Origin of the sequence: Sphingomonas colocasiae, assembly GCF_019880585.1 — a bacterium.
Taxonomy (GTDB): Bacteria; Pseudomonadota; Alphaproteobacteria; order Sphingomonadales; family Sphingomonadaceae; genus Sphingobium_A; species Sphingobium_A colocasiae.
This window is the reverse complement of sequence record NZ_JAINVV010000011.1, coordinates 114440-168340: the sequence shown is the minus strand read 5'-3', so window position 1 is coordinate 168340 and position 53901 is coordinate 114440. Positions and strand designations below refer to the sequence as shown.

Here is a 53901-nt window from a genome sequence, read left to right as displayed (position 1 = left end):
CGCATCCGCGCCCGGCTGGAGCAATTGGCCGCGCGGCTGGGCGACGCCGAATGGCTGGACGGCGCGTTCAGCGCGGGCGATCTGATGATGGTCTCCGTGCTGCTGCGCCTGCGCATGTCCGGCCTGCTCGACGAATATCCGACGCTCGCCGCCTATGTCGCCCGTGGCGAGGCGCGCCCCGCCTATCAACGCGCCTTCGCCGCCCAACTGGCGATCAACGCCCCGCCGGGGTGATCCCCCCCTTGCATTCCCACATCCGCCAAGGCACGCCGTTGCCGCGATGCGCGGCGAAACCGATCTGGAAACCACCTTGCTGGGGCCGGTGCTCGCCGATCGCGATTGCGGCGATTGCGTGGCCTGCTGCACCACCCTGACCGTGGACACGCCGGAATTCAGCAAGCCGGCGGGCACGCCCTGCATGCATCTTTCGGCGCGCGGGTGCGGCATCCATGCGGTGCGGCCGCATATCTGCCGCACATGGTTCTGCGCCTGGCGGCGGGTGGCGGGGCTGGCGGACGATGCGCGGCCGGACCGTTCCGGCATCCTCGTCTCGCTCGATTTCGTGCGCGAACCGCGCAACTGCTTCGAAGGCGTCTCGATCATGGTCCGCCTGCTGCCCGGCAGCAAGGCGATCGAGAACGGCATGGCCGGCGCCATCCTGGACGTGCTGTGCGATCGGCTGGTGGCGGTGTGGTTCAGCGACGGATCGAAGAAGATGCTGATGCACCCCCCGAACGAGGTCGCCAGCCTCGTCATCTCGGGCAAACCGGCGCCCGCGCACCTCCGCGCCGAAGTGGCCGCGTGGCGCGCGCAATATGGCGTGTTCGCGGGGGAGGGCTAGGGGCGATCCCTGGCCCATTGGCGCCGCGGCACTGGCAAGGCGATCCGATTCAGCACCATCATCGCCGTCAACATCCCCGTCGCTCCAGCGAAAGCTGGAGCCCATGCGATGCGCCCATCCGCATCGCCGTCCGGGGATCGCATGGGCTCCAGCTTTCGCTGGAGCGACGGCGGGGAGGGGGGCGCACGCAACGGCCTTCCGGAGCGGCTGGGGCAGGGTGGTCGGCCACCTGTCATGGCCCGCTTCCCGCCCGCGCGATCGTTCGCACAGGTGGTTTCAATTCACCGTCAATGGTTCCAGACATGATCGCGACACCCCTTGCCGGAGCGCCCCCATGACTGAAGCACGCCATCCGGACGGCAGCGCCGGCGATGTCGATTATGGCCGGATCGGCGGCACCTACAGCCGGTTCCGCAGGCCCGATCCCGTCATCGCCGCGCAGATCCACGCGGCGCTGGGCGATGCGCGGACCGTGCTGAACGTCGGCGCCGGGGCGGGATCCTACGAACCGCCGGACCGTGACGTCACGGCGGTGGAGCCGTCGGCGTCGATGCGCGCGCAGCGGCCCGCGCATCTTTCCGTGGCGATCGACGCGGTGGCGGAAAACCTGCCGTTCGAAGACGGCCGCTTCGATGCGTCGATGGCCACCGTCACCGTCCACCAATGGTCCGATCTCGAAAAGGGGCTGGCCGAAATGCGCCGGGTCACGCTGGGGCCGGTCGTGCTGCTCGTCTGCGATCCGGCGCGGATGATGGAGTATTGGCTGAGCGACTATATCCCCGAAGTGCGCGAGATCGAGGCGAGCCGCTTCCCCGCCATCGATCGGATCACCGCCGCGCTCGGCGGGGCGGTCCGGGTCGAACCGGTGCCCGTTCCCCTCCACTGCGCGGACGGATTCAACGAAGCCTATTATGGCCGCCCGGAAGCGCTGCTCGACGCGGAAGCGCGGCTGGCCTGCTCCAGCTGGAGCCTTGTTCCACGGGCCTCGGTCGAACGCTTTGCGCGCGCGCTTGCGGACGATCTGGCAAGCGGGCGGTGGGACGAGAAATTCGGCCATCTCCGCACCCAGCCATTCTTCGACGGCCCCCTCCGCCTCGTGATCGGCACTCCCGCATCGGGTTGAGCCTGTCGGGACGGGGTGGCGACATTCCCCGCGCGGAGTGGCGTGCAAGGTCGACCGGATCCCGTTCAACGCGTCACCCCAGCGCAGGCTGGGGTCTGCCAACCAGATCGCGCCTGATCTTGTGGAAGATCCCAGCCTGCGCTGGGATGACGCATGGGGTGGACATTTTCGAAGATATCAAACGTACCGTCGCTCGAACGACAGCCTGGGTCTGCCAACCAGATCGCGCCTGATCCTGTGGGAGATCACAGTTCGCGTCGGGATGACGCTTCAGCCTGGCATTCGAAGAATGGAGCCGCGAGTGGGAATTGAACCCACATGCATTCGGGTTGCAACCGAAGCCAATGACCACTCTGGCATCGCGGCGTGGAAGCCCGGACGACCGGGCAATTCTGATGGTGGCAATGGCTGGGATCGAACCAGCGACCTTGGCCGTATGAAGGCCCTGCTCTACCTCTAAGCTACACTGCCGAATTGCGCAGTGAAGCGACACGGATGTGCTTCAACAGCGCGCGCTGCTGAATCGACACATTCGTTGAAGGGAGCCTGTCCGTTGCATGGCCGCCATTGTGGCGATCCGCGCATGGAAGTCAATGCACCGCTGGCGACCGCTCGATCCGAGCTGCCGATCAGCCCGCATGATTGTCGTTGCCGCATTTGCGGCAATGGCGGTGCGGCCAGGGCGTGAACGGGCCGAACATGCCGGGGCGATGGGCGAAGACGGAGGTGCCGCACGCCCGGCATTTGAAGAACACCGCCGTCAGCCCGACGTGCAGCGGGAACAGCACGACAAGATAGGGCAGCACCGCCGGCGGCACGCCGCCATCGCCCCATATCGACGCGCCGAGCAGCAGCGACGCGACGATGGCCACATAGGCCCAGGCCCTGACATAAGGGGACATCGGCCGAGCCTGGACAGCATATCGAGAGGTGGGAACCGGTTTTCCGCGAAACGATGCGGGGCAATGGCTGCCACGTGCCGCGCGGTCCGGATTTCGCGCGGCGCGCTCCGGCGCCAGGCATGAGAACGCGAGTTGAAGCTTAAGGTCGACATCTGTTGAGTGCGCGTGCGGGCCGCACGGCCCCGCACATCGGCGCGAGGCCGGGCGAACGGGAAGAGGGCATGGAACAGCTTGACAGGCGCTCCCTTCTGCGGAGCTTCGGTACGGGGCTTTGCGCGGTTTCGGCGATCGGTGCGGCGCGCGCGGCGCCGGCATATGGCGATGGTGAAACGCACGGCCGGGCGGCCGGCGCAAAATGGAGTGCCGGGGATATGACGATGAAGCTGCGTCCGTTCGGCACGCTGGACGTGTTTCCGGACTTCTCGGTCAGCCATGACGGCCCGATCGCGACCCGGCTGGCGGCGCGGCTCGGCCGGGTGGACTGGCGCAACGACGCGCTGGGCGCGGTCAGCCTGAGCGTGGGCATGGGCAGCTATCTGCAAGGGCCGCACGCGGCGCACGTCACCGTCCGCATGGCGCTGAAGGCCGGGGACGGCACGCCCTTCTTCTTCCAATATGTCTCGGTGGGCGACATGGCGGCGCATCTGCGCGGCGAAGCGCCGATCATGCTGACCGGCCAGATCGAGATCGACCCCGCCCATCCGACGCTCGCCTGGCTGAACCAGGTCCAGCTCGTCGGGCGCGGCATGCTGACGATGGATCCGGTTTGCCAGAGCTACGAGATGGCGATCCTGGAGGGTTAGAGCATCGTGCGGAAAAGTGGGAACCGGTTTTCCGCACGAAACGATGCGGCAACACATGGCTACAGCAGGCTGCGTGATTCAGATTTCGCGCAGTCTGCTGTAGGCGGCTGCGCCTTTCCAGATGCATTCACCGATAAAGGAGAGAGAGACGATGCGCGTGGCGATACCCGAGGACAATCCCGATCCGTTTTCCGCGCTCGGCGACTATTTTTCGGCCGAGATGGTCGCGGCGTCGAAGAATTTCTCGCAGGCGGTGTATCGCAAGACCCGATTGCCGCTGCGGATCTTCGAGGGCGCGCGCGCACGCACCGCCGATATCAACGGCTGCATGGTCTGCCGCGCCTTTCGCGCGAAGCGCGACCTCAGGGATTTCTACGACGCCCAGTCGATCGACGCGTCGCAGACGGTGATCGAGAACGGCGCGGCGCCCGACGAGGATTTCTACCGGAACGTCACGAACTGGCGGACCTATCCGGGCTATAGCGAGCGCGAGCGGACCGCGATCGAATATGCCGAACGCTTCTGCCAGGATCCGCAGGGCCTCGCGCGCGACGAAAGCTTCTGGGCCACCGCCAAGGCGCAATTCACCGACGACGAGATCGTCGATCTCAGCCAGTGCGTCGCCTCCTTCATCGCCAGCGGCCGCGTGGCACATGTCCTCGGCCTCGACACGGTCTGTTCGATCCTCGAGATCGGCGAAGCGCATTGACGGAGGGGGCGGCGGATATCCGCGCGGCGGTATCGGACCAGCTCGGGCGCTTCGCGCGCCTGCTCGACACAAGGCAATGGGACGGGCTCGACAGCGTTTTCGCCGAGGATGTCCGGTTCGACTATGGCGAGGGGCGGACGGGATCCGGGCTGGCGGCGTTGCGGGCCATGTTCCGGCGCTACCTCGATCGTTGCGGTCCCTCTCAGCATCTGCTGGGCAGCCCGATCATCGACCTTGGCGATCCCGCGATGCCGCTCAGCGCCTGCTATGTCCAGGCGCGCCATATCGGCGCGGGCGATGGTGCCGCCAACTGGTTCGACACCAGCGGCGAATATCGCGATAGCTGGCGCCGCGACGGCGGCACCTGGCGCATCGTCCGGCGCATCGCCGATTTCCGGCTGTTCGTGGGCGACCCCGGCGTGATCGCGTTCGACGGCTAGCATTCCAGACCGTCGACGCACGGCGCGGCGAGCGTTGATGTCGGTGGCAGGGCGCTTGTCCCAGCCGACGGCCTTCAGCGATAGACGACGATTGTCGCGTATTCCGATCCTTCGCCATTGGCCAGCATGGGCTCGCTGACGCGGTCGCATGTGAAGGTCACTTCGCCTGTCGCCGGATCGACGCTCTTCACCGTCAGATCATAGCCCATGATGTTCTTGAGCGTCACCGGCCCGTTCAGCGGATAGCGGACATTCACCTTGTCTTCCTGCCGATATTCCGTGCCGGTCGCCACACTCCACAGGCTGAACGGTCCTAGCCAGGGTTCCTTTCCGTTCCGCCGTGGCCGCTGGTAGAGGAGGATGTTGCGGCTTGCGGGATCCAGCCGCTTCAGAATGAGGTGAAGTTCCGTATCCTTCTTGTCCGGTTGCAGCTCCAGCTTGTGGAAAGCGACGGGCTCGATCGCGTGCGCGACCTGCAATTCGCGGGATTTCGCGCCCAATAGGAATATGTGATCCAGTCGCCCGTCGTCATTTTCGTCGACAAAGCAGAAGCGGACGAACTGCTCGACATTCGAAGTGACGCTGCTGAGCAATTGGTATGAAAGGCCGCTGTGCGCCTTCACCTTGTCGGCGCAATAATAGGCTCGCGCACTCAGCCCTGTCCGTTCCTGCGAACCGCGTGTGGCACCGAAGCCCTCCAGGTCAAGGTCAGGACCGACCGTCTGGGAAAAACGGTCGATCGATACGGATACCGGCGCGTCCAGGCGCGCCATGTTCCAGTCCATGAAGCGGCTGGCCAAGATGGTTTCGCCAACCTTCACCTTGAACTCGGTGCCGGCCGGTGGATTGGTTTCCAGCGGCAACACAATTTGACGTGCGGCCTGTAGTATCGGCCGCGCGCCGCCCAGCAGCATCAGGATGGCGATCAATCCGGCGGCACGAAAATATCGCGTTCGCATTCTTCTCGTTTCAGCGCTCATCTTTCCCCCAGGAGTTGAGACTTGTAGCGCGGCTGCTATCAATTCGCACGATTCAACACAATATCGGCCTTTATTTAAATCGCCGCGATGACGGCACCGGGCGCATCGTCCGGCGCGCCGCCGATTTCCGGCTGTTCTTGGACGATCCCGGACGCCAAGGGCGCTCAGGCGGGAATGGCGGACTTTTCGCCGCTAGGGCTGCGGCTGGTATGCCGAAGGCCGCTTCTGCGCCGCCATCGGGAAGCTCTGGCCATTGTGATAGGTCACGGTGCCGCACATCCGGTCGCCCTTGGCGGAGAGCCTGCCGTCGAACAGGACGTCCCCCTCGCGCGAGGCGACGACCATGCGGATGGCGTCGCCGGTCACGGTGATCCCGCGCAGCACGACGGGCGCGGTGCGCACCGGGGTGAGCGATCCGCCATAGCCACCGTCGATCAGGCCGATCGACAACAACCCGAAACTGGGCGTTCCCCCCACATCCATCAGGAAATCCCAATTGCCGTGAAGGTTCGGGGCCTCGCCGCGCGCGGCCGCTTCGGCGTTGCGTTCGGGGGCGCAGCGCATCGCGATCGGCGTCGCGGGCTGGGCGGCGGCCACCGCCGGGGCGGCGAAGGCGGCCGCCAGGGCGAGCCTCATCAGGTCATTCATCGTCGGTCTCCATCTCGGGCATGCTTCAGGGCGCGGATCGCGCCGGCCGCGATCGGCATCCGCCGGGTCCGGCCGCATCGACAAGCCGGGATTTCGGCAATAGCGTCGTTTTTTTCGCCAATGTGGGAAGCATGCAGTTCACGCAGCGCCAACGCCTTGCCCGGGAGAGATGGAGGCCGGTGCTGGCCGCGATACCCGTGGGCCTGCTCCTCGGCTTCGCGGGGCCGTTCGGTTCCTACCCGGCCTTTCCGATCGCGACCCGCTACGCATTCTGGATGGGGCTGACGGTGGCGGGCGTGGCGGCCGCCGTCGCGGCGGGCGCGGCGCTGCCCGTCACGCGGTTTCGCGCCGGCGCGATCCGGATCGGCGCCGTCGCCCTGCTCTCCGCGGCGCCGATGACCTTCGTGGTCGCGTGGGCGATGTCGTTCGTCCAGCCCGGCCGCGTCTTCACGCCCTGGCAATTGCCCGCGCTGTTCGCGGCGGTCGCCGCCGTTCAACTGCTGATCGTCTATGCGACGACGCCCCGCTCGCCCACCGCCGAGGAGCCTGAGGCGCCCGCACCGGCGAGCCCCGGACAGGCGAACCCGCCGCCCCCCGCCGGTTTTCCGTCGGCGCTGCTCGGCCGGCTGCCGCCGGAGATCGGCCGGGACATCATCGCGCTCGAAACCGAGGATCATTATCTGCGCGTGCATGCGACGGGCGGGAGCGCGCTGATCCTGATGCGGATGGCCGATGCGGTGGCCCTGCTCGATCCCCGGCTGGGCGCGCAGGTCCATCGCCGCTGGTGGGTCGCCCAGGCGGCGGTGGCGGGCACGCGGACGGAGGGGCAGAGGCTTTCGCTCCGCCTGATCGACGACCGGCTGGTGCCGGTCGGCCGCACCTTCGCGGCGGCGGCCAGGGCAAGGTTCGGCGATGCCCGTGGCGGCGGGCCGGGCGATCAGGCGGGGGCCTTCTCCGGCCGGGGGGCGGAATAGGCCGAGGCGGGGCATCCTCGCATTTTGTTAAGCCCATGGCGATATTCCGAAGCGATGAGGCCCGGGCTGAAATATCTTCTCTACACCTTCGCGTTCGGGGTCGTTTTGCTGTCGATCGGCAACGGGGTGTGGCGAGCGCGCGCGCAACTTGGCGCGTCGGACGCGGCACATGCCGCCTGCAAGCAGGTCAATCGCTGGAATTCGGGCAGGAACGGCTATGCCGATTGCCTGCGCGCGCATGAGGCGCGCAACTGAACCGGAAAACAATGACGAGAGCATGGTCCGCTTCTGGCGGATCACAGCATGCTCCAGTAGGTTGTTGAAAAAGTGACTTGAAGCGACCTCCGTCGTCATCCCCGCCTGCGCGGGGATGACGAGGCGGTTTTCAACGACCTGCTGGACCAGCGGCAGGCAGGGAGCGTCAGCGGCGCTTGCCCGTCCTGGCCGCCGCGCGCATCCCGTCCTCCAGCTTCAGCCGTTCGTGTGCGAGCGCCGCCTGCGCCACGATCGTCGAAAGCAGCACGCGCTGATGCGGCCGGACGGGATCGCGCCCGTCCTCCCGCGCGAGGCCGAGGATGGCGAGCGTGCCGAGCGAAGTCTTGAGCGGCTGGAACTGCCAGTCCGCGGCGGACATCACGCCGGTTCCCGCGCCCGCTTCCTCGCCATGCGCCAGGCTCCAGTCGAGCGCGGCCTGGTCGACCGGGCCGAGCGCGGCACCCCTGGGCGCTGCGCTCGTCATCACGAGGCCGTCATCCCCTTCGCGGAACACCGCCGCTTGCACATCGAACAGGCCGTGGACATGCTCGCACAGCGTCAGCGCGGTCGCTTCCCAATCCGCATCGCGCGTCAGGCGCTGGGCGAGCGTGGCGAGGCCGGCATTCTCGCGCGCGCTGCGATCGCTCAGCGTCAGCCGGCCGCGCATCCGGCCGGTGACGATGCTGGTATAGGCGGCGGCGGCCAGGAAAACCGCCGACATCACCAGATTCTGCGGCGCCGCGACGTCGAAGCTCAGCGCCGGGGCGAGCAGGAAGAAATTATAGGAGAAGACGGACAGAAGGGCCGCCAGAATCGCGGGGCGAAGCCCCAGCCGCGCCGCCACCGCGATCACCGGAAAGAGGAAGACCAGATCGAGCGAACGGGTGCCGGTGAAGAACTGCAGCAACTCGGCAACGCCCAGCGTGACGAGGACAAGCGCCACGGCGATCAGATATTCGCGCCAGGCCCCGGCCGGCGAGGCGATCGGATCCGGCGCGACGGCCGCCTCGTCCCCGGCAGGCACCGCCGGAACCATGTGCAGGACGATGCCGGGCAGATCGGCGGCGAGAGATTCGGCCAGCGGCCGGCGCCACCACCGCGCCCGTGCCGCCGGCCGGTCCCGCCCGATCACGAGATGCGCCGCGGGGGCCGAGCCCAGATATTCGCGAATGCCGTCCGCCGGTGTCGCCGCCGCGATCGTGCCGACCATGCCGCCGGTGCGGGTGGCCAGGCTCAGCGCCTCCGCCGCGCGCGCGCCCACCGGGCCTTCGCGCCCGCCATCCGGCGTTTCCACATATATGGCTTCCCACGGCATGCCGAACGCGCGTGCGAGCGCGGCGGCCATCCGAACGACCGCGTCCGAACCCGGCCCGCCATCGACCAGCGCGGCCACACGATCCGAATGCTGGGCCGATTGCGAAACGTCCGGGGCCGATCCTGTCATGCCCGATCCTGTACCGAAAAGCGCCGCCGGGCAAAAGCACCGCCGGCGCCCGGCGATTTTACCGTCCGATAAGCAACCGGACCTATGATCGCGTCATGTCGCTTGAAAACCCTTCCGGCCGGCGCGGCGATCGGCACGCGGATCGCGCACAACGCTTCAGCTCGGTACGGCGGTCGCCGCCGGCGTGGCACTGGGCTGGGTGATTTCGGGCACGGCGGAAACCCAGCCCCAACCCGCGCCCGCGCTCGCGCGGGGCTTCATCGATCATGGGGTGAAGGATCGAAGCGAAACGCTGCGGCGCGCCGAAGCCGCCGAGCCGCCCGAGACGCTTTCGGGCACGATGGCGGCGGCGGGCGGCATGGCGGATGCGGGCGGGGCGGTGGATGAAGGGGCAGGCCGCAGCCCCGCGCGCGCGGCGGCGGCCTTCTATCGTTATTGCGCCGATGCCCGCAGGGCCGGTGCGGCACCGCTTTATCGCGGTGAGCCCGGCTATCGCGATGCGCTGGACCGCGACGGCGACGGCATCGCCTGCGAACCCTATTCGGGACGCTGAGTGGGGCAGGGGCTTTCGCTCCGCCCGATCGACAATCGGCCGGTGCCGGCCGGCAACACCTTCGCGGCGGCGGGCCGGGCGATCAGGCGGCGGCCTTCTCCGGCTTGGGCGCGTAGTAGGTCGAATCCCTCAGGCTATGGTAAAGCGCCACCCCGGTGGCCGTGACCCAGAGAGGCGCTGCGCTGGCGCTCATCCGATAGTCGAACAGCAGGGTGAACAGCATGGACACGCCGTACATCACCGTGAAGAACCGGATGAAGTGCCAGAGGAAGCGGATAATCGCCTCCTCCGGGTGAACGATCATCCGTATCTTGCCGCCCGCGCGCCGGATCCGGCGGATGCTGCGACGGTTGCTGAGCCAGGAGCCGCCGATGGTGGCGATCACCAGGGCACCCGTCGCCAGCGCAAGGCCGATCCTCTCGAAGGCCGGGCCGGGCAATATCCGCCCGAACCCGATCAGCGCGCCGACGAACGCGATGAACCCGGCAACAATCCCCCAGAACCAGTCCCGCTTCATCACGCCCCGCACGCACGCCACCGATCTGCGCAGGATGGGGGATGGACGCGGCAGGCGCAAGGGTGGGGGGCATTGTTGCCAATCGCGCCGCATCATGAAAGACCATGCATCTCATGTTCGGTTTCCATGATCATGTCGTCGACAAGCACAGCGGTCGTCCGAAGCCGCATGAATCATGGCAGGTCGAGCGCTTCACCACCTGGACGGCGTGGGCGATGGCGGCCGTTTCGGCGATCGGGGCTGCGGCGTATTTCCGAACATGGCATGCGCTCGACGGCACGATGGCGATGCTCGGCGGCGCCATGCTGTTCGCGTTCATCGCATATGTGCGCCAGGCGATGCTCGATCGCAAACGGCGAGCGCTTCGCGAGGCGATCGCCGCTTATGAGGCGGCATTGGCCCGGCTGCGGGATTGATCCGCGACCAGCCGCACCGGGGCGGAAAGATCGCATGGGCTCCAGCGTTCGCTGGAGCGACAGGCACAAGCGCTCGCCAAATCACATGGCAGGTCGAGAGCAGGTCCCGCCTACGGGCCTCGGGCTGACGGGCAGGGGCGGGATCGCCCTTACCCCACCGCCGCGATCGGGGGCCTTGGCTCCGCCCGCTCCGCCGCCGCCGCTTCCGCCGCGTGGTGGGGCAGGGGGCGGGGCATGGGGCGGCCCCAGAAATAGCCCTGGGCCTCGTCGCAGCCTTCGTGGCGCAGCAGGCGGAGCTGCTCCGCGCTTTCCAGCCCTTCCGCCAGCACGGGCACTTCCAGGCTGCGGCCCAGCGCCAGCACCGCGCGCACGATGGCGCGCGCCTGGTGGCTGGTTTCGGATTCGAGCAGGAAGGACCGGTCGATCTTGATCTTGTCGAAGGGGAAGGAATTGAGCGTGTCGAGCGACGAATAGCCGGTGCCGAAATCGTCGATCGCGATCGATACGCCCAGCGCCTTGATCTGGCGCAATATGTGGAGCGCGCGCTGCTTGTCCGCGACAAAGGCGGTTTCGGTGATCTCCAGTTCCAGCCGGGTGGCGGGCAGGCCGGAATCGAGCAGCGCCAGCCTGACGATGTTGATCAGATCGACATGCATGAGCTGCACGGCGGACAGGTTCACCGCCACGCGCCACGGCTGTTCCCACTGCGCGGCTTCCTTGCAGGCGGTGCGCAGCACCCATTCGCCGATGCGGATGATCTCGCCGCTTTCCTCGGCGATCGGGATGAATTCCTCCGGAGAGACCCAGCCGTCGCGCGCGTGGCGCCAGCGCAGCAGCGCCTCGTATCCCGTCACCGCCTCCGTGCTCACCGAACGCTGCACCTGATAGGCCAGGCTGAACTCGCCGCGCGGGATCGCCTCGCGCAGGTCGTTGGCGATCACGCGGCGGGCGCGCGCCGCTTCGTCCATGCCCTGCTCATAATAGCAGATCTGCCGCCCCACCGTGTCCTTCGCGCGGTACATGGCGAGATCGGCATTGTTCAGGATCTGCGCCTGGCTGCGCCCGTCCTCGGGATAGATGGCGATGCCGATGCTGGCGCCGGGGATCACCGTCACCCCGTCCAGGTCGACGGTCTCGGTCAGGCAGCGTTCCAGCCGGGTCACGAAATCGGCGATCTCATGCTCGTCGCGGAAGGGCTTGAACGCCGCGAACTCGTCGCCGCCGAAACGCGCGATCATCTCGCCGCCGTCGAGCACCGCCTGCATCCGCTCCGCCAGCGCCTTCAGCACCAGATCGCCCATGCCGTGGCCGTGCGCGTCGTTGATTTCCTTGAAGCGGTCCAGATCGATGCCGATCACGCCCAGCCGGGTCTCCGTGCGCTCGGCGCGCTGGATCTCGGCGGCCAGCCGTTCATTGTAATGCGCGCGGTTGGGCAGGCCGGTCAGCCCGTCATGCAGCGCCATATGCTCGATGCGCTGTTCGGCGCGGCGGCGTTCGGTGATGTCGTCGAAGGTGCTCACCCATCCGCCCTCGGCGGTGGGCCGGTGCGAGATCGAAAGCGTGCATTCGTCGGTGAAGGGCACGATCATCGTGCCGCCGCCGGGCTGGCCGATCATCGCGCGGTGGCGGGCGATCACCTCGTCCAGCAGCGCCTGGGCAACCTCTCCCCCCGCGCGCTTGGACAGGCACAGGCGGATCACCTCGACAAAGGCGGTGCCCGGCGGGCATTCGCCCGGCGCCATGCCGAAAATCTCGCCGACGCGATCATTGGCCACCACCAGCCGGTCGTCCGCGCCGAACAGGCACAGCCCCTGGCGCATGTTGGAAAGCGCGGCGTTCAGATTGCCGCTCATCGTCTCCAGCGCGTCCTGGTGCGCCTTGTGGCGCGTCATGTCTCGCGTGATCTTGGAAAAGCCGTGGAAGCCGCCATCCTCGTCATGCACCGCCTCGATCGCGACATGCGCCCAGAAACGGCTGCCATCCTTGCGATAGCGCCAGCCCTCGGTTTCGAACCGGCCCTGTTCGCGCGCCGCCTCCAGCCCGCGTTGCGCGACGCCGGCGGCGCGGTCCTCCGCCGAATGGAAGGCGGCGACGCCAAGGCCCAGCGCCTCGCCTTCGGCATAGCCCTTCAGCCGCTGCGCGCCGGCGTTCCAGCTCGTCACCCGGCCGTCTTCGTCCAGCATATAGATGGCGCAATCGCTGATGCCGCGCACCAGCGCGCCGAATTCACGCTCGCTCGCCACGATCGCGGCGCGCGCGCGGCCGCTCAGCAGCGCCGCCAGGATGCCGAAGGCGAGCACGCCGAACGCGGTGGCCGCCACCGCGATCGCCATCGCGATCGGCGACAGCAATGTCGCGCCGTCGGCCGCCTCATGGCTGGGGATCACCGTGATCGCGGCCATGCCGGTGAAGTGCAGCAGCACGATGGCGAGCACCAGCAGCAGCGCCGCGCCGATCGCGGAGCGCACGTCGCGGCGATCGAGCGCCAGCGCCAGCGCGGGCGCCACCGGCACGATCGCGAACAGGATGGATGCGGACACATAATCCGCCGACCAGCGGAACTCGCCGGGAAACTCGACCGCGGCCATGCCCAGATAATGCATGGATGCGATGCCCGCGCCCACCGCCACGGCGGCCAGCACGCGCATCGGCCAGCGCCGGCTCGTCAGCGCCAGCGCGAAGCCCAGCCCGGTGGAGACGACCGCCACCGCCAGCGACGCGGCGGTCAGCCCCAGCGCATAGCCGACGACCACGCCGGGATCATAGCCGATCATCGCCACGAAATGGGTGGCCCAGATGCCGAAGCCGCTCGTCACCCCGGCGGCGCCCAGCCAGATGCGGCGCGGCGCCCCGGCGGCGGAGCGCGCATGGCGCAGCAGCATCACCGCCGCGAACGACGCGGCGACGCAGATCAGCGCGGCGAGCACCACCAGGCGCAGGTCATGATCATTCTGGATGCAATAGTAAAAACGCAACATGCTGGCCCGGCCCTAATTCCCCAGCCGCCCTGTGGGGACCAAACCCTCAAATAATGGTTAAGATTTTGCCGATCTGGTGAGCTTTGGGCGGGCAGCGCCCGGAAACCGGCGCGGCAAGGGGGCGCCGTCGCCGTCAGCGGGGCGGCGGAGGCGGTGGGGCATTCCTGGATCGCATGAACGCCAGCGGGCTCAGCCCGAATTCCCGGCGAAACGCGTAGATGAAGGCGGATGTCGATCCATAGCCCAGCGCCAGCGCGGCCTGCGTCACATCGGCCCGCGCGCCGAGCAGTTCCACCGCGCGGAACAGCCGCACGCGCCGCCGCCAGGATCGCAGGCTCATCCCCGTTTCCGCCTCGAACCGGCGGGACAGCGTGCGCGCCGACATGGCGAGCATCGCCTGCCAATCGGCGGCGGTGCGGGGATCGGCGGGATCGTCATGGATCGCTTCGCACATTCGGGTCAGCGGCGCGCTCGTCGGCCAGGGGAGCGAGCGCTCCAGCGGCCGCGCGCGTTCGAGCTGGTCGAGGATCAGCCGCGTCACCCGCGCGCCATAGGGGGTGGCGGCCGCGTCCCTGCCAAGCGCCGCGGCCTCCACGATCAGCGCGCGCAGCAGCGCGGTCACCTGAAAGACGATCGGGCGGGGCGGCATCGCCCCCGCCACGTCATCGGCGATCCACAGGCTGCGGAACGCGGCGCCCGGCCATGATCCCACCTGATGCGCGACGCCGCTGGGCAGCCATGCCGCCTGTTCCGGCGAGATCACGAAGCTCTGCGCGTCGAGCGTCACGGAAAGCGCGCCGTCGATCGCATAGACCAGTTGCCCCCAATCATGCGTGTGGCGCGGAAACCGGCCATGCGGCGGAATCGTCTGCGCGCGCACCGCCAGCGGCGCGGGGGCGGCCGCATCGGCGGGGGCGTGGATCGTCGTCCATCGGGTCATTGGCCGTTATTCTATATAATCGGGCATTTGTTCGAAAGCGCGACGATGCGTCTTGCGCTAATCCTCCGCCATGGCCGAAACCGACATTCATGGACTGACGCTGACGACGGCATCGCAGGCGGCCGCCGCCGCCTATCGCGAGGGGGTGGCGCTGCTGCTTTCGGCATGGCCGGGCGCGGCCGAGGCGCTGGATGCCGCGATCGCGCTCGATCCCGGCTTCGCGCTGGCGCATGCCGCCCGTGCCCGGCTGCACGCGATCCGCGCGGAAACGGCCGCCGCCAGGGCGGGCATCGCCACCGCTGCCCGCCTGGCCGCGCGCGGCGGCACCGAACGGGAACGCGATCATATCGGCATTATCGGCCATGCGATCGCCGGACGATCGGGCGCGGCGCTGGCGGGCGCGCTGGCGCATGCGGAGCGTTGGCCCCGCGACGTCATCATCCTTGGCCTGCCGCTCGGCGCCTTCGGCCTGTTCGCCTTTTCGGGCGCGGCCGATCACGATCAGGCGCGCGTCGATCTGTGCGAACGGCATGCGCGCCATTTCGCCGCCGACGACTGGTGGATGCTCACCTATCGCGGCTGGGCGCTGGCCGAAAACGGCGCGGTCACGCGGGGGCGCGACATGCTGGAACGCGCGTTCGAACGGCGCGTGGAGAATGCGAACGGCGTGCATGCGCTCACCCATGCCCTGCATGAAGCGGGCGCGGGCGCGGATGCGGCGGCGCTGATCGCGGACTGGCTGCCGCGCTATGACCGCGCCGGCATCCTGCACGGCCATATCGCGTGGCACGCGGCGCTCGTCGCGCTGGAACGCGGCGACGCCGGGGCGGCGCTGCGCATCCATGCCGATCAGGTGCGCCCCGGCGCATCGCTGGGGATGCCGATCAACATCGTCAGCGACACGGCGTCGCTGCTGTGGCGGTTGGGTGCCTATGGCCATGCGGTGCCCGACGGTGCGTGGCGCGATATCGCCGGCTATGCGGCAGCCGCTTTCCCCGATGCGGGGCATGGTTTCATCGATCCGCATATGGCGATGATAGAGGCGATGGCGGGTGACCGCGCCGCGCTCGATCGCCGCATCGCCGCGCTTGACGACATGGTCGCGCGCGGCGCGCCGGGCGCGGGCGCGGTGGTGCCCGCCATCGCCCGCGCGATGCGCGCCTTCGCCGACGGTGATCATGCGGAAACCGCGCGGTTGCTGGAGCCCGTGGCGGGCGATGTGGTGCGGATCGGCGGATCGGGCGCGCAGCGGGAAGTGGTGGAGGATACGCTGATCGTCGCCTGGATGCGCGCCGGCGAAACCGAAAAGGCCCGCGTGACTCGACCGCCGACTGCACCGCCGCCCGTCGCCGCGCGACCGCCGCTGGCGCGATCGGCTTGGCGCATGATTGCCGCCGCCCGTGCGATGTGCGACCAGCCCGCGCATGGCGGACCGTTACGAGCCGAGTTCCGATTTCCTCAAATGCCTGGCGGCGGATGAAGTGCCGCTGTCGGGCAGCGAGATGGCGGTCGCCAATCTGCGGCTGCTGATCGCGATGACGCGCGACGCCGATTTTTCGAACCGGGACTGGGCGATATTTCTGCTGGCGCAAGAAGAAATCGACAGTCCGTCGGTGCGCGCGGCGCTGCTTTACGCGGCGGAAAATACGACGGAGGACATGGTGGTGCGCAGCCAGGCCATATGGGGCCTCACTCGCCGCGATCCGGCTGTCGCCTTGCCGTTCGTGCAGGCGGCGCTGCACGGCAGAACCGTGGACGAACTCATGCTGGAAACGGCGCTGCTTTGCGCCCATCCCTCGCTGATCGCGGACCTCCGCATCTGGGCCGAACCCTCGGAAGATCCGGACATGGATGCACTGGCCGCCCAAGCCCTCGCCGCCTGCGAAACCGCCGGGTGGGAATGACGCGCCGGGGTGTCGCGGCGATCATCGCTCCCGCTGCGCTACCCGCCCGCCCGCGCGCCATGGATCGCCACCGCCTTGCGCGCGATCCGTAGGCTGTGTTCGTCGGTCGTGCTCAGGCCGATCAGCACACGCACCGTCCAACTCAGATGGCGCGCGACCTCGTCCGCATCCGCGCCGCGCTTCAGCATCGCGTGGACCTGCTCGGCATAGCCGTCATATTCTCCGGCGGCATCGGGATCGTCATTCACGCCGATCGGATCCCATTCAGCCCATAGCAGCGCCGCGATGGCGTCCAGCTCCGTGCCCGTTTCATCCGCCGTCATCGCCGCCCCCTTTTTCATCGTGCCAGCATAGTCGCGCGCCGGGGCGTTGTGGAAGCGCGGCGACCTTGCCCGCGCCGCGCCCTGCCCGGCTGCGCGCGGCCGCCGTTCCTGCTATCGAGGCGCGCCGACGCGATACGCGCGGACTGGAGAGGTGCCGAAGCATGAGCGAGACGCTGACGATCTTCACCTATGACTGGGTGCCCAAGGGGCCGCGCGGCTTTGTGCGCGATCTGCGGCTGCGCTGGGCGGCGGAGGAAGCGGGGCTGGCTTACGAGATCGGCGCGGTGCCGTTCGAGGATCGCCAGCCGAGCCATTTCGCGCATCAGCCCTTCGGGCAGGTGCCCTTCCTGACCGAAGGCGACATCTCGATCTTCGAAAGCGGCGCGTGCCTGCTGCATCTGGCGAAGAAGAGCGAAATCCTGATGCCGCGCACACCGCGCGGCGAGGCGGAGACCACCGAATGGGTGATCGCCGCGCTCAATTCGATCGAGATGGTCAGCGTGCCCTGGTGGTTCCTGGGGCTTTCGGGCGATCATGAAAACGGCCTGTCGGGCTGGCTGGACAGCCGGCTGGCGCATGTGGAAACGGTGCTGGGCGGGCGCGAATGGCTGGTGGAGGGGCGCTTCACCGTCGCCGACCTGCTGATGGCGGACGTGCTGCGCATTCCGCAGGTGCGCGCGCGCGGCGATCGGCCCGCGAGCGAGGCCTATATCCGGCGCGCGCTGGCCCGGCCCGCTTTCGAAAAGGCGCGTGCCGACCAGATGGCGCATTTCGCGGCGGCCGATGCGAAGCGGGGCGAAGGATGATCGCCGCCGAGCGCGAGGACGACGATATGGCGCGGCGGACGGCCACATGCGGATGCGGGCAGCTTCGCCTGGGCTGCGCGGGGGAACCCGTCCGCATCTCGATCTGCCACTGCCTCGAATGCCAGAAACGCACGGGCAGCGTCTTTGCGGTGCAGGCGCGTTTTGCGACCGACACTGTGACGATCGCCGGCCGGTCGTCGCGCTGGACGCGGGTGGGGGACAGCGGCGCCGCCGCGACCTTCCATTTCTGTCCGGATTGCGGATCGACGGTCTATTGGGAGCCAAGCGCCTTTCCCGGCTTCGTCTCTGTGGCGGTGGGCAGTTTCGCCGATCCGGATTTCCCGCCGCCGCGCGTGTCGGTCTATGAGGAGCGCCGGCATCGCTGGACGCTCGAGCTGGCCGCATTGCCGCTGGAGCATCATTTCTAGGGCATCGAGCGGAAAGACCCGCTCTCGAGAAGCCGCGCGCGTTTCCGTTCCCGCCGCGTTCGTTCCATCAGGCCGGATCCGCCCGCTTCGCCGGATAGGGGCGGCTGCCGTCCGTTCCGGTCCGTTTCAGGCAAAGCCCTCCGCCGCGAAGGCCAGGGGCGACAGGGCGAGCGGATCGGCGGTTTCCGCGCTGGTGGCGGTGATCACCTGATCGCCGATCCTGACACCGCCATAGTAGCGGAGCTGCAATGTCGTTCCGTCGAAATCCAGCGCCGTCAGTTCCAGGCCGACGGGGATGGCGACCACCGTATCGGCGGAGAGCAGCACCAGGTTGGAGCCCGCGATATAGGCTTTGAACTCGGAGGCGGGATCGAACAGATGGATGGTGTCGCCACCGCGCGCGAACGAGCCGTCCAGTTCGAAATGGCCGTGGCCCAGCGTCACCTGATCGCCGCCATTGGTGCCGAATATGTTCACCTTGCCGGAAACCACCGCCGGGGCGTCGATATCCGGGCGCAGCACCAGCCGCGCCGTCGCCGCCGGATTGCCGCCGCCGGGCAGCACCGATCCGTCGGCGGCGGCGGTGATGGTTCCGCCCGCGCCGATCGCCTGCACGCCGATCATCACCGCGCGCAGCCCGGCATCATAGACCAGGGTGCGCGCGCCGTCGTCGAAGACGATCGGCATGCCGGCGGTGCCGATCGGGATGGCGATCGCGACGCTGCCGCCGGTGAGCAGCGCGTTCGATCCGGCGATCTCGATCATATAGTCGGCCGCATTGCCGGGCAGCCGCACGATATCGCCGCCGCGCGCGAAGGATCCGTCGAGCTGCAGGCTGGACGGGCCGTCGTCCAGCACCGTCAGGTCCTGGAAACCGTTGGTGCCGAACACCGTGCCATATCCGCTGACGCCGCCGACGAAACCGTTCGCGGCGATGAAGCGGAAATCGGTGTCCGCGCCGGGCGCGGGCACCAGCCAGATGTCGCGATCCGCGAATTCGAGGATCTCGATATCGGCCATGAGGATCGACCCGTCGGGCGCCCCCGGCCGCAGATCGGTGACGCGATAGCCCCGGCCTTCGGCGGTGATCCGGTAATCGGCGCGGTTGCCGGCGAAGCGCGCATGATCGGTGCCGTCGCCGCCGTCGAGCAGGCCGCCCAGCGTGCCGCCGCGCCCGTCGTAAAGATCGTTGCCGCCCGACAGGAAGACGTCTCCGGCAATCGATCCGCGATTGACGATCACATCGTTGAGCAGCCGGTTCTCGCCGTCGATCTTCAGCCACGAGGAATAGCCGTTGACGTCGTCGATGACGATGCCGCCGTCGAGCTGCCCGCTGTTGGTGAAGCGCAGCGTGCTCGCATAATCGGGATATCCGCCCCAGCGCTCCATCACGATCGCGCCCAGGATATCGCCGTCATTGGTGATGTCGAACAGGCCGCCCTGGCTCGCTTCCAGCAATATCGCGATATCGCCCGCGATCAGGCCGCCGGCCTGGTTGTGGATCACCCCCGAACTGAACAGGCCGACGCCGACCGCGTAGAAGCGGCTGGTATCGGGAGAATAGGAGATGACGTCGCCGCTGTTGATAAGGGTGCCGAAGCCGGAGATCATGTCCACGGCCATCGATCCGTCGCCGCCGGCCGCCTCGATCACGCCGGTGTTGATGACGGCGGCGCCGTTGTGCGTGCTGACCCCGGTCGCGAACCCGCCATGGGACAGGGCGTAGATATCGTTGTTGTTGACGATGGCGGGCGATTCTGCGCCCGGCGAACCTTCGTAACTCGTAAGAGCCAGCGCGTCGCCGTTCTGGGCAAAGGCGTGGATTTCTCCGTTGTTCACCACCTTTCCTGAGCTGGCGCCAAAGAAACCGAAGGCATGGGTGTCGGCTCCGGCGGCGTGCGTCATCACTTGGCCATAGTTGGTGAAAGTTCCGAACACAGGGGGCCCGAATTCGAAATCTGGTGCTCCCATCGCGAAGGCATAAAGACTGGTGGCGTTATCGTTGAGAACACGTCCGTGATTGACGATATCGGGCGGGTTACCGGTGACTGCGAACACGAAAACCGGTGCCCCCGTCGACGAACTCCAAACCTCCGTTTCAGTGATATGCAGGTCGCTCGCCACTACCACGCCGGAAATGAAGACGTTCGCTTCGTCCGTATTTGGCGGGGGGGCGGGGGCTGCTGTACCTTCAGCGATAGTGTCGAGCCCGCCGACGGTTGGAGGCGGGCCGTTCAGCACCACCTGTGCACCCTCTCGAACGAATATGGTTTCGGCGCCGGCGGTGTAGCGTAGATATGCGTCGCCATCATGGACTGATTGGTCGACCGCGATCCAGCCACCCGCAAGATGAATCTGATCACTCGGCAGCGCATCGATATAGAGCATGAGCCCATCGCTGATCGCGGTTACGTCGCCCGGCCGGATCACCAGCAGCTTGTCGCCCCTCGAGACGATGACGTCGATCTCTGACACGCGGCCGCTCATCGCCACTGCGGAGAGATCGAGAGAGCGTGCACCTGTTGCCATCACCCAACGATCGATGCCCCCGCCGCCGCGGATTTCGGCAAAGCTATAGTCTCCGGTCTCGATCAGGTCGGCATCCAGCCCGCCCCATGCAACGTCGCCACCGCTGGTGAGCAGGGTATCGTTGCCGAGACCGCCATAGAGCCCGTCATTGCCTGCGCCGCCGGTAATGGTGTCGTCGCCGAAATCGCCAGCCAGCATGTCGTCGCCGTCACCGCCGGTCAGCACGTCCGCGCCGAATCCGCCGCGAAACTGGACTGCTCCATTGCCGCCGATCAGTGTGTCATCGCCCCATCCGCCCAGCACCAGCCCGTTGATCGTGCCGGCGCTGCTGTCGAGCAGGTCGTTATCCTCGCCAAGCTCGATCCGGCCGGTGATGGTGCCGCGGTTGATCAGGATGTCGTCGCCGCGGAAAAGCTGGATATCGCCCTCGATCAGCCCGCCCGCCTCGTTGGTGATCGTCTGGGGATTGATCAGCCGCGATTCCATGAAGGTGCCCGTATCCGACGGGGCGTAGATCGCGATATCGGCACGGATCGTGCCGCTGTTCACGATCGAGAGCGTTTCCATCACGATCCATCCGCCAATCCCGTTGCTGGCGACGCCCAGATTGATCGCGTAGATGCCGATCGAGCGCACGGCCGGATCGGTCGACGTCACCTGGATCAGCCCGGCATTGTCCACCTCCGGCCCGTAATCGAAGGCGGCATGGGTGCCCCGGCCGATATAGACGCCATAGGCAAGGCCCGATCCCTCGACCAGGATCCGTCCGCCCGCCTGATTGACCAGATTGCCGCCGTTCTCAAGGCGGATGCCCTGGGCACCGCCGTGCATCTCCGGATCGTCTTCGGTGGCCCGCACCGCGATCAGGCCGGAATTGACGAAGCTGTGCCTGACCGATTCGGTGTTGACGCCGATCGCATTGCCGTCCTCGGCGATCGCGAAAATGCCGCCGCTGTTGATGAAGGCGGGATTCGACGGCCCGAGCGAGATCACCGTTCCTCTGAGCAGCACGCCCACGGCAAAGTTCGAATTGCTCGACAGGGGTCCGGTATAGCTGCCGATCTCGGCCACGATCGTGCCGCTGTTGGCAAGCTGGTCGACCTCGACCGCGATCACGCTGTCGATCGTCGACGTGCTCCAGATCAGGCCCGCATTGTCGAGTTTCCAGTTGAAGATGAACTCGTCGCTGACGAACACCAAGGGCGCGCCCCAGCCGGCGCGATAATACCAGCCATAGGTCGACCCGTCGGTCGGATCGGTGATCGAGACGCCGTAGTGCACGGCATCGGCCGCGACCGTCGCGACGGGGCTGCCCGTCAGCACCACGGTGCCGGTGGCGGTGGGCGTGGACGGGCGGGTGGGGAGTGCCGGGATGATGCTCACCGGCATGTCGTTTTCGTTCCAGTCATGGCTTCCCCGCCCATTCTACGCGATACCCGCCCGCTATCCCGCTTTTGGGGCCGCTTTGCAATGCGATCGGCGGCGCGCTTGGGCCCCGGCCGGCGAGATCGCCCCGAACATTGTCCGCTCCGCCGCTCGCCGGCCGGGCGCGTCCGCGCGATGAGGGGATATGATCAGGCTGATCCGCCGCGTGCGCCGTGCCCGCCATTTCCACCGCTTTCGCCGTTTTCGCTGCGCGCGCGCGCTTTGGCGGCTGTGCGGCGCCGCCATACTGGCATGCGTGGCGATGCCCGGTGGCGGGTTCGCGCAGGCGGTGACGGGCGATCCGGTGGGGACGGGGAGGCCGGCGGGGACGGGGGCGGGGGTACCGGCGGACATGCTCGACCGGTTCGTGCATGCGCACCGGATGGTCGATATCGGCGGCGGGCGGCGGATCAATCTTTTCTGCACGGGATCGGGCGCGCGCACCGTGCTGTTCGATGCGGGGGGCAGCGACTGGTCCGTCATCTGGGCGCTGGTGCAGCCGCTGGTGGCGGCGCGGGCGCGGGCGTGCAGCTATGATCGCGCGGGGCTGGGCCATAGCGATCCGGCGCCGGGCCCGCGCTCGCCCGTCGCCATCGTCGAGGATCTGCATGCGCTGATCGGCGCGGCCGGGCTGGATACGCCGCTGGTGCTGGTCGGCCATTCGCTGGGCGGGTTCAACATGAAGCTTCATGCGGCGCTTCATCCCGGCGACGTCGCGGGCCTGGTGCTGGTCGATCCATCGGAGGATCGCGCGGCGGAACGGGTGCGCGATCGGCTGCGCGGGCAATTCGGGGAGAGTGTGGCCGCGCGGCTTGAGTTGAGCGACGCGGACTGGATGAAGCGGCTGATCGCCCATTATCAGGGCTGCGCGGCGGCCGCGCGCGTGCGGCCGCTCGATCCCGCATCACCGGAATACCGGCGCTGCACCGATCCGGTGCGCGCCCCGCTCGGCCCGGCGATCGCGGCGGCGCGCATGCGCATCCAGGTGGGGGCCGCCTATCAGGAAAGCCAGGCGTCCGAACTCGCCAACAGCGTTTATGGGGACGGGCGCGGCGACGCGGTCTATCGCCGGCTGTTCAGCGGCACGCCGTTCGGCGCGAAACCGCTGATCGTGCTGACCCATGGCGATTTCGACGCGGCCGATCCGATGGATGCCGCCAGTTACCGATCCTATCGATGGCTGCACGCCGAAACCGCCGCGCTTTCGCGCCGGGGCCGCCAGCGCACCGTGCCGGGCACCAGCCATAATATCGAGATCGACGCGCCGCAGGCAGTGGCGGATGCGATTTTCGAGGTGCTGGATGAACTGGCGGCAAAGGCGAAGCGCTGACGCCGGGGGCCATCGTCCGCCGCCATGATGATTTAGCCGGGCAGGGGGCTTGCGGCAAGCCCGGGTGCCTGGTCCATGACCCTTGCCCTTCGATTCTCTGGAGAGGCATGACATGACAGCCATCGATACGAACGAAAGCACCCGCCTGCCGACGCGCTTCTACCACGGCACGCGCGCGGACCTGAAGCCGGGAGACCTGATCGCGGCGGGATATGGTTCCAATTACGGCGCGCGCAAACGGGCGAGCTGGGTCTACCTCACCGGCACGCTCGACGCGGCGATCTGGGGTGCGGAACTGGCGGCGGGCGAGGGGCGGGAACGCATCTACATCGTCGAGCCGACCGGCCCGATCATCGACGATCCCAACCTGACCGACAGGAAATTCCCCGGCAATCCGACGCGATCCTATCGCTCGCGCGATCCGCTGCGCATCATCGGCGAAGTGGCGGAGTGGCAGGGCCATTCGCCCGAGCGATTGCAGGAGATGAAGGACAATCTGGCGCGGCTGAAGGCGGCGGGGGTGGAGGCGATCGATTGAGGGAAATGCCCGAAAGCGATGTGATCGCGATCGTCCGGCCCCGGTCTTTCGATCGACCTCGATCAGCCGTTCCACGCTCCGGCGGGAATATAGGTCGCGCCGGACGGTGGCGGGATCCGCATTTCCCAGCCAAAGGCGGCGGCGCAGGCCCGCGCCGATGCGCGGATCTCCTCCCAGATGGGGTGCGATCGCAGCATGCCTTCATCCAACCAGAAGTCGCTGTTCCGTTCCCCGCTCATCGACGTGATCAACCCGTCGAGCGCGCCGAGCGCGGCGCGTTGCGCGTCGGTGCGTGCGGCGTCGGGCGATGCGAGGAGCGCGTCCTCGAAATCGAGCGCGAGTTCGTCACCCTTGCAGACGAAATCGGGAAAGAGCGAAAGCTGCACATCGGCGGGCTGCGCCAGGGCGAGCACAGCCCTTTGCAGCGGGTCCATCCCGGCCGATGCTTCGGGGCCGGGCGGCGGCGGCACGGGGCGGGGCGCGGTTCCGGTGCCGCCGATCCGTTCGAGATCGGCCGCGTCGGCGCCGATCAAGCCGGTCTTGGCGATCACCGAGGCGCGCCACAGGAGGAAGATCAGCCACGCGACCGCGAAGATCAGCGACGGGATCCACCACCATGCGCCGATCAGCGGCGTCGCCAGTAGCGGGATCACGGGGATCACGGCCATCATCCTGCTCGGCGTGGGGGCCAGCATCCCATCCACCCGGCGGCACAGGGCGTGGTACAGGCTCATGGGGCACGCCCGAAGATGGCGAACAGCTTGCGGATCAATCCCGGCGGTTGCGCCCGCTGCCCATCCCCTGCGCGATATTCCAGCATGGCGCGTTCGGCGTTGCGGCGGCTTTCCTCCAGCTCGGCGAAATAGTGGTCCAGGGTTCCGGCTTCCGCAACCGGCCCTGAAAAATCGAGAAAATAATCGGCGACGACGCTCGGCGCGATGGCGTCGATCGCCTCCATCGCCCTGCGCAGCCGGGCAATGGCGTCGGCATCGTCGGTATTCAGATCGAACCAGATGCCGTCGACCAGCGGCCCCTTGGCATCGAGCTTGACATAGCAATGGGCGCCCAGCCCGAAGCACCAGGCATCGTCGTCATAGGAACCGAAGGGATCCTGCCCGCCGCCGCCCATCGCCGAGAAGACCGTGGCGTTGAAACGGCGCACGCGCGGCAGGATCGGCGCGAGCGCGGCCTCGGCACGCGCCAGCGTCAGGCCCAGATCGGCATAGCCGGTGGAGGGTGTCTCCACCATGTAGAGATCGGTGAAGCCGATGCCCGAGGGATGCCGGTTCTGTTCGGCCGCCGCCGCCGCCCTGGCGATATCCGCCTCCACTTCGGCGCGGGCGGTCAGCGGATACAGATTGCGCATTCCCCAATCGTCTTCATGCACATGAATCACATCGACCATAGCGGCGGCGCCCCGAATTTCGCGCGATGATGGCACGGAAGCGATCGAAACCGCCATCCCCCCGCGCCGCCCACGATGCACCGCGTGACGGGGAGCAATCCCGGCGCGTGCCGATCGGAAAACCGGCGCCGGATCAGCCCCGCATGAGCGCGGCGATCGCCGCGATGTCGATCGACGCCCACAGCGCCTCACGCGCGCGCAGGCGCGCATCGCTTTCGCCATGATAGCGCCCCTGCGGCGTCCGCAGCACGATCAGTTGTGCGTCGCCCATCGCCCGTTTGTCGAAATAGTCGGGATTGACCTCCCACACCCGGCGCAGCGGCAGGCAATCGTCCGTCAGTTCCAGCGACAACATGGTCTCGTCGAGACAGGCCTGCCGATCGGCGACGGCGGCGGGCAGGCGCTGCGACAGATCGCGCCATCGGCGGGGATATGGCGATCCGGCGGGCAGGTCCGCATCCTCCCGCTTCGTCTGTTCGACGGCATAGCGGCGGCCGGAGACCGGGATCAGCAGGGGTTTGCCGTTGGTGACGAGGATGGCGCCGTTCGCCAGGCGGATCACGCCGTCCGCGATCTCCGGCTTCATCACGAACCAGTCGGCGCGGCCGCCCTCCGCCCCGGCGACCTGCGCGCGCGAACGTTCGAACGCGGCGTCGGCGCGGTTCACGGTCAGCTCGATGCCGCCCCCCGTCATCCGGTGGCAGCGCCCGTTCTCGAATTTGATCGGGCTCATCACCGCAACCGATCCGCTGAGCACGCCATGCGGCCGGGTGGTTTCGATGAAGCTCTTCAGCCGGTGACAGACGGGCGCGGGCGGCGCGTTGACCGCGGGCATGGCGGCGAAGCCCGCGACAAGCCGGTCCATCGCCGCGCGGAACCGGCGAAAGCTGGCGGCATCGACGCCCTGCACCGATGCCCTGGGATCGATCTGCCGTTCGTACCGGCCGTCGGCGCCGCTCTGCACGATCGCGATCTCCTGCGCGGATGCGGCGGCGGGCATGGCGAACAGGATGGGGAACAGCGCCGGAAACAGCGCGGGGAATGTCGCATTTCGCGGGAAACGCGGGCGGGCCATGGCGGATCTCCATGCGGCAGGATGCCGCGAACCCGGCCCGCCTATGGCGGTGCGGCGCCGCGATCGACGCGCCTGCTGCGAAGCCGGCCCGCCATGCGCCCGGCAGCCTTCCCATGCGACGAGGCCGGACGTGCGCGCGGCGAACCGCGATGCGGCGTCAACCCTCCACGAACATCCGGACGATCATCGCCGCGCCCGTCGCGATCAGCGCCAGCGACAGCCAGCGCCACTGGCCCATGCCGCGCCACAGGCCGTTCCAGACCGGGCTGGCCGCCGCCGCGACGCGCGCGCCGTGCGCGATGCGGTGCGAATAGATGGCGGCGCCGGACAGGGCGAGCCCCGTCATCGCCAGGCCGAACAGGAACCAGGGGATCCGCGTCCAATAACCGGCGAAGCTGCCGAAATGCAGCGGATCCGCCATTTCGGAGATGCGCTGGTGCACATTCAGATCATGCCCGTCGCTGATCATCTCGACACGCGCGGTGGCGGCGTCCGCCCAGACGGCATTGGCGCGCGGCCGCACCAGCCAGGCGCCGCGCTGCCCCTGGAAGGTGAAGGCGCCCGACGTCTTGTCGGGGAACTGGATCATCTCGATGCGGAGCGCGGGATCGGCGCGGCGCACGGCGGCGAGGCTCGCCGGCAGCGCGTGCGCCGCGCCCGTCGCGTCCGCCATTGTCGTTGGCGGCGCGGCGATGGCCGGGGGTTCGGGCAGGTTGGGCGCGTCGCCGCCCAGTTGTTCGACCAGATACCAGAGGCCGGTCAGCGCGATCAGCGCGACGAACCACAGGCTCCACACCCCGGCCAGCCGATGGAAATCGCCCCAGGCGGTGCGCGCATCGTGCCAGCGGATCGGGCGGAAGAAGCCGCGCCACCATTTGCGATAGACGACGAAGGATGTGGCGAGGCTGATCAGCAGCAGGATCGCGAGCGAACCCACGATCGGCACGCCGTATTTGACGGGCAGGTTCAGATGGCGGTGCAGGTTGCGCAGCACGCGCTGGGCATCGACGAAACCCTGTTCGCCCTGCACGCGCCCGGTGGCGGGGTGGACGTGCAGATAGCCCCGGCTCTTGTCCGCACGCTGGAACGCGACCCGCGCGGCGAAGGCGCCGGCATGCGGGCGCGCGATATAGTTGATCGTCGCGACGCCGGGATGGCGCGCCGCATTCCCGGCGATCAGATCCCAGCGTGGCGGCGCTTCCGCCGATGCGGGCGCCACGCGCAGCGAGGGGTGGATCACCCAGTCGATCTCCGCGCTCAGCACCGCCAGCGTTCCGGTGAACAGCACGAACGCCAGGAACAGCGACAGTTTCAGCCCCACCCATTGGTGGACGGCCCACCACAGCCGCCGTCCGCCGGATTTCCTGGCTCTGGGTCTGGCGGGCTGTGCGTTCAGAACCGGTATCCCACTTCCACAAAGGCCGAGCGCGGCTCACCGGGGAAATGCCCGCCGCGATCATTGAAGCCCGACGCGGCATAGGTCTTGTCCAGGATATTGTCGACGCGCAGCCGCACGTCCCATGGGCCGCGCGCCCAGGTGATCGATCCGTCGAAGATGAAATAGGGATTGACCGGCTGGTTCGACAGGCTGATCCGCTTCGACACATAATCGCCGCCCAGCGCGAAGGCGAGGCCGGCGGCCGGAATCTGGTAGCGCGTCCAGAAGCCCAGCTTGTTCCTGGGCGCGTTGGCGAAGCGGCCGCCCGCGACGACATTGGTGATATTGCCGTTGGCCGGCGTCGTCGATTTCGTGACGCGCGTATCGTTATACGCATAGGTCAGCGTCAGCACCCAATTGTCGGTGAGGTCCGCCGCGATATCGACATCGACGCCCTTGGACGTGACTTCGCCGAAGGCCACCGAATTGTTGATGCCGTCGCCTTCCGGATCGCCGCGCGGATCGGCTTGCAGCAGGTTCTGCCGCTTGATCCGGTAGACGGACAGGCTGCTCTGCAGGCGGCCGCCCAGCAGCGCGGTCTTCACGCCGCCCTCCATCATGTCGCCCGTCGTCGGGGCGAAGGGGCCGCCGGCGCGCGGATCCTGCGCCGCCGCCGATTGCGGTTCGAAGCTGGTCGCATATTGGCCGAACAGCGAGACATCGTCGCGCACGCGCCACACCAGGCCGAGCCGGTAGGTTTCGTCGCGGCCCTTGAAGCCCGTGCGCGTGCCGTTGGCCGCGATGGCGACATCCTCGAAACTGTCGGTGCGGATGCCCGCGACCGCGACGAGCCGGCCCAGCGTCAGTTCGTTGAGCAGGTAGAAGCCGTTGCGCCTGGTTTCGCTCAGCGTCGTCGTCGCGGCGGGCATGGCGTATCGTGCCGGATCGCACGCGCGATAGACGGGGTTGGCGAAATCGAGCGGGCATGGCAGCCCCATCGCGGCGGTCGCCCGGCCGGTGAGCTGCGATGCCGTCGATGTCGCATCCTCGGTGCTGTAGTCGAAGCCCGCGAGCACGCGGTTCGAAACCCCGTCCGAAATCGCGGCGGACCACACGGCGTTGCCGCCGAACGACCAGCTTTTGGTGCCGCGATACTGATCGCGATACTGGCGCGCGACCGCGTCGAAACGGCCGTCGCCATTCTTGTCGAGCAGCGTGATCGGCTCGTGATATTTCTGCTTCTCGCTCGCGTCGATGCGGCGGCCGGCAATGTCGAGCTTCAGATTGTCCGTCGGTTCGATCTCCAGCTTCGCCTGCAGCGCGGTGGAGCGGAGATCGAGGAAATCGCTGGGCTCGTTGTGATTCCAGCGCCGGTTGGCCAGAAAATGCCCATCGGCGTCCACGGCGATGCCGCGCAGGCGGTTTGCCGCCAGATCCTGTTCGATCCGCCATGCCTGCGTCGTCAGCCTGGCGATGCCGAGATCGAAGGTGGCGCCGGCATCGAGCAGCAGCGAGCGATTGCCCGCGAAGGTGCGCGGCAGATCGCGATCCTCGAAAAAGGCGCCGCCGCGCAGCGACACGACATCGTTGACCGGCCCCGTCACCTCCGCCTGCGCGCCGTAGCGATCGCCGGTGCCCGCCACCATCCGCGCGGAGGCGGAAAAGGTCTGCGACGGTTTCTTCGTCACATAGTTGAACAGCCCGCCCGGCGCGGACTGGCCGTACAGCATGCCCGCCGGCCCCTTCAGGAACTCGACGCGCTCGATGTTGAAAAGCTGGGGAACCGCGAAGCCGATATAGGGATCGCCGCGCAGCCCGTCGTAGAAATTCTCCTGCTGGCGGAATCCGCGCGCGGTGACGCCGGCATAGGAAAAGAAGCTGACGCCGGAGATGTTGCGATACAGGTCCTGCGCGTCGCGCGCGCCCTGGTCCGCGATCAGGTCGGCGGTGAGCACGGTGATCGCCTGCGACGACGCCAGCGGCTCGGTCGGCATCTTGCCGCTTGCCGTTTCCTCCACCCGGTAGAGCTTGGCGACGCGCCCGGTGACGATGATGTCGTCGCCGCTGCCATCCTCGCCCGGCTCCATCGCGAGCGCGCCGGACGCGATTGTGGCCGCCGAGAGCGACAGGCCCACGATCATCTTGCGGATCATTTTTACGTTTCCCCTTGTTGGGGTGCTGCTAACTCAAATGCGAATCATTTGCAAGAATGCTACGGCCTGTGCGCGGGGGCTGGCGGCGGGGTGGGCGGCATGGCACAAGCGGCCCATGACCGGCGCCCGCCACGATCCGGACGTTCCCCCCGCCATGCTGGCGCTGCCCGAAGGGGACGCCGTGCGGGTGGCAAGCGAAGCCGAATTGCGCGCCGCGCTGAAAACCCTGTCGCGGACCGGATCGGGCGGGACGATCATGCTTTCGCGCGGGCCCCAGGATCATGTCCGCGCGACGCGCCGGGGCGAAACATGGTCCGCCGTCGCCCGCCGGGGCGGATGGTGGACGAGCACCACCTTCACCGCCAGCATGACGACCGACCACGGCGCGCGCCGGGCGCGCGAAAGCCGCGCGGCCGGCACGATATGGCGGCGCATCGCGGCGGCGATCACCGCACCGCCGCCCGAATATGCGCTGAGCACCGCGCAGGTGGAGACGATCCTTGTCGACTATCTGCGGGGCGGCCGCTTCAGCATTCCGGTTTCGGGCGCGTGAAGCGGCGCGCGAAGGATCTCAGGGGTGGCGAAGATCTTCGTCGCCATCACCGATATTCAGATGATAGCGCGTCGATTTGAGTACGCCCGTCACCGTCAAGACGCCCTTTTCGACCAGATCCTGGAGGTCGCGGGTCGCGGTGGCGCGCGGGGCGCGCGTGATGCTGATATAATTGGCGGCGCTGAGCCCACCCTCGAACCCGCCCGGTCCTTCGCGGAACATACGCTCGACGACGCGCGCCTGACGGTCGTTGAGCATATCCCGGACACGATCGTAGAGCTTGGTCTTGCTGATCAGGAAGTCGATCAGATGTTGCGTATGGCCCTGCGCCTCCAGGATCGTGTCCGCGAAATAGACCAGCCAGTCGGTGACCGCGACATGCTTGTTGTTCGCTTCCAGCGCGTCGTAATAGGATCGGCGATCGCCATGGATGACATGCGAAAGCGACAGCAGGCTGGGCTGGCCGGCGGCCTGCGCCAACGCCTTCACGGCAAGCGCCCGGGCGATGCGTCCATTGCCGTCCTCATAGGGATGGATGCTCACGAAATGGAGATGTGCGAGGCCTGCGCGGGTAAGGGCGGGCAAGGGATTGGAACCATCCGGCGCGGTGCTGGCGAACCAGGCGATGAACCTGTCCATTTCCCCCGGCACCGCCCGTGCGGGTGGCGCCTCGAAATGGATTTTGGGCTGATGGACATAGCCGGAGACGACTTGCATCGGGTCTCCCCCGGTGCGGTAGCCGCCGATCCCGTGGAGATCGATGCGCCCCTGCATGAGCATCCGGTGCCATGCATGCATGACGGTGTGCGACAGGGGCTTGCCGAATCCCAGATAGAGGTCGGTCATCATTTCGGCGATGCCGCGTTCGGCCGGGGGAACCCGCCGATTGTCCGTCGCCAGGCCGAAATTGCGCAACAGCGACGATTGCACGCTGTCCCGGTTCAGCACCTCGCCTTCGATCGCCGACGTATCGAGCGCTTCACCCGTCATCATGTCGACGATGATGCCGGTGCGGATATGTTCGTCGAAATGCCGGATCGAGCCGATCTGGATGCCCGTCTCCCGCAGGAAACGCGCCTCGCGCGCCGTCAGCGCCGCTGCGTCCCATGTGAAATCCGGCCATCCGGGCTGTTCCCAGTTCCATGGCATGAGTTATAAGATCTCCGTTTATAACTCATATTATCGCATAAATTGAGTTATAAGGCCATGGTGTATGCCTCGGCCCATATGGCCTGTTGTCCGGGGGCAATCCCGCCTATTTGGAGGAACGCGCGATGATGCCATCGCCTGGCCGTGCTTCCCATGCCGATCCTGCTCGCCGCCGCGACGATGGCGCCTCCGGAGGGGCCGCTGGCCGGCCAGCTTCGCGGCGCGCTCTGGCGCGATCTGCAACTCAACGGCATGATCTACAACGGCAGCGCGCTCGCGTCGCTGTGGTACAATGCCGGCAGCGAGGACGAGAACGCGCCGCAGCTCCATATCCGGAACATGGCCTGCCGCGCCAACGCGCAGGGGCACCGCTGCGCCTTCACCCTGTGGCGGGAAGGCGGCGCGCGCATGGTGCGCGACGAACTGGCGCCCGACACGATCGCCTGCACCACGCAATTCGTCGTCCGCGCCGGCCAGCCCGGCGTGGCGCGCCGTTGAGACGACGCCATATTCGGCCATGATCCACGCATGGGGCATCATATCAGCGCGATCATCGGCAACCGGCGGACACCGGATGGGCTGATCGCGCGGCTGGGGGCGTCCGGCCCGGCCGAGCTCGATGTCGATCCGGTGATCGTTCCGCAGGACGAGAGGCTGTGCCCGCATGTCCGGCAGGCCTGCACGGCAATGTCGCGGCGAAGCCAAGCCATTTTGCTTTCCTCCCGGGCCGAGATCGGGTTATCCCTGCCTGCAATAACGGGCGGATGCACCGTCCACCCGGACGATGTCTGCCAGGGCGCATGGAGCAGGCGGATGTCGATTAAGCGCTGGATCGCGCCAATACTGGCCATTGCACTCTTTCCGATCGGTTCCGTCCCGGCATCGGCGCAGTCGGGAAATGCATTCAAAAGGGATTACTGGTTGGCCTTGCCCCGTGATCCTGGAAGCCAGACAAATATCGACGTCTCCGATGAGGCCGGTTTCTACCAGGTGCCGATCGGCGTCACGGCCAAGGCCACCGTCAGTCAGGCGATGACCGGTAGCATCGACGGTATCACCTGGAACGTTGCTGCCGGAGAGGTTTTGCTGAGACATTTTTCCGTCGATGCCGCGAACGAGATTTCGGCTTATTGCACCGAAGAAAGAAAAATAGACCGGAATATCAAAAGCAGTTTTGGCAAAAGCTTCAAGCTATGCTTTCTCGACTCTGATCAAAATCATGTTTTCGAATCATATATATTGGACGGCAGTAAAAACCGATCGCAGGGTATTGCCGATGGTGGCTTGTCTCCATTCACTGTTGTGGAAAATGCCCCACTTTGCGAAAAATGCTATATAGAGTTGATTTACTATAATGGCGGGGCCGGGCGGCCGAATGTGGCGTATCAGGTTGTCGTGGAGGGGAAGGAGGTCTCCACGCCCGGGATGGTGATTCAGGGGTTCGACAATCCTCGCATGATCCTGAAGCTGGACAATTGGCAGTTTGTTCAGAGGAAAGATCCTCTCCCGCAGAGTTTTGATTTTGGATTTGCCAAGGTTACCGTCAGGAGTTTCGATCAAAAAGCCAGAGTGGCCAATCTGGATGTGGCACAGCCTTCCTCCCCGAGAATCTTTTCGACAAGATCTTGGCCGGCGCGGTTCACGATTTACTATTGAAGCGTCCGGCGTGAACCTGCTCCCCCGATCCAACGTTTCGGGGCGGTGCAGCGGTGGGTTGCGGCGTGTATCGGAATGTGCGCGCCCCTCAGCGCTTCGCCGCCACGGGCAGGCGAAAGGGGGCGCCCAGCCGGTTGAAGGCGTTCATCGCGGCGATGGCGATGGTCAGGTCGACAAGATCCTTCTCCTCGAACACCGCCGCCGCGGCTGCATAGGCTTCGTCCGACGCATGAGTGATGCTGAGGTTGGTCACCTCCTCCGCCCAGTCCAGCGCCGCGCGATACCGGTCGGCGAACAGGTGCGGTACCTCTCGCCACACCGGCAGCAGCGCCACAATCTCCACCGGCATCGTCTTCAGCAGATCGCGGGTGTGGAGATCGATGCAATGGGCGCAGCCGTTGATCTGCGACACGCGCAGAAAGACGAGATGGACCAGCTCCTCCGGCAGGCCGGTGCGCGTGGTGATATAGTGGTGGACGCCGAACAGCGCCTTCGCGCCATCGGGGGCGACGGCGGCCCAGTTCAAACGGGTCATGGCGATTTCCTTTCGATATGCGGGCCGGTCATCGGCCTTTCCCGCATGACGAGGCGGCGCGGCGGGATGTGACATCGCCGCGCGAAAAATCTCCGCGCGCGGCGCACCCGGTTGCGCCCTTCGCCCGCCGCCGCCATGATCACGGGCGCCAAGATCACGGGCGCCAAGATCGTGGACGGAGGTGGCGGATGAGCAGGGCGAAACATCTGGCGGGCGCGGTGGTGCTGATCGCGGGCGCGGCGCTGCTGGCGCAACTGTTCGATCTTGTCGTGCTGCCCCCGGCCATGGGCTGGTTCGCCTGGACGGCGTTCATGATCGCGGCGCTGGTCCGGTTCGTCCTCGACTGGCGATCGCGCAAGGCGCTGCCGCCGCCGGCCGACCCCACCCCGGCCCGCAGCGCGCTCACCGTGATCGTCGCGACCGGCATGGTGGCGGCGACGCGCACCGTTGGCGACAGTGGCACGCTCGCCGACTATCAGGCGCCCGGCGCGATCCTGGCCGCCACCGCGATCCTCGCGCTCGCCGCCTTCCGCTTCGCCGCGCGGAACCGCGACCGGATCGGCGAGGCCCGGTTCGAGAGCGCATCCAATGTCGACTGACCGCCCGCCGCCGCCGCGCGGCGATCGGCCGCGAAAATGGCGCTGGCCCGGCCCGATCGCCAGAGGGCGCATCGTGCTGGCGCTGGTCTGCGCCATGGTGGGGTTCGTCATGCCCTAGGGGCCGGCCTCATCCGTAATGGGGCCGGACCCTAGTGGTCTGAGTGGGTCGCTTCATCCGATCGCCTGCGCTTCAGTGACGGGCTGGCGGGAAGGGCGAATTGCGATATCCTCGGCCCGATGGCGGAGCATGTTTCCAGAAGCGTCGGGCTGGGCGGCGACGGCGATGAGATCGAAGCGATCGAGGCGGTCGAGCGCGCGTTCGGCGTGACGCTGGACATGGCGGACGCGCCGGGCTGGCAGACCGCCGGCGATGTGTTCGCCTCGCTTCTGAACGCGCTTCCGATCGAAGCCCGTCGGCCCGATCTTTGGACGCGCTTCGCCGTCATATTGTGCGATCGGACAGGCGCGCGGCCGGGAGAGATCGATCCGGCCAGTCCATTGCTGGCGCGGGCGATGTTCAATCGCGGCCGGACGGGTGGGCCCTTCCTGTAGCCACGGGAACGATTCCGGCATCGCGCCATACCGGGCCGCTTGCCGCCAATGCCGGGAAAATCTCCGCGATTTCGCGCCGTTCCGCGCGGGCGAGGCCGGCCCGCCGCGCGGCGCCGGTTCGGATCGGTGACGGCCCTTCATTGCCAGATCGCCGAATATACCCTATATCGGGCCGGCTAACGTCGCCTGCGACGAATTTGATGCCTCCGGCTGATCCTTCCTCCCACGCTACTCGCTCCACCGGCGCATGCCCGTGGAAAACGCATTTTTATCGAAAGGAAGCCGTGATGCCGATCGGCACCGTCAAATTCTTCAATACCGACAAGGGCTATGGTTTCATCTCCAACGAAGACGGCTCGGGCGACAGCTTCGTCCATATCAGCGCCGTCGAGCGTTCGGGGATGGCGACGCTCAACAAGGATCAGCGGTTGAGCTACGAACTGGAGACCGATCGCCGCGGCAAGACCTCCGCGGTCAATCTCCAGTCGGCTTGATCCAGCCGGATATCGGCGCGGCGGGGATCGTTTCCGGTCCGGCCGCGCCGCTATCCTCCCCCAAATCACGGCGCAGGGTGCGCCAAAGGACAATATGACAATCCAGATACGAATTCCGAATTCCGAATTTCCCCATTTCGATACCAATCATCGCCGCCTGAAGCGGCCCATCGCCGGCCAGGCGACATCCGCCACGCTTTCGCGGCGCGAACTGCGCCGGATCATCGCAGAGATGATCGACTGAACGACGCGTCGGCATTCCAGGCAAGCCGGTCCGGGATGCGCGGGCATCCCCGCCCTGCCGGATAACGATCCCGCCATGCCCGATCGGCGCAAAGGCTGACCGGCGCCCCGCCGCGCAGGATGTTCATGCAACCGCGCGGATCACGCGCGCGGGATTGCCGGCCACCATCATGTTCGCGGGCACATGCTTCGTCACCACCGCGCCGGCGGCGACCACGGCATTTTCGCCGATCGTCACGCCGCCGATGATGGTCGCGCCCGCCGCGATCCAGACGTTGCGCCCGATAACGATAGGCCGGCCGATCGTGACCGAGCGCCGCAGCGCGGGATCGAGCGGGTGGCCGGAGGTGATGATGCTCACATTGGGGCCGATCAGCACATCGTCGCCGATCTCCACCCCGCCCAGATCGTAGAGCGTGCAATTCTGGTTGATGAACACGTTGCGCCCGATGCGGGTTTCGGTGCCGCCGGTCGCATAAAAGGGCGGGATCAGCAGGAAACCGTCATCGACCGGGCGGCCGATGAGTTCGCCGAACAGCGCGCGGATTTCGGCGGTATCGTCGAAACCCAGCCGGTTGAGCCGGGCGGTGATCGCCATCGCGCGCCGCGTTTCGGCCACCATCGCTGCGGATTCGGGTGTCTTCGATCGAACGATCCTGTCTTCATCCCGGTTTCGCATCCGGCCTTCCCCCATGTCTGCGCCGGTTCGGCCACTGCTTCGCGGCCAGGCCACTCGTTCACGACTGCCCGGTTGGCGGCGGATCAACCCGCCAGTGCGAGTTCCGCCCCGTCCTCGTCGTCATTGGCGGGCGAAACGCGATCGCGGCGTTGGCGGCGGCGTGCCTGCTTCGGTTTTGCCCTGGGCCGCTTCCAAAGGCGGGCGACAAGGGCTGCCACGGCGTTTCTGGCATTGATCCAGCACCAGGTCGCCAATGCCGCGAAGCCGGCTGCGAGTTCGATGACGGTGCTGATTTCGAAGCCGATCAGCCACATCGCCAGATCGGGCGCGAACAGGCCCAGCAGGCGGACCGGATCCGCCTCTCCGGCGCTCAGGTGGAGGACGACCAGGACCAGGATGACGAAGGTGACCGCGACATGCGCCCGGCTGAGCCGGTTCGCGAGACGGGCGGGCATATCCACCATCATGCGATGGAGCAGGCGGCCGAACGGCGTATTCCCGGCAATCGCCAGGGCCGCCCACATCATCAGGACCATGATCGCCGCCGTCATCGTTTGCTTCTGCCTCTTATGCCGTCTCGATCCCCTTGCCGCCATGCTTCAGGGTGGGCTGTCCCACTCGATCTCCATTGTAGGAGAACGCCGGTAACAACTCGCCTCATCAGCGTGGCAGCCCCTTGCAGCGTGCTGCGTGAAATGTGAATCGCGCAGCACGCTGCATTTTCACTGAGAACCGGTTCCCACTTTTCCACACGACGTTCTAATCGCGATGGAGCACGACGTCGAACCCTTCATCTTCGGTCGGCGGCACGAAATGGCTGGCGAATTGATCGAACTGCGCGTCCGTCACCGTGAATTCATGCTCGCCCGTGGCGTTGCGTTCGCGCAGGCGCGCCTTGCAGACCGCATCCGTGACGTCGAGGACGTGAAGCTGGTGGGCGACGCCCGCCTGCTCGAACAGGCCGCGCATCCATCGCCGGCTGGCGGGCGTGTTGGCGGGAAAATCGAGGGCGACCGACAGGCCGGCCCGCAACAGCGCGATCAGGTGCGGGCCCATGGCGGCGCGGAGCCGCGCGGCGTTGCGGGCATAGTCCTCAAGGCTGTTCTGCGTGTCGGGATAGAGGCGGGCGAGCCATTGATCCTCCCCGACCACGATCACGCCCGGCATGCTGCCGAGCTTTCGGATCAGTGTCGATTTGCCGGCGGCGATCTTGCCGCAGACGAGATGCAATGTCGCTGCGTTCGTTGGCATGGCGATGGACTTTCGATGCGCCGGTTCCCGGCCGGGCATGGTTGCCGGCCCGGGACGCGCGATTAAGGTTCTATGCGGGGGAGCCCGGCCCGACGGATCAGGCCGGGCGGATAATTCGCGTGCCGGTCGCGATACCGGCGATGTGAACGGGAAAAGCCATGGCCTGGACCGTGCCAGCGAACGCCGCATCCGTCCAGCCGGTTGTCGCGGCATCCGTTGCGGGAGTTGCCCGGCCTTGTGGCCTTGTGGTGCATGCACGGGCGGTGTTCAGCACCTGCGCTCGCTTCTCGAGGCTTTCCGCGATTGGGCGACGACACGCCATTGATGCATGTCGCCTGCCCTGATGGGATCACGGAAGCGCATATCCCACGGTGGATTGCGCGATCAGGCGATCCTCGGCGCCCTGCCAGATGCGCACGTCGATCGTCGCAAGGCGGCGGCCGAGCTTCAGGATATGGGCGTCGGCCATGATCGGTTCCACCTTGCAGGCGCGCAGGAAGGTGATGGAGAGCGCGTTGGTCACCGCCATCGGTTCCGGCCCATGATGCGCCGCGATCGCCGCATAGGCGGCAACATCGACCAGCGCCATCAGCGTTGGGCCCGAAACGATGCCGCCGGGGCGCAGCATGTTCGCAGTCGGCTGGAGCGACATGCGGACGGAACCCGGGGCGATGCCGACGATCTCGCCAAGCGAAGGGCGGGTTTCGGCCGGGAAGGTCGCATCCAGAAATGCGGACAGTTCCTCCACGGTCATGCGCGGTGCCGGCGGATGCGTGTTCTGCGTCATGACCCGGCCCTATAGCCGCGCGTGATAGCGGCGCAATCCGGATCGGAACTGCCGCCCGACAGTCGCCGGACGGGTTCTGGACTTGCCGATATTCAGGGCGGGGCGGATGCCGCATCCCGGAACGGATTGGCGAAGATCGCCTCCTGACCCCCCTGCGCCGCGATTGCGCCCGGCCATGCGATGCGGCAGGTTCGGGCATGGGAGGATCGGCGATGGCACTGGACGGAATCTTGACGGCTCTTGGCGGCAGGATCAGGCGTCATGCCGATTTGCTGCTGCTGCTGGCCGGAGCGGCGCTGGCGATGATCGCGCTGCCGTCGGAGGCCTTCTGGCCCGGTTTCCTCCTGTTCGCGCTGGGCATGTCTGCCGGCCAGTGGGAAGAAAAGATCAACCCAAAGCGGAACCGGGAAGGGGAGGAGGCGCTTCCGACGCCGCCCTGGAGCGAGATGGATGCGGCGGAAAAGCGGGCCTATGTGCTGCCTCCGCTGATCTATGGCGCGCTTTCTGTTCCGCTCCTGGCCGCATTGTTCCTTGTCGACTTCCGGGAGATCGGATGGGTGTTCCTGATCGGTGGCTGCGCCCTTGCCGCATGCGCGATCTATTCGGGCCGGCAGCGCTGGAAAGGGCGGTTCGGGACCTGGGCGCCCCTGTCTCCCGGCTGAGTCTGCCGGCCGAGTTCCCCGGCTGAGCGGCGGCCTCAGCCGATCTCCCGCAGTTTCAGCAATTGACGCAGATCGGCGAACGCTCCGGCGATCGCGGCTTCGTTGTCGCAGCGATCGACCTTCGCGATCAGCGAGATCACCACCTCCTCGTTATGGTCGGGCGTCGTGCGGAGATATTGCCGGATCGCCAGCGACGCGCCGGCCGGATTCCAGCCATGGCGCGCCAGCCAGGACAGATCATGTTCCTCCGCCGCGTCGGCGGCGGTGATCGCGGCGCATTGCGTGCGCACGCGGAATTCCGGCAGGTCGCCGGTGGGGAGATGATCGTAATTGGAAGCGCCGCTGCGGTCCGCCACCCGCTCCGCATGAAGCAGGATCGCCCGGTCTCGGGCGAGAAAGCCGGCGAGCGTCACCTGATAGGGGCGCGTGTTGAAGACGGCGTCGCGGCTGGTGGGCGCCGCGACCCTGAACCTGCCCGGGCGGGCGAGTTCGAGGCGGATCGCGTGCGTCGTCCGCAGCGCATGGGGCGATGCCGTGATGAACGAAAATGCGGGCGCGGCGGCGGCGGCGCTTGCCGCGAAAACCAGCGCCGCCGCGATTGCCGACCGGATCGTCATTTGCCGCCCCCCAAACCAATGCGCGCCGCAGACTGCTCGGCCGGGCGGCCGGGCGCAACCGGTTCGCGGCTTCACCTCGTCGCTTGCCGGTCGTTGCCACGCGATGATTACATATGTAGTCAATGTTCGCGACGCAATGATGGAGCGCGGCATCGATGATGAAAGCTGGGCTTTCCACACGGCGGGACGCGATCATCGGGCTGGGGGCGTTCTCCGCCGGCCTTGCCTGTGTGCCGGGCCCGGCATGGGCAGGCGGTTCCGGGGACGGCATTGCGCCCGGCGACGATTTCTACCGTCACATCAACGCGGCGGAGATCGATGCGATGACGATCCCGCCGGGCAAATGGGATCTCGGCCAGTTCGATCTGGTCAGCATGCGCGTCGCGGGGCAGATGGAGGCGCTGGTCCGGGTGGCGGCCGCGCGGCGCGGTGCGCCGCGATCGGACGAGGAGGGGCGGGTGGTGGCCGCCTGGCGCGCGCTGCTGGACGAGGGAGCGATCGCCGGGCGCGGCGCGGCGGCGCTCGCCGAGCGGCTTGCCCCCATTTTCGCGGCCGGCACGCATGATGCGATCGCGTTGCGGATGGCCGATCCGTGCCAGCCATCGCCCTTCGCCTTCAACGTCTTTCCCGCACAGGGCGAATGGCTGGCCCATCTCGACACGCAGAATCACGAACAGCCGTTCCTGGGTCTGCCCGTCACCGCCTATGCGGCCGACGATGCGCGTTCGATCGCGATGCGCGCCGCCTATGCGGAGGGCATCGCGGCGCTGCTGGGGCTGGCGGGGATCGCGGACGGCGCGCGACGCGCCGCCGATATCCTGGCGATCGAAACGGGGCTGGCCGCGCGGCAATGGCCGCTGGAGCGGCTGCGCGATCGCCGCGCCAACCTGCACGTGATGACGGTGGCGGAGCTCGAGGCGTTCGCGCCCGGGCTCCCCTGGCGTGCGATGCTGCGCGTGCGCGGACTGGAGGGGATATCGCGCGTCAATCTCGGCACCGACGGCGCGGTGGCGGCGATGGCGCGCTTCTTCGCGGAAACGCCGGTGGAAGGCTGGCGGAGCTGGCTGGCGCTGGGCCGCATCCGCGACGGCGCGGCGGTGCTGCCCTCGCCATTGCGCGCGGCGGTTCACCGGCTATCGCTGATCCCGAGCGGGCGGGACGCGCCGCCGCCCGCGCGCGCGGCGGAAGCGATCCGTTTCCTGACGCGCCGCATGCCGATGGATCTGGGCCGGCTCTATGTGGAGGCGCATGTCGGGGCGCGGACGCGCAGCGAAACCGCCGCGATGCTCAGCTATCTCAAACGCGCCATGGCGGAGCGGCTGCGCGCGGCGGACTGGCTGGATGCCGGATCGAAGGCGGAGGCGCTGGCGAAACTCGACGCGATGGGGCTGAAGGCGGCCTATCCGCGCAGTTGGCCCGCCTGGCATGGCCCCGCCTTGAGCGCGGACGACGCGGCGGGCAATCTCGATACGCTCTCGCGGCGCAACTGGGCGTTGCAGCGCACGCGGCTGGCGGGCGACGGGGGCGAACTCTGGTATCAGGCGCCGCAATTCGTCAACGCCAGCTACAGCGTGCTGCTGAACAGCATCGAGGTTCCGGCCGCGATCCTGCAACCGCCCTTCTTTTCGGCGGATCGCCATCCCGCCGCCAATTTCGGTGCGATCGGCGCGATCGTGGGGCACGAGATAGGGCACGGATTCGACGATCAGGGGCTGCTCTACGACAGCCTTGGCGTGCTGTGCGACTGGATGTCCACCGCCGCGCGCGCCGCGTTCGCCGAACGGGCGGAACGGCTGGTGAGCCAATATGAGGGGTTCGAGCCGCTGCCCGGGCTGAAGCTGAACGGGCGCCGCACGCTGGGCGAGAATATCGCCGACCTGTCGGGCGTGTCGCTGGCGCTGAGGGCCTGGCAGCTTTATCGCGCCGATCACCCCGGCAGCGCGCCCGACGAGCGCACCGCGCTGCGCGCCTTCTTCGCGAGCTGGGCGAAATGCTGGTGCTACAAGGCGCCCGACGACGCGATCCGCCATATCGTGGCCAACAGCTACCATGCGCCCGCCGCCTGCCGCGTCAACGGCGTGGTGCGCAATCTGGACGGCTGGTACGACGCCTTCGCCATCGGCCCCGGCGAGGCGCTCTATCTGCCGCCGGACGAGCGCGTCCGGCTGTGGTGACGCGCGGCGATGCCGCGTCCGGAAACAGGGATCAGCGCGGATTGCGCCGGTAATGGCGCCATCGCTTGAATGCCTGGACGCTGCCGGCCAGGATCAGCATCATGCCAAATACCAGTGCGGTCGCGAACGTCGTGGACAATGCATAGGTGATGGCTTCGGCTATCGCGGGATGGCCGGTTTCCGCCGGTCTCGGCACGAGGAATATCATCGCAAGGAAGATCGCGACCGATGCGGTCAGCGCAGCGGCGCCGATGACGATTCTCGTAGCCGGCGCTTCAAGCCGGAGGTTCCGGTAAATGCCATTGCCGAAGAAACACGCGCCGCCGAACAGGATAATCAGGCCGATCGCCTTCAGTGTGCCGGGTTCCCAGATGCTCATGCCGGTTCCGGGGCAGGGCGTTGGATCTCGTCCTTCTTGTACGCCGTATAAGTCAACGCGTGGTAATAGCTCGCGCAGGCGCTGAGAAGGAGAATCTTCCCCCAATCGTCGATCCGGCCATCGATCAGCAGGAACCACAACACAAAGACGCCAACGGCCGTCGGAAAGCGGAACAGGGCTTTGAGCACGGCATCGACCGGCCGGATTACCAGTTCGATCTCACCGCCCGCGCGCCGGATCGCACTGATGCTGTGGCGGTTCTTCAGCCATACCGCGCCGGTGGCGGCTGCCATCACGATGCCGAACAGCAGCGTCGTGGTGAGACCGTAGGATTCGGGCCGGAGCCCGAGGCGCCCCATCGCCAGCAACGCGATCGCCAGCCCGGCAAGACCGCCCGGCCAGGCCCAGATCCAGTCCCGCTTCATCGTCTCTCCTTGCCGGCCTTCCCGGGTAGGATCGACGATTTCGGCGGCAACCGCAACGGGGCTTCGCGATCAGATCGGCCCTTCGTGCGGCGGGATCGGCTGCGTCACGATCCGATCGGCATAAAGCTGCGCGAAATTCAGGTGCGTCTGCCGGATCGCGGGATCGCTGGTGCGTTCGGCGGCGTCGCGGCATTCCTGTTCGCGGCGCAGATAATAATCGTGCTGATTTTCCTGGGGCATGATGTGCCTCCGGCTTTCACAAGCGGCGGCGCAACATGATTGCCGTCATTCGACGCCCGCTTGCGGTTCAACCGTGGCGTCAATGCGATCATCATACAGGCGCCGGCCGCTTATGTGTTGATCCAGATCAACGGCCATGAATCGGGATTTTCCAGCAGGTTATGTGGAAAAACGCTTCGCCGCATGCGGGCGGGCGCGGCGCGTGCGGCGATCGGACGCGCATGCCGAGTCGCGAAAAGGTACCGCGGCGGCGAAAAATCGGCTCAGCCCTCGATCGCCATGGCGATCGCGACCGCCTTCGATTTCAGATCCCCCGCCGGCGCCGGATTGGCGCCGAAAATGAGGGCGCCGGGCGGCGTGACCACGATCATCCGGCCATCCTGCGGCACATAGGAAAGCGTGTTCAGCCGGGGCGCCCAGATCGCCTTGCCCTTCGGCATCGCCACATCCTCCGACGGCCCGGTCGCGTCGGGCTGCGATTTCAGGCCGGCGATCTGGGCGTCGATCGTCGATCCGTCGCTCCTGTCCTGCCGCAGCAGCACGGTGAAGCTGCTCTTGCCGTCCGCGCTGGAATAGCTGCAGGTGGAAACGAGCGTCTGTTCGTTGCCCGTCTGCCCCGGCGTTTCGGCCTTCGCCACCGCGAATCCGGCGGCCTTGCCGGCCGCGTCCGCCGGGAAGGTCTTGCAGGCGTCGGCCGCCCAGTCCGCCGATTTGCCCGATCCGCCATCCGCGCCGCCGCCGTTTCCGTTGCCGCCGCAGCCGGCGACGAGGCCGGTCAGCAGCAATGTGCAGAGCGAGGCGGCAAGGGGTCTGATCATGGATGATGTCCTTCTGGCTGGTGGATCGGCTTGCCGGATGGTCAGCGTTTGCGGCGCGCCGGCGCCCTGGCGGGCGCGGGCGGCGTTTCGAACCAGTATCGGCTTTCGTCGGGCAGGATGGCGATGAAGCCGGCATCGGTTTCGGCCAGGCGGAAGCGCGGACGGTGCAGCGGATCCTCGAACCGCGCCTCGCCCGTGTCCGCATCGAACACCCATCGCGCGGATTCGGCGATGGCGGGCACCGATCCGCAGCCCTTCGCCGCGAACTGGCCGCCGACATCGTCGGCCCAGGCGATCTCGACGCGGCACAGCGTGCGCGCCGAATCCTCGGTCTTCACCACATAATGGCCGAGATAATAGCGCTCGATCTCACTGGCCGGGCGCGCCATCGCGGCGGATCCGCAGGCCAGGGCCATCATCGCCGGCAATTGCGCCCATTTCGCCATATCCGCCCCCCGCCGGGCGGATGAGATCGCCCGGCGACCATCAAACACGCCTTGCCTGCGCGGGCAAGATGGCGGGTGGGGCGGCTTTGCGAATATCGGTTGCGCAGGCACGAAACATGTTCGTGCCGACGCGATGCTTGTGAGCGGGTTGGGGACGGACAGGCAGATCCACGGCGGCAGGATCGAAGATCGATGCGCGATCGAGCACTGCCGGGGGCTTCGTCATCTCGTCCTGCGTCCACATCCCGCTGCGCCCATCAATGAAGCGGGCGCTGTCATCGTCGATGAACGATAGGGCGTCTTGCGTGGCTTCATCGGCAAAGCCGATATTCTTGCTCGCCACAATGCAATCAGCCACTTGGATCGCGGTTTCGGCAGGCAGTTCTTGCGCAGCCGCGGCGGATCACCTGGCCGGGCAGGGCTTCGCGGAGCCTGGAATCGCGAATGACGGGAACGCCGTTGACCAGCAGGTGGATCACGCCTTCGGAATGACGGTGGGGATCGGCGAAGGTGGAGCGATCGGCGATCGCGGCTTCGTCGAAGATCGTGATATCGGCGTGGTGGCCGATGGCGAGCACGCCGCGCCCCTTCAATCCCAGCGCGCGGGCGGGAACCGACGTCGTCTTCGCGATCGCGGCTTCCAGCGGCATCAGCGCGCGATCGCGGACATAATGGCCCAGGAAGCGCGGAAAGGCGCCATAGCTGCGCGGATGCGGGAAACCCGCACCAAAGGCGAACAGATCGCCGTCCGACGAAAGCGATGCGGCGGGATGGGCGAGAAAATCCAGCATGTCGCGTTCGGACATCGCTTCGAATATGCCGGTGAAGCCGCCGCGCGCCTGCAGGTCGACGATCGCGTCGATGCCTGCATCCAGCGTGGGCGGGCGCCCGTTGGCGGCCAGATAGTCGCCCAGCGTGCGCCCGGCGAAGCCGGAGACGCCGTCGCGGAAGCGCAGGCTGTCGAGCTGCCCGCCGGTCTGTATCGGATAGAGCGTCCGCGCTTCCGCCACGATCCGCGCGCGGGTGGCGCCGTCCGCTGCGCGCGCCGCGAATTCGCGATCGCCGCCCGCGAGCGACCATGGCGGCAGCAACACCGTGGAATAGGTGCTGTAGGCGGTATAGGGATAGACGTCGAAACTGACCCGCTGGCCGGCGGCGCGCGCGTCGTCGATCCGGGCGAGCATGGCCGGGGCCAGCCCCCAATGGCGCATGCCGGTGATCTTGAGATGGCTGATATGAACGGGGAGCTTCGCGGCCCGGCCGATCTCCAGCGCCTCGTCGATCGCTTCGCGCAGGCGGGCGCCTTCGTCGCGCAGATGGGTGACATACAGCGCGCCGGGGCGCGCGGCGGCGCGGGCCAATGCCACCAGTTCGTCGGTGCGCGCATAGGCGGCGGGGATATATTCCAGCCCGGTCCCGAGGCCGAACGCGCCGTCGTCCATCGCTTCCCGGACCAGGTGACGCATGCGCGCCAGTTCGCCGGACGTTGGCGCGCGGTTCGCCAGACCCATCACATGTTTCCGTGCCCAGCTATGGCCCGCCGTCCACAGCGTGTTGGGCGCGACGCGCAGCGCCGACAGGAAGGGAGCGAGCGGATAGGGCTGATCCAGGCTGTGCAGGCTGTTCGCGATCGTGGTAATGCCCTGGCGCAGCAGGTTTTCCGGGCGCGGAAAGGTCGCGATATCGGTGATATGCGCATGCGGCTCGATAAAGCCCGGCGCGACGATCAGGCCCGATGCGTCGATTACGTCGCGCGCGTCCGCCGCCAGGTCGGGCGCGATCGCGGCGATGCGGCCGGCGCGAATGGCGACATCGGCGCGGATGCGCGCTGCGCCGGTGCCGTCGATCACCTGCCCCCCGCGCACCAGCAGGTCATGCCCGCCGCTCGCCGCGCGCAACGCGCCGCCCATCACCGGGATCGCCCCCAGCACGGCACCGATCGCGGCCCGGCGCGACCAGCCGTCGGCCACGGGCTTACCGGGCAAGAATGTGATCCACGATCGGGTCTACCCCGGTGCGCACCGGATCGACACAGGGCACGCCCAGCGCCGTAGCCGCGTCCGCTATCGCGCGTTCGGTGGCGTCGGGCGTCAACCGGCTGGTGTTGAGGCTGCAGCCGACCAGCCGCACTGCGGGATTGGTGAGCCGCGCAAGCTGGAGGTTTGTCTGCGCGCATTCGGCGAGCGACGGCAGCGGCAGGCCGGGGAAATCGCCGTTCGTCCGCCGGCCCGCATCATGGCATAGCACGATCGCGTCGGGCTGGCTGCCGTGCAGCAATCCCAGCGAAACCCCGGCATAGGAGGGGTGGAAAAGCGATCCCTGGCCCTCGACCAGATCCCAATGCATGTCCGCCGCATCCGGGCTGAGGCTTTCCGCCGCACCCGACAGGAAATCCGACACCACGGCATCGACGGAGACGCCGCCGCCGGCGATGAAGATTCCGGTCTGCCCGGTGGCGCGGAAATCCGCCGCGATGCCCCGGCGCCGCATGGCTTGTTCGAGCGCGAGCGCGGTGAACATCTTGCCGACGGCACAATCGGTGCCCACCGTCAGCAGCCGCTTGCCGTTGCGGCGCCGATAATCGCCGACCGAAAAAAGGCGTTCGGGATGGCGGACGTCGATCAGGCGCCGCTGGTGTCGCGCCGCCGCTGCCGCGATCGCGGGCACGTCGCCCAGACGGACATGCAGCCCGCTCGCCACATCCAGCCCGGCTTCCAGCGCGGCGACGATCGCACGCGTCCAATGTTCGGGAATTGCGCCGCCCAGCGGCGCCAGGCCGACGAGCAAGGTGCATATGCCCCTGGCTGCCGCGGCGGCGGGATCGAGTTCGGGCAGGCCCAGATCGACGTTGCAACCCGGCAGCGAGAATTGCGCCGCGCAATCCCGGCCGCGCCAGTGATGGACGCCGATCGCGGTCTTGGCGGTTTCGCGATCGGGCGCGTCGCCCAGGAACAGCAGATAAGGGCGTGCGATCGCCCCGAGCGGCGCGCTCATCGCGGTTTCTCCGAGGCGCGCGGAAGAACGGCATAGGGGGGGGCACCCTCGGTCAGGGGCAGGACCCGCGATACCAGTGCGGTGAGGAAGCGGCCGGGTTCCTCGAGCATGACGAAGTGCGAACTGCGTTCGAAGGTGACGAGCGTCTTTGCAGGTGCCTTCAGCGTTTCGAACCAGGCCCGGCCCGCCGCATAGGGGGTCGCAAGGTCGTAGCGGCCCAGCAGCAGGACGACGGGCACCTGAAAGCCGCCGAGCCGGCGGAGGTCGTCGGTCATCATATCGTGCATGATCCGGCTTTCGGACAGCCAGGCCGATCCCTGGCGAAAGGCCGCGACATCGGCATCCGAATATTCGGGCGCCAGTTCCGCCATGTCGTACATCGGCTTCAGATCGCGATGGCCGTACCACATCCCGTCATAGCGCGCGGCGTAACGCCGCAGCGCGGAGCCGACATCCAGCGGCAATTCGCCGTTCGCGCGGGGATAGGGGCCAAGTGCCTTGAGTTCGGCGGCGGCGGCGGCATCGCCCGCGCGTTCGGCCGCGGCGATGGTTTCGCGGTAGAGGATCGCCTCGTCATCCGGGCCGACGGCCTGGCCGACGCCCACATAGGCGCTCACCTTGTCCGGAAAACGGTGCGCCAGATGGGCGCCGACCATCGATCCCCAGGAGAATCCCAGCACGACCACCTTGTCCTTGCCCAGCCGGGTGCGGACATGATCTATGACGGCGGCGCCGTCCTGGACGACGCGATCGAGCGAAAGCGTGGGCAACAGCTTCTGTCGGTCCGCCCCGGCGGCGTTCTTGCCGACGCCACGCTGATCCCAGTTCACGACCGTGAAATAATCCTCCCACGGGGCCTGATAGGCCCAGTTGAGCGGCATCATCGCGGTGCCCGGCCCGCCATGGACGAACAGCAGCACGGGATTGGCCCGATTGCGCCCGCGAATGGAGATCCATTGCCTGTCGTCACCGACATCGACCTGTTCGAGGATCTCGATCCCTTCGGGCGTGGCGATGCGCCGCGCGTCACCGACGATCTTCGTAACGGGCGCGCGGTCGGCGATCGTTTCGAGCGGCGTGGCGGCGGCCGGCGAAAGGGGGAACATCGAAAGGGCCAGAAGGGGCGTCAGCCAGCGCATTGTCGTCGGTCCGATCACGAGAGCGATTTGCAGGTCGATGGGATCATCGCATGACTCGAAAGTCGCGGCGAAACAACGATCCGGTCAGAAATCATAGCTGAGCCGCGCGCCGATCGTCCGGGGACGGCCGATCGACCATGTCCGCCCGTCGAGCGACGACGAGCCGAACCGTTCGACCGAATTATTGTAGACGGGCGTGACGTCGAACAGGTTGCTGACGATCGCGACCAGTTCCCAGCGATCCTTCGAAACCCCCGCCTGCAACCCGGCCAGGACGAAGGACGGAAGCTCGGTCGCCAGGGCGGGACGCGTGCCGACACCGCCGAAGCCGGTCTGGCGGGTGTCGGTGAAGGTCAGGTCTCCGCGCAGGATGCCGTCGAGCCGGCCGGACAGGAGAAAACGATAATCGGCGCGCAGCGCGGCCGTCCATTCGGGAACGAATTGCAGCCGCTCGCCCTTGTCGATGCGGCCGATCGCATTGTCGTTGTCGAAACGGGAATCGGTATAACCCAGGTCGAAACCCAGCGTCAGCCCGCGCGCGGGCGCGGCGGACAGGCTGATCTCGACGCCCTGGCTGGTCGCCCTGCCGCCGTTGATCGCGAAGAAATTGCCGCAGGTGGGCAGCACGATGCCCTGCTGGATGCCGTCATAACGGATGTGGAATCCGGTGATATTGGCGGAAAAGCTGTTGTCCGCGCTGGTGAAGCGGATGCCGGCTTCCTTGTTCTTCAGCTTTTCGGGATCGGTGAAGGGCTGAAGCGATGCGCGATCGATACCGAGATTGCGGAAATCGAGATCGCACAGCGCCCCCGGCAAGGCACGCGACTGGCCGGGGCGGAACCCCTCCGAATAGCGGGCATAGGCGAACAGGCGCGGCGTAAGCTGAAAGGATCCGGTCGCCGAATAAAGCTCTCCCTTCGATCGGACCCGGCCCGACGTGCCCTGCGGGAACAGCACATCGGGATGATCGGTGACGACGCGGCTGCTTTTCCGGTCATAATGGCGCATGCCGATGGTGATCTCTCCGCGATCGCCCGCGAATTTCCATGAGAGATTGCCGAAGATCGCGGTTTCGCGGAAATCGGTGCGATCATGATAGCCAATCTCGGTCAGGCTGTTCGGATCGCCGCCATAGACGCCCACGGCATAGTCGGGGATCGGCGTGAAGAAGCCGTTGGAATAATCCTCGATCGCCTTGCCGTCGAGATAATAACCGCCGAGCAGAAGCTGGACGGGAAAGCGCCAGGCCGAAGCGAAGCGGATTTCCTGCGAGACCTGGCGCGTCTTGCGCGGCCGTGTGGCGGGGGCCAGCTTCAATGTGTTCGGATTGGTCGCGAACGGGCCGTTCACGCGGGGATCGAACCCCGGATAGGAATAGCCGCCGAACAATGCGGGATCGAGAAAGAACAGGCCGTTCAGATCGAATTGCAGGCGCTGATCCTGGCGGACATAGCCGGTGGAGCTGGTGATCGCGCCGATACCCAGATCGATATTGGCGGTGCCGTTGAATACCCAGCTTTCATCGTCGACGAATTCGCGATGGAACCTGACGGCCAGCCGGTCGGACGGTTTGCCCATTGGCGTGAAGATCGAACGGTCGCTGTCGGCCAGGCCGCTGATATCCCGCTTGTTGTAAAGCAATGAAAGCGTGAGATCCACGGTTTCGGAGGGTTTGAGGCCCAGGGCGAGCCGGCCGGTGAGGCGGTTCTCGTCGTTGACGTCCTTTTCGATCGTGCCGCTCGGCGGATGGAGATTGTCGACGAACCCGCCCTTGCGATCGAAGACCAGGCTGCCGCGAACCGCAATTCCGGAACCGAGCGGGACATTGATCGCCGCTGCGGCGCCATAGCTGGGATCACCGTTGCGGGTGGTGGAAGCGCTCAATTCGCCCTTGCCCAGAAAATGCTCATGATCCGGCGCGGCGGAGATGTAACGGATCAGGCCGCCCGCCGAGGATGCGCCGTAGAGATCGCCCTGCGGCCCCTTCAGCACTTCCACCCGCGCGATATCGTAAAGCTGGGGATCGAGCGCATTGGGGATCAGGATATCGTCGAGATAGGTGACGACGGTAGGATCTCCGCCGCCCGAGGGGGCGATGCCGCGCAGGATGATGTTGCGCGTGCCCGCACCCGACATGCCCGAAAAGGTGAGCGAGGGGATGAAGCGGCTGAACTCCTCCAGATTGCGGAGCGCGCGCCGTTCCAGCGTTTCGCTGCTCAGCGGCTGCACGCTGGCTGGCACGGTCTGCAGTGTCTGTTCGCGCTTCTGCGCGGTGACGACGATATCGTCGAGCGTTTCCTGCGCAGCGGCCGCGCCCGGCAGGCCGCCCGTCAGCATGGTGGTGGCGAAGAGCGCGAAAACCGTGCGCCGCGTCATCCGAATCATCGATTGCCCCTTTCAAATTTCGCGCCGGACTCGAACGGGGCGGGGCGTGCGGACAATGTCCCTCAAGGGACAGGAACTGGACGGACCGGGGTGCGGAGGCCGGCGAAGAAACCCGGCAATGGCGCTTTTCCGACGATTTTCCGGGTAGCGCCCGGCACCATCCGCCACCTGCCGCGCGACACGGCATAGCCCTTTGGGGACAGGTGGGGGGCGATCGATCGGGGCGGCAACTTGTTTGGTCGCCTGTCCATCATCTATGCAGGGTGCGATCATGTCCGGGGAGGACGAGGGATTGAGCCTGGCGGAACATCTCGAGCTTTGCGGCGATTTCGTCGGCCGGATCGGCGCGCCCGACTTTTTCGATCGTACGATCGCCAGCCTGTGCCGGATCGGCAATTACGATCTCGGGGAAGCGATCGTTTTTCGCAAGCAGGGTGGTCCGCGCCCGATTTCCAGCCGCCTGCAACTTGAAGGGCGCCGCATTGCGCCGGAAATCTATTTCAGCGGCTTCTATCGCGACGATCCGATTTTCCGCGCTTATATGGACGGCGCCGAACCGGGCTTTTACCGCATCCGCGATCTGGCCCCCAATCTGCGCGAAAGCGCGTATTTCCACGAATATTATGCGGGCACGCGCATATCGGAGGAAATCGATTTCCTGTTTCCCAGTTTCGACGGCTTCGCGGTGGTGATCTGGCTGGGCAGCCATGATTACGGGCCGCATCCGGTGTCGCCCAATCCGGCGGCCGTCGCCGCGCTGGAGCCGGTGTTGCGCAACGCGATCGAACGCCATGTCGAACTGGCGGGCAGCGATGCGCAGGCCAATGTCCGCCGCACATCGATCGAACGCAGCATCGAACATGCCTTTGATCATTTCGGAAGCAGCATCATCAGCGAGCGCGAACGCGAAGTGCTGCGCCACACGCTGCGCGGCTATTCGGCGGCGCTGACCGCCGAACGGCTCGGCATTTCGGTGGGGACGGTGAAGAACCACCGCAAGAACATCCACCGCAAGCTGGAGATCGGCAGCCAGGCCGAACTGCTTTCGCTGTTCCTGCACGCGCTGCCCTTTACCGACGATGCGGAGGAGATCGATCCGCTGGCAGCCTATGAAGGCACCGTCCGGACGATGTGGCACGCCTGAGGCGCCACGCCGAGCATCCGGAGCGAGGCATGCCGTTCGCGGCAGGGGCTTGCGATCTCGGCCGTCCGGTTTGCAAACGACCATGCGGGTGCGTAGATCGTCTTCGGCTGCATGGCGGCGAGGGGGGCTCTGCAACGCGATCCGGGACGCCAGCCGGGCGGCGCGGATCGGCGCGGTCCCACGGCGCCGCGGCAGCATCAACATCAGATGGAAGCGTCTCATGTCCATTCGCCCGAACCGTCTTGCCGGCCTTGTCGCCTGTCCGCTCCTTGCGCTTACCCTGACCGCCGGCCTGCTGCCCGCGGCCGCGCTGGCGCAGGCGGCTTCACCGATGCGCGCGCCGACCATCCGGCAATCGCTGGACATGCACAGCGTCAACGCCCCCAGGATCTCACCCGACGGGCGGCGCGTGGTCTATGAACAGAGCCGCACCAATTGGGAGGCGAATGCCTTCGAGACCGATCTGTGGATCGCCGATGTCGCGACCGGCGCGCGGCACCGGCTGACGACGGCCGCCAAATCCAGCACCGATGCGGCCTGGTCGCCGGACGGGCGCTGGATCGCCTTCGTTTCGGATCGCCCCGCCGTGCTGCCCAAATCGCCCGCCAATCTGCGCCAGATCTGGGTGATGCCCGCCGATGGCGGCGAAGCGCAGCAACTGACCCGGAGCGAAAAGGGCGTGAACGCCCTCAAATGGGCACCCGATTCCCGCCGGATCGCCTTCACCGCCGAGCGCCCCGAGCCCAAGGCGATGAAGGACCGTAAGGAGACCTTCGGCGAGTATCGGGTGATCCAAGCCGATTACGGGATGGTGCAGCTCTGGACGCTGGACCTGCCCCAGGCGGATGAGGCCGGCCGCACCCCCGCGCCGGCGGAGCCCCGGGCGATCACCAATGGCGACGCCTATAGCGTGGGCGATTTCGCCTGGTCGCCGGACGGGGCCCGCATCGCCTTCGCCGCGCAGCGCGATCCGGACCTGATCTCCAGCCATACCGGCCTGATCTATGCCGTCAGCGTGGCCGATGCGGCGGCGAAGCCGCTGATCGGCGAGGCCGGCCCCTATGGCAGCCCGACATGGTCGCCCGACGGCACCCGGATTGCCTTCACCAGCGCGGGCGGCGAGCCCTATTTCTACTATGCCAATCGCAAGATCTCCGTCATCCCCGCCACCGGCGGCGCGCCCCGGGTGGTCAATGCCGCGTTCGACGAGGATGCCGACCTGCTCGGCTGGAGCGCCGACGGCATCTGGTTCGGCGCCCGGCAGAAGACCGAATCCGGCCTGTGGCGCCTCGATCCCGCGAGCGGTGCATCGACCCGCATAACCCTGGCCGAAACGCCGATGGCCGCCCGCTTCAGCTTCTCCAGCGACTTCAGCCATGCCGCCTATCAGGGATCGGCGCCCAACATCTATGCGGAGATCCATTCGGCCGAGCTCGGCACCGGCCGGACGAAGCGCCTGACGCGCGCCGGCGACCAGGCGGGTGCGTTCGACACCGCGAAGCGCGAGCTGGTCCGCTGGACGTCGAAGGACGGCACGCCGATCGAGGGCGTGCTCTACACGCCCAAGGGCTTCGATCCGGCAAAGGCATATCCGCTGATGGTGGTGATCCATGGCGGCCCCACGGGCATCGATACGCCCGCCGTCGCGCCCGACCGCGTCTATCCGCTCGAACGGTTCCTCGCGAAGGGCGCGCTGGTGCTGCGGCCCAATTATCGCGGATCGGCGGGCTATGGCGGCAAGTTCCGGGCGCTGAACGTGCGCAACCTGGGCGTGGGCGACTATGCCGATGTGATCAGCGGCGTCGATGCGCTGATCGCCAGGGGCTTTGTCGACAGGAACCGGGTGGCCGCGATGGGATGGAGCCAGGGCGGCTATATCTCAGCCTTCATCACCACCTCGTCCGATCGCTTCAAGGCGGTCTCGATGGGCGCGGGGATTTCGGACTGGATGACCTATTACGCCAATACGGACATCACGCCGTTCACCCGGCAATATCTGAAGGGCACGCCCTGGGACGACCCGGCGATCTACGCCAGAACCTCCCCGATCAGCTATGTCGCCAAGGCGAGGACGCCGACGCTGATCCAGCATGGCTCCAACGATCGCCGGGTGCCCATCGCCAACGCATATGAGCTGCGCCAGGCGCTGGAGGACCGGAAGGT

Annotated in this window: 59 protein-coding genes and 2 tRNA genes (2 of these 61 only partly in view); 27 read left to right on the top strand and 34 right to left on the bottom strand. The window is 67.1% G+C overall.

Features of this window, described 5'->3' with window-relative positions:
• The 3 genes from K7G82_RS22420 to K7G82_RS22410 form a co-directional block, all read left to right on the top strand.
• On the top strand, positions 1-234 hold the 3' end of the coding sequence (locus K7G82_RS22420) for a glutathione S-transferase family protein (protein ID WP_222992180.1). It extends 411 nt beyond the left edge of the window; only the last 234 of its 645 coding nucleotides appear in the window; its start codon lies beyond the left edge, outside the window; its stop codon occupies positions 232-234.
• 46 nt (positions 235-280) lie between these two features.
• Positions 281-841, top strand: a complete 561-nt coding sequence (locus K7G82_RS22415; RefSeq protein WP_222992179.1) for a YkgJ family cysteine cluster protein — start codon at positions 281-283, stop codon at positions 839-841.
• A gap of 334 nt (positions 842-1175) precedes the next feature.
• Positions 1176-1964, top strand: coding sequence for a class I SAM-dependent methyltransferase (locus K7G82_RS22410; protein ID WP_222992178.1), 789 nt, complete (start codon positions 1176-1178; stop codon positions 1962-1964).
• A 290-nt stretch (positions 1965-2254) separates the two neighbouring features.
• On the opposite strand, the gene K7G82_RS22405 is transcribed toward K7G82_RS22410, so the two are convergent.
• The 3 genes from K7G82_RS22405 to K7G82_RS22395 all read right to left on the bottom strand — a co-directional run bounded on the left by K7G82_RS22405 (position 2255) and on the right by K7G82_RS22395 (position 2866).
• Positions 2255-2330 (bottom strand) — tRNA-Cys (locus K7G82_RS22405).
• 30 nt (positions 2331-2360) lie between these two features.
• Positions 2361-2435 (bottom strand) — tRNA-Met (locus tag K7G82_RS22400).
• A 158-nt stretch (positions 2436-2593) separates the two neighbouring features.
• Entirely contained in the window at positions 2594-2866 is a 273-nt protein-coding gene (locus K7G82_RS22395; protein ID WP_222992177.1) for a hypothetical protein, read from the bottom strand.
• A 221-nt stretch (positions 2867-3087) separates the two neighbouring features.
• Between K7G82_RS22395 and K7G82_RS22390 the strand changes: the two genes are divergently transcribed.
• The 3 genes from K7G82_RS22390 to K7G82_RS22380 all read left to right on the top strand — a co-directional run bounded on the left by K7G82_RS22390 (position 3088) and on the right by K7G82_RS22380 (position 4818).
• Entirely contained in the window at positions 3088-3669 is a 582-nt protein-coding gene (locus K7G82_RS22390) for a hypothetical protein (protein ID WP_246623792.1), read from the top strand.
• Between the two features lie 151 nt (positions 3670-3820).
• A complete protein-coding gene (locus K7G82_RS22385) occupies positions 3821-4378 on the top strand; it encodes a carboxymuconolactone decarboxylase family protein (protein WP_222992176.1) in 558 nt (185 codons plus the stop codon).
• Positions 4375-4818 carry a nuclear transport factor 2 family protein gene (locus tag K7G82_RS22380; protein WP_222992175.1) on the top strand — a complete coding sequence of 148 codons (444 nt, stop codon included), beginning with the start codon at positions 4375-4377 and terminating at the stop codon, positions 4816-4818. Before K7G82_RS22385 ends, K7G82_RS22380 begins: the two co-directional genes overlap by 4 nt.
• 74 nt (positions 4819-4892) lie before the next feature.
• On the opposite strand, the gene K7G82_RS22375 is transcribed toward K7G82_RS22380, so the two are convergent.
• Both K7G82_RS22375 and K7G82_RS22370 read right to left on the bottom strand, forming a co-directional pair.
• Complete coding sequence (locus K7G82_RS22375) at positions 4893-5840, bottom strand: hypothetical protein (RefSeq protein WP_222992174.1); 948 nt, start codon at positions 5838-5840, stop codon at positions 4893-4895.
• Between the two features lie 150 nt (positions 5841-5990).
• Positions 5991-6446, bottom strand: a complete 456-nt coding sequence (locus K7G82_RS22370) for a hypothetical protein (protein ID WP_222992173.1) — start codon at positions 6444-6446, stop codon at positions 5991-5993.
• A gap of 179 nt (positions 6447-6625) precedes the next feature.
• Here K7G82_RS22370 and K7G82_RS22365 point away from each other — a divergent pair, with 179 nt between their 5' ends.
• Together K7G82_RS22365 and K7G82_RS22360 are read left to right on the top strand one after the other, a co-directional pair.
• Positions 6626-7420, top strand: a complete 795-nt coding sequence (locus tag K7G82_RS22365) for a LytTR family DNA-binding domain-containing protein (RefSeq protein ID WP_222992172.1) — start codon at positions 6626-6628, stop codon at positions 7418-7420.
• Between the two features lie 54 nt (positions 7421-7474).
• A complete protein-coding gene (locus K7G82_RS22360) occupies positions 7475-7675 on the top strand; it encodes a hypothetical protein (protein WP_222992171.1) in 201 nt (66 codons plus the stop codon).
• Between the two features lie 166 nt (positions 7676-7841).
• On the opposite strand, the gene K7G82_RS22355 is transcribed toward K7G82_RS22360, so the two are convergent.
• A complete protein-coding gene (locus tag K7G82_RS22355; protein WP_222992170.1) occupies positions 7842-9119 on the bottom strand; it encodes a DUF4118 domain-containing protein in 1278 nt (425 codons plus the stop codon).
• 184 nt (positions 9120-9303) lie between these two features.
• Here K7G82_RS22355 and K7G82_RS29910 point away from each other — a divergent pair, with 184 nt between their 5' ends.
• Positions 9304-9672 carry an excalibur calcium-binding domain-containing protein gene (locus tag K7G82_RS29910; protein ID WP_343228625.1) on the top strand — a complete coding sequence of 123 codons (369 nt, stop codon included), beginning with the start codon at positions 9304-9306 and terminating at the stop codon, positions 9670-9672.
• An 82-nt stretch (positions 9673-9754) separates the two neighbouring features.
• On the opposite strand, the gene K7G82_RS22345 is transcribed toward K7G82_RS29910, so the two are convergent.
• Complete coding sequence (locus tag K7G82_RS22345) at positions 9755-10189, bottom strand: hypothetical protein (RefSeq protein WP_222992169.1); 435 nt, start codon at positions 10187-10189, stop codon at positions 9755-9757.
• Between the two features lie 104 nt (positions 10190-10293).
• On the opposite strand from K7G82_RS22345, the gene K7G82_RS22340 reads away from it, so the two are divergent.
• Positions 10294-10605, top strand: a complete 312-nt coding sequence (locus K7G82_RS22340) for a hypothetical protein (RefSeq protein WP_222992168.1) — start codon at positions 10294-10296, stop codon at positions 10603-10605.
• Between the two features lie 149 nt (positions 10606-10754).
• Here K7G82_RS22340 and K7G82_RS22335 read toward each other — a convergent pair whose 3' ends face one another.
• The gene (locus tag K7G82_RS22335; protein WP_222992167.1) at positions 10755-13583 is read right to left on the bottom strand and encodes a bifunctional diguanylate cyclase/phosphodiesterase; all 2829 of its coding nucleotides are present in this window, start codon (positions 13581-13583) and stop codon (positions 10755-10757) included.
• Positions 13584-13716: 133 nt separating this feature from the next.
• A complete protein-coding gene (locus tag K7G82_RS22330) occupies positions 13717-14523 on the bottom strand; it encodes an AraC family transcriptional regulator (protein ID WP_222992166.1) in 807 nt (268 codons plus the stop codon).
• Positions 14524-14593: 70 nt separating this feature from the next.
• Between K7G82_RS22330 and K7G82_RS22325 the strand changes: the two genes are divergently transcribed.
• Together K7G82_RS22325 and K7G82_RS22320 are read left to right on the top strand one after the other, a co-directional pair.
• The gene (locus tag K7G82_RS22325; protein ID WP_222992165.1) at positions 14594-16003 is read left to right on the top strand and encodes a tetratricopeptide repeat protein; all 1410 of its coding nucleotides are present in this window, start codon (positions 14594-14596) and stop codon (positions 16001-16003) included.
• A 22-nt stretch (positions 16004-16025) separates the two neighbouring features.
• On the top strand, positions 16026-16427 hold the full coding sequence (locus K7G82_RS22320; protein ID WP_246623791.1) for a HEAT repeat domain-containing protein: 402 nt from the start codon (positions 16026-16028) through the stop codon (positions 16425-16427).
• 38 nt (positions 16428-16465) lie between these two features.
• On the opposite strand, the gene K7G82_RS22315 is transcribed toward K7G82_RS22320, so the two are convergent.
• Positions 16466-16750: a hypothetical protein gene (locus K7G82_RS22315; RefSeq protein ID WP_222992163.1), complete on the bottom strand. Its 285-nt coding sequence runs from the start codon at positions 16748-16750 to the stop codon at positions 16466-16468.
• Between the two features lie 161 nt (positions 16751-16911).
• Here K7G82_RS22315 and K7G82_RS22310 point away from each other — a divergent pair, with 161 nt between their 5' ends.
• Positions 16912-17556 carry a glutathione S-transferase family protein gene (locus K7G82_RS22310; RefSeq protein WP_222992162.1) on the top strand — a complete coding sequence of 215 codons (645 nt, stop codon included), beginning with the start codon at positions 16912-16914 and terminating at the stop codon, positions 17554-17556.
• Positions 17553-17984 (top strand): GFA family protein, encoded by a 432-nt coding sequence (locus K7G82_RS22305; protein ID WP_246623790.1) that lies wholly within the window; start codon positions 17553-17555, stop codon positions 17982-17984. The genes K7G82_RS22310 and K7G82_RS22305 overlap by 4 nt, the downstream gene beginning before the upstream one ends.
• Before the next feature lie 126 nt (positions 17985-18110).
• Here the strand turns inward: K7G82_RS22305 and K7G82_RS30085 are convergent, their stop codons facing one another.
• Positions 18111-21902: a calcium-binding protein gene (locus K7G82_RS30085; protein ID WP_222992161.1), complete on the bottom strand. Its 3792-nt coding sequence runs from the start codon at positions 21900-21902 to the stop codon at positions 18111-18113.
• A 181-nt stretch (positions 21903-22083) separates the two neighbouring features.
• Here K7G82_RS30085 and K7G82_RS22295 point away from each other — a divergent pair, with 181 nt between their 5' ends.
• Positions 22084-23268: an alpha/beta fold hydrolase gene (locus tag K7G82_RS22295; RefSeq protein WP_222992160.1), complete on the top strand. Its 1185-nt coding sequence runs from the start codon at positions 22084-22086 to the stop codon at positions 23266-23268.
• Positions 23269-23380: 112 nt separating this feature from the next.
• Positions 23381-23806, top strand: a complete 426-nt coding sequence (gene arr, locus K7G82_RS22290) for an NAD(+)--rifampin ADP-ribosyltransferase (RefSeq protein ID WP_222992159.1) — start codon at positions 23381-23383, stop codon at positions 23804-23806.
• A gap of 62 nt (positions 23807-23868) precedes the next feature.
• On the opposite strand, the gene K7G82_RS22285 is transcribed toward arr, so the two are convergent.
• The 5 genes from K7G82_RS22285 to K7G82_RS22265 all read right to left on the bottom strand — a co-directional run bounded on the left by K7G82_RS22285 (position 23869) and on the right by K7G82_RS22265 (position 29817).
• A complete protein-coding gene (locus K7G82_RS22285; protein WP_222992158.1) occupies positions 23869-24540 on the bottom strand; it encodes a hypothetical protein in 672 nt (223 codons plus the stop codon).
• Positions 24537-25172, bottom strand: coding sequence for a hypothetical protein (locus tag K7G82_RS22280; protein ID WP_222992157.1), 636 nt, complete (start codon positions 25170-25172; stop codon positions 24537-24539). The genes K7G82_RS22285 and K7G82_RS22280 overlap by 4 nt, the downstream gene beginning before the upstream one ends.
• A gap of 172 nt (positions 25173-25344) precedes the next feature.
• On the bottom strand, positions 25345-26286 hold the full coding sequence (locus K7G82_RS22275) for a hypothetical protein (protein ID WP_222992156.1): 942 nt from the start codon (positions 26284-26286) through the stop codon (positions 25345-25347).
• Positions 26287-26443: 157 nt separating this feature from the next.
• Entirely contained in the window at positions 26444-27631 is a 1188-nt protein-coding gene (locus K7G82_RS22270; protein WP_281423051.1) for a PepSY-associated TM helix domain-containing protein, read from the bottom strand.
• A 47-nt stretch (positions 27632-27678) separates the two neighbouring features.
• Positions 27679-29817, bottom strand: coding sequence for a TonB-dependent siderophore receptor (locus K7G82_RS22265; protein ID WP_222992154.1), 2139 nt, complete (start codon positions 29815-29817; stop codon positions 27679-27681).
• Positions 29818-29932: 115 nt separating this feature from the next.
• Between K7G82_RS22265 and K7G82_RS22260 the strand changes: the two genes are divergently transcribed.
• On the top strand, positions 29933-30370 hold the full coding sequence (locus K7G82_RS22260) for a hypothetical protein (RefSeq protein WP_222992153.1): 438 nt from the start codon (positions 29933-29935) through the stop codon (positions 30368-30370).
• An 18-nt stretch (positions 30371-30388) separates the two neighbouring features.
• On the opposite strand, the gene K7G82_RS22255 is transcribed toward K7G82_RS22260, so the two are convergent.
• The gene (locus tag K7G82_RS22255; protein WP_222992152.1) at positions 30389-31519 is read right to left on the bottom strand and encodes a Fic family protein; all 1131 of its coding nucleotides are present in this window, start codon (positions 31517-31519) and stop codon (positions 30389-30391) included.
• 153 nt (positions 31520-31672) lie between these two features.
• Between K7G82_RS22255 and K7G82_RS22250 the strand changes: the two genes are divergently transcribed.
• Together K7G82_RS22250 and K7G82_RS22245 are read left to right on the top strand one after the other, a co-directional pair.
• The gene (locus K7G82_RS22250; RefSeq protein WP_222992151.1) at positions 31673-32017 is read left to right on the top strand and encodes a hypothetical protein; all 345 of its coding nucleotides are present in this window, start codon (positions 31673-31675) and stop codon (positions 32015-32017) included.
• Between the two features lie 30 nt (positions 32018-32047).
• Positions 32048-33175 carry a hypothetical protein gene (locus K7G82_RS22245; RefSeq protein WP_222992150.1) on the top strand — a complete coding sequence of 376 codons (1128 nt, stop codon included), beginning with the start codon at positions 32048-32050 and terminating at the stop codon, positions 33173-33175.
• A gap of 88 nt (positions 33176-33263) precedes the next feature.
• On the opposite strand, the gene K7G82_RS22240 is transcribed toward K7G82_RS22245, so the two are convergent.
• Complete coding sequence (locus K7G82_RS22240; RefSeq protein WP_222992149.1) at positions 33264-33710, bottom strand: carboxymuconolactone decarboxylase family protein; 447 nt, start codon at positions 33708-33710, stop codon at positions 33264-33266.
• 188 nt (positions 33711-33898) lie between these two features.
• Here K7G82_RS22240 and K7G82_RS22235 point away from each other — a divergent pair, with 188 nt between their 5' ends.
• From K7G82_RS22235 to K7G82_RS22225, 4 genes are all read left to right on the top strand, one after another.
• Positions 33899-34309: a hypothetical protein gene (locus K7G82_RS22235; protein ID WP_222992148.1), complete on the top strand. Its 411-nt coding sequence runs from the start codon at positions 33899-33901 to the stop codon at positions 34307-34309.
• Complete coding sequence (locus K7G82_RS30080; protein WP_281423049.1) at positions 34299-34427, top strand: hypothetical protein; 129 nt, start codon at positions 34299-34301, stop codon at positions 34425-34427. The genes K7G82_RS22235 and K7G82_RS30080 overlap by 11 nt, the downstream gene beginning before the upstream one ends.
• 119 nt (positions 34428-34546) lie before the next feature.
• A complete protein-coding gene (locus K7G82_RS22230; RefSeq protein WP_222992147.1) occupies positions 34547-34861 on the top strand; it encodes a hypothetical protein in 315 nt (104 codons plus the stop codon).
• 287 nt (positions 34862-35148) lie between these two features.
• Positions 35149-35355 carry a cold-shock protein gene (locus K7G82_RS22225; protein WP_222992146.1) on the top strand — a complete coding sequence of 69 codons (207 nt, stop codon included), beginning with the start codon at positions 35149-35151 and terminating at the stop codon, positions 35353-35355.
• Here K7G82_RS22225 and K7G82_RS22220 read toward each other — a convergent pair.
• From K7G82_RS22220 to K7G82_RS22200, 5 genes are all read right to left on the bottom strand, one after another.
• Entirely contained in the window at positions 35336-35614 is a 279-nt protein-coding gene (locus tag K7G82_RS22220) for a hypothetical protein (RefSeq protein ID WP_222992145.1), read from the bottom strand. The genes K7G82_RS22225 and K7G82_RS22220 overlap by 20 nt on opposite strands.
• A 108-nt stretch (positions 35615-35722) precedes the next feature.
• Entirely contained in the window at positions 35723-36277 is a 555-nt protein-coding gene (locus tag K7G82_RS22215) for a DapH/DapD/GlmU-related protein (protein ID WP_222992144.1), read from the bottom strand.
• Between the two features lie 83 nt (positions 36278-36360).
• Positions 36361-36828 (bottom strand): hypothetical protein, encoded by a 468-nt coding sequence (locus tag K7G82_RS22210; RefSeq protein WP_222992143.1) that lies wholly within the window; start codon positions 36826-36828, stop codon positions 36361-36363.
• Positions 36829-37036: 208 nt separating this feature from the next.
• The gene (locus tag K7G82_RS22205; RefSeq protein WP_222992142.1) at positions 37037-37528 is read right to left on the bottom strand and encodes a P-loop nucleotide/nucleoside kinase family protein; all 492 of its coding nucleotides are present in this window, start codon (positions 37526-37528) and stop codon (positions 37037-37039) included.
• Between the two features lie 349 nt (positions 37529-37877).
• Positions 37878-38315 (bottom strand): PaaI family thioesterase, encoded by a 438-nt coding sequence (locus tag K7G82_RS22200; RefSeq protein ID WP_246623789.1) that lies wholly within the window; start codon positions 38313-38315, stop codon positions 37878-37880.
• A gap of 212 nt (positions 38316-38527) precedes the next feature.
• Between K7G82_RS22200 and K7G82_RS22195 the strand changes: the two genes are divergently transcribed.
• Positions 38528-38977, top strand: coding sequence for a hypothetical protein (locus K7G82_RS22195; RefSeq protein WP_222992141.1), 450 nt, complete (start codon positions 38528-38530; stop codon positions 38975-38977).
• 35 nt (positions 38978-39012) lie between these two features.
• Here the strand turns inward: K7G82_RS22195 and K7G82_RS22190 are convergent, their stop codons facing one another.
• Entirely contained in the window at positions 39013-39594 is a 582-nt protein-coding gene (locus tag K7G82_RS22190; protein ID WP_222992140.1) for a hypothetical protein, read from the bottom strand.
• Between the two features lie 155 nt (positions 39595-39749).
• Between K7G82_RS22190 and K7G82_RS22185 the strand changes: the two genes are divergently transcribed.
• Positions 39750-41768 carry a M13-type metalloendopeptidase gene (locus K7G82_RS22185; RefSeq protein WP_222992139.1) on the top strand — a complete coding sequence of 673 codons (2019 nt, stop codon included), beginning with the start codon at positions 39750-39752 and terminating at the stop codon, positions 41766-41768.
• Positions 41769-41799: 31 nt separating this feature from the next.
• Here K7G82_RS22185 and K7G82_RS22180 read toward each other — a convergent pair whose 3' ends face one another.
• The 10 genes from K7G82_RS22180 to K7G82_RS22135 form a co-directional block, all read right to left on the bottom strand.
• Positions 41800-42147, bottom strand: a complete 348-nt coding sequence (locus tag K7G82_RS22180) for a hypothetical protein (protein ID WP_222992138.1) — start codon at positions 42145-42147, stop codon at positions 41800-41802.
• Complete coding sequence (locus K7G82_RS22175) at positions 42144-42572, bottom strand: hypothetical protein (protein ID WP_222992137.1); 429 nt, start codon at positions 42570-42572, stop codon at positions 42144-42146. The genes K7G82_RS22180 and K7G82_RS22175 overlap by 4 nt, the downstream gene beginning before the upstream one ends.
• A 69-nt stretch (positions 42573-42641) precedes the next feature.
• Entirely contained in the window at positions 42642-42812 is a 171-nt protein-coding gene (locus K7G82_RS22170; RefSeq protein ID WP_222992136.1) for a hypothetical protein, read from the bottom strand.
• 263 nt (positions 42813-43075) lie between these two features.
• Positions 43076-43630: a hypothetical protein gene (locus K7G82_RS22165; RefSeq protein ID WP_222992135.1), complete on the bottom strand. Its 555-nt coding sequence runs from the start codon at positions 43628-43630 to the stop codon at positions 43076-43078.
• A 41-nt stretch (positions 43631-43671) separates the two neighbouring features.
• A complete protein-coding gene (locus K7G82_RS22160) occupies positions 43672-44076 on the bottom strand; it encodes a hypothetical protein (protein WP_222992134.1) in 405 nt (134 codons plus the stop codon).
• Positions 44077-44116: 40 nt separating this feature from the next.
• On the bottom strand, positions 44117-44419 hold the full coding sequence (locus K7G82_RS22155) for a hypothetical protein (protein ID WP_222992133.1): 303 nt from the start codon (positions 44417-44419) through the stop codon (positions 44117-44119).
• Between the two features lie 7 nt (positions 44420-44426).
• Entirely contained in the window at positions 44427-46061 is a 1635-nt protein-coding gene (locus K7G82_RS22150; RefSeq protein ID WP_222992132.1) for an N-acyl-D-amino-acid deacylase family protein, read from the bottom strand.
• Complete coding sequence (locus K7G82_RS22145; protein WP_222992131.1) at positions 46051-47070, bottom strand: N-acetyltransferase DgcN family protein; 1020 nt, start codon at positions 47068-47070, stop codon at positions 46051-46053. The genes K7G82_RS22150 and K7G82_RS22145 overlap by 11 nt, the downstream gene beginning before the upstream one ends.
• Complete coding sequence (locus K7G82_RS22140; protein WP_222992130.1) at positions 47067-48176, bottom strand: alpha/beta fold hydrolase; 1110 nt, start codon at positions 48174-48176, stop codon at positions 47067-47069. Before K7G82_RS22140 ends, K7G82_RS22145 begins: the two co-directional genes overlap by 4 nt.
• A 117-nt stretch (positions 48177-48293) precedes the next feature.
• The gene (locus tag K7G82_RS22135; protein WP_222992129.1) at positions 48294-50594 is read right to left on the bottom strand and encodes a TonB-dependent receptor; all 2301 of its coding nucleotides are present in this window, start codon (positions 50592-50594) and stop codon (positions 48294-48296) included.
• A gap of 271 nt (positions 50595-50865) precedes the next feature.
• On the opposite strand from K7G82_RS22135, the gene K7G82_RS22130 reads away from it, so the two are divergent.
• Together K7G82_RS22130 and K7G82_RS22125 are read left to right on the top strand one after the other, a co-directional pair.
• Positions 50866-51738: a helix-turn-helix transcriptional regulator gene (locus tag K7G82_RS22130; protein WP_222992128.1), complete on the top strand. Its 873-nt coding sequence runs from the start codon at positions 50866-50868 to the stop codon at positions 51736-51738.
• A 220-nt stretch (positions 51739-51958) separates the two neighbouring features.
• A protein-coding gene (locus K7G82_RS22125; RefSeq protein ID WP_222992127.1) for a S9 family peptidase crosses the window boundary here: on the top strand, positions 51959-53901 show its 5' portion. The gene runs 199 nt beyond the window's last position; the window shows 1943 of its 2142 coding nt (coding positions 1-1943); it begins with the start codon at positions 51959-51961; the stop codon falls past the right edge of the window.

Bases quoted from the DNA above. Each gene is read 5' to 3' on its own strand.
- K7G82_RS30085 (WP_222992161.1), bottom strand. From the start codon at position 21,902: ATGCCGGTGAGCATCATCCCGGCACTCCCCACCCGCCCGTCCACGCCC.
- K7G82_RS22190 (WP_222992140.1), bottom strand. From the start codon at position 39,594: ATGACGATCCGGTCGGCAATCGCGGCGGCGCTGGTTTTCGCGGCAAGC.
- K7G82_RS22215 (WP_222992144.1), bottom strand. From the start codon at position 36,277: ATGCGAAACCGGGATGAAGACAGGATCGTTCGATCGAAGACACCCGAA.
- K7G82_RS22355 (WP_222992170.1), bottom strand. From the start codon at position 9,119: ATGACAGGATCGGCCCCGGACGTTTCGCAATCGGCCCAGCATTCGGAT.
- arr (WP_222992159.1), top strand. From the start codon at position 23,381: ATGACAGCCATCGATACGAACGAAAGCACCCGCCTGCCGACGCGCTTC.
- K7G82_RS22205 (WP_222992142.1), bottom strand. From the start codon at position 37,528: ATGCCAACGAACGCAGCGACATTGCATCTCGTCTGCGGCAAGATCGCC.
- K7G82_RS22315 (WP_222992163.1), bottom strand. From the start codon at position 16,750: ATGACGGCGGATGAAACGGGCACGGAGCTGGACGCCATCGCGGCGCTG.
- K7G82_RS22390 (WP_246623792.1), top strand. From the start codon at position 3,088: ATGGAACAGCTTGACAGGCGCTCCCTTCTGCGGAGCTTCGGTACGGGG.
- K7G82_RS22160 (WP_222992134.1), bottom strand. From the start codon at position 44,076: ATGGCGAAATGGGCGCAATTGCCGGCGATGATGGCCCTGGCCTGCGGA.
- K7G82_RS22235 (WP_222992148.1), top strand. From the start codon at position 33,899: ATGAGCAGGGCGAAACATCTGGCGGGCGCGGTGGTGCTGATCGCGGGC.
- K7G82_RS22340 (WP_222992168.1), top strand. From the start codon at position 10,294: ATGCATCTCATGTTCGGTTTCCATGATCATGTCGTCGACAAGCACAGC.
- K7G82_RS22250 (WP_222992151.1), top strand. From the start codon at position 31,673: ATGCCGATCCTGCTCGCCGCCGCGACGATGGCGCCTCCGGAGGGGCCG.
- K7G82_RS22145 (WP_222992131.1), bottom strand. From the start codon at position 47,070: ATGAGCGCGCCGCTCGGGGCGATCGCACGCCCTTATCTGCTGTTCCTG.
- K7G82_RS22135 (WP_222992129.1), bottom strand. From the start codon at position 50,594: ATGATTCGGATGACGCGGCGCACGGTTTTCGCGCTCTTCGCCACCACC.
- K7G82_RS22200 (WP_246623789.1), bottom strand. From the start codon at position 38,315: ATGACGCAGAACACGCATCCGCCGGCACCGCGCATGACCGTGGAGGAA.
- K7G82_RS22370 (WP_222992173.1), bottom strand. From the start codon at position 6,446: ATGAATGACCTGATGAGGCTCGCCCTGGCGGCCGCCTTCGCCGCCCCG.
- K7G82_RS22240 (WP_222992149.1), bottom strand. From the start codon at position 33,710: ATGACCCGTTTGAACTGGGCCGCCGTCGCCCCCGATGGCGCGAAGGCG.
- K7G82_RS22295 (WP_222992160.1), top strand. From the start codon at position 22,084: ATGATCAGGCTGATCCGCCGCGTGCGCCGTGCCCGCCATTTCCACCGC.
- K7G82_RS22280 (WP_222992157.1), bottom strand. From the start codon at position 25,172: ATGCGCAATCTGTATCCGCTGACCGCCCGCGCCGAAGTGGAGGCGGAT.
- K7G82_RS22220 (WP_222992145.1), bottom strand. From the start codon at position 35,614: ATGCCGACGCGTCGTTCAGTCGATCATCTCTGCGATGATCCGGCGCAG.
- K7G82_RS30080 (WP_281423049.1), top strand. From the start codon at position 34,299: ATGTCGACTGACCGCCCGCCGCCGCCGCGCGGCGATCGGCCGCGAAAA.
- K7G82_RS22345 (WP_222992169.1), bottom strand. From the start codon at position 10,189: ATGAAGCGGGACTGGTTCTGGGGGATTGTTGCCGGGTTCATCGCGTTC.
- K7G82_RS22410 (WP_222992178.1), top strand. From the start codon at position 1,176: ATGACTGAAGCACGCCATCCGGACGGCAGCGCCGGCGATGTCGATTAT.
- K7G82_RS22285 (WP_222992158.1), bottom strand. From the start codon at position 24,540: ATGAGCCTGTACCACGCCCTGTGCCGCCGGGTGGATGGGATGCTGGCC.
- K7G82_RS22265 (WP_222992154.1), bottom strand. From the start codon at position 29,817: ATGATCCGCAAGATGATCGTGGGCCTGTCGCTCTCGGCGGCCACAATC.
- K7G82_RS22180 (WP_222992138.1), bottom strand. From the start codon at position 42,147: ATGAGCATCTGGGAACCCGGCACACTGAAGGCGATCGGCCTGATTATC.
- K7G82_RS22225 (WP_222992146.1), top strand. From the start codon at position 35,149: ATGCCGATCGGCACCGTCAAATTCTTCAATACCGACAAGGGCTATGGT.
- K7G82_RS22320 (WP_246623791.1), top strand. From the start codon at position 16,026: ATGGCGGTCGCCAATCTGCGGCTGCTGATCGCGATGACGCGCGACGCC.
- K7G82_RS22140 (WP_222992130.1), bottom strand. From the start codon at position 48,176: ATGTTCCCCCTTTCGCCGGCCGCCGCCACGCCGCTCGAAACGATCGCC.
- K7G82_RS22415 (WP_222992179.1), top strand. From the start codon at position 281: ATGCGCGGCGAAACCGATCTGGAAACCACCTTGCTGGGGCCGGTGCTC.
- K7G82_RS22230 (WP_222992147.1), top strand. From the start codon at position 34,547: ATGGCGGAGCATGTTTCCAGAAGCGTCGGGCTGGGCGGCGACGGCGAT.
- K7G82_RS22175 (WP_222992137.1), bottom strand. From the start codon at position 42,572: ATGAAGCGGGACTGGATCTGGGCCTGGCCGGGCGGTCTTGCCGGGCTG.
- K7G82_RS22335 (WP_222992167.1), bottom strand. From the start codon at position 13,583: ATGTTGCGTTTTTACTATTGCATCCAGAATGATCATGACCTGCGCCTG.
- K7G82_RS22255 (WP_222992152.1), bottom strand. From the start codon at position 31,519: ATGCCATGGAACTGGGAACAGCCCGGATGGCCGGATTTCACATGGGAC.
- K7G82_RS22165 (WP_222992135.1), bottom strand. From the start codon at position 43,630: ATGATCAGACCCCTTGCCGCCTCGCTCTGCACATTGCTGCTGACCGGC.
- K7G82_RS22330 (WP_222992166.1), bottom strand. From the start codon at position 14,523: ATGACCCGATGGACGACGATCCACGCCCCCGCCGATGCGGCCGCCCCC.
- K7G82_RS22325 (WP_222992165.1), top strand. From the start codon at position 14,594: ATGGCCGAAACCGACATTCATGGACTGACGCTGACGACGGCATCGCAG.
- K7G82_RS22275 (WP_222992156.1), bottom strand. From the start codon at position 26,286: ATGGCCCGCCCGCGTTTCCCGCGAAATGCGACATTCCCCGCGCTGTTT.
- K7G82_RS22245 (WP_222992150.1), top strand. From the start codon at position 32,048: ATGGGGCATCATATCAGCGCGATCATCGGCAACCGGCGGACACCGGAT.
- K7G82_RS22395 (WP_222992177.1), bottom strand. From the start codon at position 2,866: ATGTCCCCTTATGTCAGGGCCTGGGCCTATGTGGCCATCGTCGCGTCG.
- K7G82_RS22305 (WP_246623790.1), top strand. From the start codon at position 17,553: ATGATCGCCGCCGAGCGCGAGGACGACGATATGGCGCGGCGGACGGCC.
- K7G82_RS22170 (WP_222992136.1), bottom strand. From the start codon at position 42,812: ATGCCCCAGGAAAATCAGCACGATTATTATCTGCGCCGCGAACAGGAA.
- K7G82_RS22210 (WP_222992143.1), bottom strand. From the start codon at position 36,828: ATGACGGCGGCGATCATGGTCCTGATGATGTGGGCGGCCCTGGCGATT.
- K7G82_RS22310 (WP_222992162.1), top strand. From the start codon at position 16,912: ATGAGCGAGACGCTGACGATCTTCACCTATGACTGGGTGCCCAAGGGG.
- K7G82_RS22260 (WP_222992153.1), top strand. From the start codon at position 29,933: ATGACCGGCGCCCGCCACGATCCGGACGTTCCCCCCGCCATGCTGGCG.
- K7G82_RS22360 (WP_222992171.1), top strand. From the start codon at position 7,475: ATGAGGCCCGGGCTGAAATATCTTCTCTACACCTTCGCGTTCGGGGTC.
- K7G82_RS22130 (WP_222992128.1), top strand. From the start codon at position 50,866: ATGTCCGGGGAGGACGAGGGATTGAGCCTGGCGGAACATCTCGAGCTT.
- K7G82_RS22185 (WP_222992139.1), top strand. From the start codon at position 39,750: ATGATGAAAGCTGGGCTTTCCACACGGCGGGACGCGATCATCGGGCTG.
- K7G82_RS22385 (WP_222992176.1), top strand. From the start codon at position 3,821: ATGCGCGTGGCGATACCCGAGGACAATCCCGATCCGTTTTCCGCGCTC.
- K7G82_RS22195 (WP_222992141.1), top strand. From the start codon at position 38,528: ATGGCACTGGACGGAATCTTGACGGCTCTTGGCGGCAGGATCAGGCGT.